Raw genomic sequence first — 56,658 nt, 5'->3', positions numbered from 1 at the left:
CAGCTTCCAAAGTTTGAAGAAGAGCTTTTTAAGTGTTCTGAAGATAACCTTTATCTTATACCAACGGCCGAGGTTCCTGTTACAAATATGCATCGCGGTGATATGTTGGAAGAAAAAGATCTGCCTAAAAAATATGTTGCATATACCCCGTGCTTCAGGCGCGAGGCGGGATCATACGGTAAGGATACAAAGGGACTAATTCGCAATCATCAATTTAATAAAGTTGAAATAGTAAAGTTTTCAAAGCCAGCAGATTCTATGGCGGAATTAGAAACTTTACTAAACGATGCTGAGGAAGTTTTGCGTTTACTTGAAATACCATACAGGGTAGTTGAGCTTTGCGCGGGTGACCTTGGTTTTTCTTCCGCAAAAACTTACGATATTGAAGTTTGGATGCCATCTGAAAATAACTGGCGCGAAATATCGTCGTGCTCAAACTTTATGGACTTTCAGGCGCGAAGGATGGATATAAAATTGCGCTATAGTGATAAAAAGAAAGATTTTGTTCATACGCTAAATGGTTCAGGTGTTGCTGTTGGCCGTGCCTTTGCGGCAATACTTGAAAACTTTCAAACACAAGACGGCTCGGTTGTAATACCCAAAGTTCTCATACCGTACACAAAATTTGAAAAAATTGGAGTAAAGTAAAAGCGCAAAATTTGTTTAAAATGTTCTTTCGAGAGTGCCCAGGGCACTCGAAGTGGTTGATGACGTGGCCAACCATTGGTACCATATAATAGGAAAGGGTTCAGCGAGCAGAGCGAGCGACGACGAAACGGGAAAACCTAAGGTTTTCCCTTGTAGAGCGGTTTGGCGTAATCATATTAGCCAAACCAAGTATGAACGAAGTGAGTACTAAGTCCCGCCAAAAGCGGGGCGCGACATAATGGAGGGTAAAATGATTATACCTATGTTGATAGTTGTTGGTGTTTTATTGGTGTTGGCTGCGATATTTGTTGGTATTTATAATTTGCTTGTACAGATGAAAATTAATGTAGAAAGAGCATGGGCAAACATAGCGGTTCTTTTAAAACAGCGCTTTGATGAAATTCCAAACCTTGTTAAAGTTTGCGAGGGTTATATGCAGTACGAAAGAGGCGTTTTAGAAAAAGTTACCCTTGCCAGAACTTCATTTTTATCGGCAACTACGCCAAAAGAGGCGGCAGGTGCCAACAATATGCTTAGCGGGGCACTTAAAAGTTTGTTTGCTGTTTCAGAAAATTACCCAACGCTAAAAGCCGATGGCACATTTTTGCATTTGCAGGGGCGTATTAGCGGGGTAGAAACGGATATTGCTTTAAGAAGGGAGTATTACAACTCTGCCGTTGCAGATTACAACACAAAAATAGCACAAATACCTTATGTTTTATTTGCAGGCTCAATGGGGCATAGCGCTAAAGAACTTTTTGCGGCCGAAGAAGAAACAAAAAAAGCCCCTGAAATAAAATTTGCTATGCCAGTTTAAAATTTATGAACGAACAAATAATTTTTTATACCGTTTTTTTAGCTTGCTGCGCGCTAATTGCCATGGCGGTTTTTTCGTTGCTTAAAAAACCGGATAAAAAAATAGAAGAAATGACAAAACAGATAGAAGGTGTTAAGCAGCAGCTTTCTGATGGAATGAAAAGCAACACAGATATGTTAAACGCGCAAATGAACGCATTTCTTACGCAGTTTGTTTCGGCACAGAACTCGCTTGGTGTGAGAATGGATAGCGCGTCGGAGGTTGTAAGCCGCGTGCATAAGGAGCTTGGAGAGCTTTCTGAATCAAGCAAAAAAATATTTGAAGTTGGTAAAAACATTTCAGCATTGGAAGACATTTTAAAAGCCCCAAAGTTTCGCGGAAATCTTGGCGAGTTTTTGTTAGAAGATTTGTTAGCGCAAGTTTTGCCTTCAGAAAACTATGCTATGCAATATAAGTTTAAAAGCGGCGAAGTAGTTGATGCCGTGGTAAAACTTTCACAGGGCTTAGTTCCTATAGATTCAAAATTTCCACTTGAAAGTTTTCGCAGAATGCTTGATGCAAAAGAGGAAGCCGTTAAGAAGGTAGAGCGAAAAGAGTTTGTCTCTGCTGTTAAGAAGCACATAGACAGCATTGCAAAAAAATATATCAGGCCAGATGAGAACACTTTTGATTTTGCCCTAATGTATATTCCTGCCGAAAATGTGTACTACGAAGTAATAATAAAAGACGAAGAGGTTGAGGGTTCGCTTGGCGCTTATGCGTTTGCAAAAAAAGTTATAGCAGTTTCTGCTAACTCTTTTTATGCTTATTTGCAAGTGATTTCGCAAGGGCTAAAAGGAATGAAGGTGGAAAAAGAGGCCGCGGAAATAATTGGCAGAATAAGCAGAATAAAAGGCGATTTTGATAGGTTCTTTATTGAGTTTGAAACACTTGGCTCGCATATACAAAATACAAGAAGCAAATACGACTTGTGCTCACAAAAAGCACTACAACTTGAAGGTAAAATATCAAATGCCATAGAGGGTGTTCAAAAGCCCTCTGCGCCAAATGAATAACTGACAGGTTATTTATGGGTAAGTTTTATTAATAAGTAAGAAATCAATAATAGATTTGATTTTGTAGTTGTTTTAAGTCAGATATATTTTTTGCTATAATGCCAACAAGCAAAACGCATATATCGCTTTGCTTGTTTTTTTATGTTTTGAAGTTTATGCAAAAGGAGAGTGTAAAATGGCAAACCCAATTCTTAAAGCAGTAAAGAAATTCATTCCTATCTGGCAGGAAGCAAAAGAAAAGGATTTAAAGGAAGCTGATGTCGTTACCAGAGTAATTAAGTTTCTAGAAGAGGGACTAGGCTATGATGTATTAAAACATATAACAAAAGAATTTCAAATAAAAGAACGGTTTGTGGATTTAGCAATTGAAATCAATAATAAAGTGAGCTTTTATATTGAAGCTAAATCAGCGAATACTTCATTGAAAGAAGCTCATATATTTCAGGCGGAAAGTTACGCTTCTCAAAGCGGAGTTAATTGGGTAGTATTAACAAACGGAGCAGAATGGCGTTTGTACAGGTTAATATTTGAAAAGACTGGCATAGGAAGGATTTTGGTATTTTCTTTGGATATGATAAACGGCGATGTAAACGAAATAACAGAGAAATTGTATTGTCTCTCATACGATGCAATACGAAAAAACGAATTGGAAGAATACTGGGAAGAAATATCAGCCTTACAGCCAGGAAACCTGATAAAAGCATTTTTTCACGAAGATACACTAATGATGATAAGAAGACATTTAAAGAAAAAAATAAACAGACTTATAGATGAAGAAAAAATACTTGAAAGTATACAAAATCTATTAAAAACAGATATTGTTGAAAAATATAGTGAGCAGATTCGTATATGGAGATCTTACAAAAAAAATCCAAATAAAAATAAGAAAGAAGAAATAACAAATAACAAATACAAGAATACCAGCACAACGGGTTCAGGAGACGCCAGTAGCTCAGCAGCAAGCCAATGAAGAAGTAAGTAATAACGAAAAAAATATCTTAAAAGTAAAAATATAGAGATCGCCTCATGCAAAAGATAAATAAGTAAAGCTATTGCTAAAATTTATGCAAAAGTTTAAAAAATAGTTTCTTGAATAAACAATAAATTAAAGCTGCCGCCATCGTCTAGTGGTTTAGGACATCGCCCTCTCAAGGCGGAGATCGCGGGTTCGACCCCCGCTGGCGGCGCTTAATATTAATAGGAGGAAGTATGAGAAAAATTTGGAATGGTCGTAAAGCTCAAGGTATGGTTGAATATATTTTAATTATTGCATTAATCGCTATAATCGCGATTTTTGCTGTAAAAATGTTTGGTGGTAAAATTACCGATATGTTTAACAAATCGTCAGAAAAGATTTCTGATGAAACAAAAAATATAAAATAAATGAAAAAACCTCTTCTTATTGCACTGCTTTGTGGTTTTCTTGCCGCGCTTTTTGCAGGTATGTATTTTGTTGGCATAGAAAAAAAATACTCAACCTCAGCGCAAAAAGTAAGTGTGCTTTGCGCAAACAAATATATTGATCAAGATGTGATTTTAGATGGGAGTATGTTTGAAGAAGCCCTTGTCCCCAAGGACTACATTCAGCCCAGAGCGCTTGGTAGTGTTAAAGAGTTATATAGTTCCGACGGTCGCAAGCTTTTTATGAGTGTTGTGCCAATTGAAAAAGGGGAACAGCTTATTTTAACAAAGCTTTATACAGTTGGGTTAGAAACAGGTTTGTCGTCTATAATACCAACAGGCAAAAGAGCGGTTACCCTTTACCCAAATGAAGAAGGTCTTGCTGATAGAATAAAGCCAGGCAACAGAATAGATATAATTGCTGTTTTTGATTTTGAAGATAAAGCCGGCAAACTTCAGCAGGCGGCAGCTACTGTATTACAAAACATTCTTGTGCTTTCCGTAGATAAAGCATACCTTGGTGGGGCACAAAAAAATCAGAGTGAGCAAGGTGTAATATCACAAGAAAACTCTCCTGTTAGGTCTGCTGTTTGCGTTTCTGTTTTACCACAAGAGGCAGAGTTGTTAGCGTTATGCTGCGAAAAAAGTATTGTTAGGTTTTCTTTAAGGCCTGTTTGCGAGGAAACATTAGTGCAAACCTGTGGTGCTAAGGTTCAAGATATTATAGAGGGTGTCTCAGCAGCTGTACAAAAAACTCAAGGTGATAAAACTCAGCAACCTGCTGGTGTTGCAATGGAACAGATGCAAAAAAAGCAACGAGAGACACTTGAGCTTCTTAAAAAATACCAAAAAAGTAATTAACTCACCTTTTAAAAGTTAAATCCGGGTTAAATTTATGGGAAAAATAATTGCGCTTGCAGATGCGGGCTTTGGTGCTGATAAGTTTTTTTTTGGCGCAAACCTTTGTGCTATAAGTGGTGGTTTGTTTTTAGATTTTTGCGAAAAAGCTGTTAGCGCACAATTAGTTTATAACTTTCCTGCAGTAAAAAACGCATCTGAAATTATTGCCATTTCACAAGATATAAGCCCCAACATTCTAAAGGGCTACTTTGGTTCTAAAAATCAACTCGTACTAATAAAGCCCGATTTCGACATATCTTCCACCCAGCTTTTATCTAAATTACTAAAACAACTATCCAAAACCTCATCTTTTATTTTCGTGCCATTGGTAGAAGATATTGCTATGCAAAACCTTATTCATGAGTGTGCTATGGTTTTGCTTTTTGTTGAGCCACATGCTTTTGGCGTTGCTCGCGCGAAAGATTTTATTAACAGTGCGGCAAAAAACTTTGTGGCAAAAGACGCAATAAAACCTGTGATTTGTAGAAAAAATATTGGCGGCCAAATGAAAACAACGGAGCTTGCGGAGGCAATTGGTGCCGAAATTTTCGCAGAAATAACATACAGCGACAAAGATTTTGTGGATGCTCTAAATAATCCTGACTCTGTATCCTTATCAAACATGTCATTTGAGTTTGCCTCTGGCATAAAAAATCTTATAGATAAAATTTCAAAAGAAGAGTTTTCTGCTCAAGTTGTGGTTTTGCATGAAAACCCAAACAAAATTTATGCGGTTTTCAGCGCGTTTAAAGAAAAAATACATAAAGAATTAATAGAAAAAATGGATCTTCGTTCCATTCGCTTTGACGACACAGCAGGTTTAAACGAGGTACGCCAAAAGGCAAAAAAAATAGTTGACGAGTTAATATCTTTAGAAAAAAGCGCAACGCTTACCTATGAAATTCGGGAGCGTATATCAAAAGAAGTTCTTGACCAGGCGCTGGGCTTGGGTGTTTTAGAAGAGCTTATCGCAGACCAAAAAATAAGCGAAATATTGGTTAACGGGCCAAATAAAATATTTATTGAAGAAAATGGCAAACTAAAACCATCAAGCGTGAAATTTGAAAACATTGCAGGGCTTAAAACCGTAATTGACAGAATTCTTGCGCCAATAGGCCGCAGAATTGATGAAGCGTCCCCTTTAGTAGATGCGCGTTTGTCCGACGGCTCGCGCGTTAATGCGGTTATTGAGCCGGTTTCATTATCCGGCCCGTTGCTTTCCATAAGAAAGTTTTTTAAAAAAAATATAGCTTTTAGTGATTTGATTTCTTTTGGTGCCGCAAGCAGTGAGATGTCAGATTTCCTAAAAGTGTGCGTTATGCTGCGCAAAAATATTATTGTTTCAGGTGGAACAGGTACAGGTAAAACAACTCTGTTAAATGCGCTTGCCACTTTTATTGGGACAGATGAAAGAATTGTAACCATTGAAGATTCAGCAGAATTAAAGCTTTCGCAGGAGCATGTTATTCGCCTTGAAGCGCGTCCACAGTCAATTGAGGGTAAAGGCGAAATAAGTATAAGGCGGCTTGTTATAAACGCTTTGCGTATGCGTCCCGATAGAATTATTGTTGGCGAGTGTCGCGGCGGAGAGGCATTAGATATGCTTCAGGCAATGAACACGGGCCATGATGGTTCGCTTACTACCGTGCATGCAAATACCGCAAAAGATGTTGTTTCAAGAATTATCACAATGGTTATGATGTCAGGAATGGAGTTGCCAGAAAAAGCAATAAAGGAACAAATTTGTTCGGCTGTGCAGATAATTGTGCAATTGGCGCGTTATCAAGATGGTTCAAGAAAAATTTCGCAGATAGCAAAACTGTCTTTGTTGCCGGACGGTTCCGTTCAAACAGCTCCGATTTTTGGTTTTGAGCAAACCGGTTATGACGGCAAAACAGTGCAGGGCAGTTTTAAAAACTATGGCATTGCTAAAGAGTTTGAAGTAGAGGCAAAGGCCAAGGGTATATTGTGAGATTTATTTTAATGTTTTCTACAATTTTGCTCGTATTTTGCGCAGTGTCTTTTGGCGCATTTTGGATACTAAAAAAGTTTGTCGCGCGCAAAAAAACGCAAAAAAGTTTTGATATAAAAGACAAAAAAGGAAAAGCAGTAAGCTTGTTTAACAGCTCGCTTGCACAATTATATGAAAATCCAAGCTCAAAAGTTTCTTTAAAAATAAAGATAGCTGTAAGCGTAATTTTTTTCCTTATGGTGGCTATTATTTTTTTAAAGCCAATACTTGGTTTTATTGCAGGACTTGGAATGTATTGGGCAATAAACAGTTATTTTAACTCAATAAAAAGTAAAAAGAACTTTGCTTTTGAAGATACCTTAACAGAAGCACTTTCGGCTGTTTCAAGTTCGGTTCAGGCAGGCCAAAGCTTTGAATCGGCACTTGAAAACTACACGCTTTCAAACAAAAACTCAGCTTCTGAAATATTTGCTACCGCTCTAAACAGCTTTAAGTTGGGTATACCTGTTACGGATGCACTTTTGGCATTAGCCGAAAATATTCATTCTGAAGCATTTTTACTTGCTGCAAATTCAATAAAACTTTCAAGGCAAACGGGTGGCAACTTATCTGAAATGCTCTCAATGGTTTGTTCCAATTTGCGTGAAAAAAAGAATTTGAGAAATAAATTGAACGCGCTTACGGCACAGGCGCGTTCATCGGGCTTGGTTATGAGTTTTGTGCCATTTGGGCTTTTGCTGTTATTGTACCTTATGGAACCCGCTATGGTTGGGTTGCTTTTTAGTACAACTTTAGGCAATTTTATGTTGCTGGTAGCTTTTATAATGGTATATTTGGGTTCTTTTATAATACAAAAAATAGTCAACGCGAAAAGTTAAAGGAAATGCTATGGTAGTACAGGAAATGCCCAGAGAAAAACTTAAACGGCTTGGCGCACAGGCGTTAAAAGATGAAGAACTGCTCTGTGTGCTTTTAAGAACTGGCTATGCCGGCAAAAATGTTTTTGAGCTGTCAAAAGAAATATTAAAAAAATTTCCAAACGGTAAGCTGTTTTTATTGCCGTATGAGGAACTTGCAAAAATAAAAGGCATAGGCCCTGCAAAAGCCGCAGAACTTTGTTGCGCCGCGGAACTTGCAAAAAGGTATTTAGGTGCAGACCCGTTTCCTCAAATAACAAAGCCGTCTGATGTTTTAAGTGCTCTGCAAGACATTGCAAACAGGAAAAAAGAGGTGTTTGTTGTAGTATACCTAAATGGCAGAAATAAAATTGTGCATAAAGAGGAAATATCGGTAGGCACTTTAAACGCAAGTTTGGTACATCCTCGCGAAGTTTTTGAACCAGCACTAAAACACAGCGCTGCAAGCATAATTCTTGCGCACAATCACCCATCTGGCCAAAGTGTGCCGTCTTCTGATGACTTTGCAATAACAAAACAACTTTGCGAGGCCGGCAAAATTATGGGTATAGAAGTTTTAGACCATATTATTATATCGGCAAATGGGTATTTTAGTTTTAAAGACAATGGCAAATTATGAGTATAGACACTTTTACGAAAAATAAAAAAGTTGGGTTTTTCTGGGGTTCGGTTTTTCTTTGGTGCGCGTTAATTTATTTTTTATCAGACCAACCAAACCTAAAAACAAACTTTGGCGTTTGGGACTTAATTTTAAGAAAGTTAGCGCACATAACTGAATACGCAATTTTATTTTTACTTTCACGGCGAGCATTTTTTAATACTGTAAATAAAAGTTTTGCAGGCGCGTTTGGCGGTATATTTGCTTTGTTTTATGCCGCAAGCGATGAGTACCACCAGTCATTTGTTGTTGGAAGAGTAGGTTGCGTAATAGATGTGCTTATAGATTGTTTTGGTATTTTAATTGGGTTTTTGTGCTTGTATTTATATACACGCATTAAAGGGACAAAAAATGTCAACACTTGATGAACTTATCGGGCAAAGGTACTCTGTTAGAAGTTATGATTCGCGAACAGTAGAAAAAGAAAAAATTGAGGCAATTTTACAAGCCGCGCGCCTTGCGCCTTCCGCATGCAATGCCCAGCCATGGCGTTTTATTGTAATAGACCAAAAAGAGTTAAAAGAAAAATTTATAGAGCAATGTATGGGTGTAACTGTGCCAAACACTTGGGCGAAAAGTGCGCCTGTAATAATAGTTGCGGCAAGCCAGCTGCAACTATTAACGCATAAGGTAGGCGAGCTTATTCAGGGTGTTAATTATCACCTTATAGACATTGGTATTGCATTGGAGCATTGTGCGTTAAAAGCTACTGAGCTTGGGCTTGGCACTTGTTATATTGGTTGGTTTAAGGCAAATAAAATAAAAAAATTGCTTGGCTTGCCAAAAAATTGGAAGCCAGAGTGTTTGCTTACGCTGGGCTACTCGTCAGGTAAACCGCGTGATCCAATAAGAAAACCGCTTGAAGAAATTGTGTTATGGAACCCAAAGGCAAAATGAAAGAAAAATATCACAAAACACAGTTTGATTATAAAGGTAAGGCAGTTGGTTTTACATCACATGAAATAATTTTGCCAAACGGCAAAAAAGCAATTAGGGAGTTTCTTGTGCATCCGGGCGCTACTGCTGTTTTACCGTTTATTAATAAAGATACAGTCGCGCTTGTAAAACAATATCGCTACCCTGTAAAAGAAATTACATTAGAAGTTCCTGCAGGTAAAATAGACCCCGGTGAAAGCTCACTTAGTTGTGCAAAGCGCGAGCTTAAAGAGGAAACGGGTTTTACTGCAAAAAAAATAATAAAACTAACTACTTTTTGGACTACTCCTGCCTTTGCCGATGAGGTATTGCATATATATGCCGCATTTGGGCTTAGTAAAGCTGATGCATCTCCTGATGAAGACGAGTTTATTTCATATAAAGCGGTACCTTTCAAAAAGTTGCTTGCATTGATTCATGCAGGTAAAATAAAGGATTCAAAAACAGTTATAGCGGCGCTTTATTGGCAGTGTTTTAACTCGGACTTTTCAAATTTCGGGTTCAACAATATAAAAATAACTTGACAAGTAATTCGGATTTGTTTATAATCCAAACTGTAATGATTACAAAATTGGAAACACTCAAAACACGGTTGTTAAATTGTAAGCTTAAGCCGACATACCAGCGGCTTAAGATTTTGAGTTTTATGGCTGGCAATAAAAGCCATCCATCGATAGATTTAATTTACAAGAAGTTAAAAAATCAAATTCCCACACTTTCAAAAACAACACTTTATAATACACTTGAGATGTTTGCCAGAAGTGGTTTGGTTGGTGAACTTACAATTGGTCAGGAAGTAAGGTTTGATGGTATTACAAATTGGCACCACCACTTTGTTTGCGAAAACTGTGGCGCCATAATTGATATAAATGTTACCTGCCCAAATTGCCAAAAGAAAGAAATAGAGGGTCATTTAATAAAACAAATTCACGGTTATTTTAGAGGTTTGTGCAAAAAGTGCAGGTAATATATGCAAATAACATATTTTGATAACAACTCAGCCACACAGCTTGACCCAAGAGTTCTTGAGGCAATGGTGCCTTTTTTAAAGGAAAACTACGGTAACCCTCAGAATATGCACTCAGTTGGAGCTGTGGCAAAAGACGCGCTTGATATTGCTCGTAAAAGCGTAGCTGATTTTATTGGCGCAAAAGTAGGCGAGATATACTTTGTTTCCTGTGGTTCAGAGGCAAATAACTTTGCAATAAAGGGTGTTGCCGATGCCAATGCGCATAAGGGCAAACATATAATTGTTAGCGCAATTGAGCATTTTTCGGTTTTATATGCCGCGCGCAGGTTAGAAAAAATTGGTTTTGAAGTAACGATATTACCTGTTAACCAGCTTGGCGAAGTTAATTCAAATGATCTTAAAGTGGCTTTACGAAAAGATACTATACTTGTTTCAATACAAACCGCAAACACTGAAATAGGCACAATCCAAAATATTAAAGAGCTTGTGTTGCTTACAAAAGCAAACGGTTCTTTGTTTCATACAGATGCTGTATGTGTTGCCGGCTTAATACCAATAGATGTGAATGATTTAGGTGTTGACCTGCTTTCGTTTTCCGCTTCTCAGTTTCATGGGCCAAAAGGCGCAGCCGCGTTGTATGTAAAAAAGGGGACGCGCGTAACTCCTCAAATTGACGGTGGCGTTCAGGAAGAAGGCCGCAGGGCGGGATTAGAAAATATTCCGTCAATAGTTGGTTTTGGTGTCGCCTGCGAATTAGCTAAAAACGAAATGATAAAAAACTCCGCAAGTATTAAAGAGTTAAGAGATAAATTAATTGAAGAATTGCCAAAAAAAGTTGAGTATGTTTATTTAAACGGCCATACAAGTAATAGAATGCCAAACAATGTTAATTTTTCAATAGAGTTTATTGAAGGCGAGGCAATGATGTTGCTTTTAGACAGTAAGGGTTTTATGGTTTCAAGCGGTTCAGCATGTGCTTCAAAAGCACTTAAAATGTCTCATGTTCTAACTGCAATAGGTGCAGATCCGGCGGTTGGTCAAGGTTCACTTCTAATAGCGTTATCAAAATATAATACTATGGCCGATGTTGACCGGTTTCTTTTGGAATTTCCTGCAATTGTAAAACGCTTAAGAGAAATGTCGCCATTGTATGACCACTTTATAAAAACCGGAGAAAGGCAAGTTGCCGGCCCGGGTACAGATTATGGCCATGAGCATGACCACAACCACAACGAAGAGTAGTGTTTGCAAAAGTTTGAACATTAGTAATTTTATTAAGAATAATTTGAATTAATATAGGAGGAGAGTATGCCTTTTTATTCAGAAAAAGTTATGGATCACTTTTCAAATCCAAGAAATGTTGGCGAGATAAAAGATGCCGATGGTGTTGGTGAGGTTGGCAACCCAGTATGCGGCGATATGATGACTTTTTATGTTAAGGTAAAAGATGATATAGTTACAGATATTAAATTTAAAACGTTTGGTTGTGGCGCAGCAATTGCCGTTTCATCTATGGTTTCAGAAATGGGAAAAGGCAAGAGTGTTGCCGACGCTATGAAAATAACAAATGCCAATGTTGCCCTTGAACTTGGCGGCCTTCCTCCTAACAAAATGCACTGTTCAAACCTTGGGGCAGATGCTTTGCATAAAGCGCTTGAAGATTACTTGACTAAAAAAGGAGTAAAAATTAAAAATAACAAAACAGAAAACCAAGCAGACTGTAACTGTGGTTGTGGAGAAGTTGAAATTTGTAAACCATGTGGTACACCAATAACTGAATGTGCCGATGATTGTTCGTGTGGTTGCAAGTCGGAAGAAAGCAAACAGCAAAAGTCTGTTTCATCTTGTGGCTGTTCTTATGGGTGCACAGAGGTAGAATCAAAAACCAAGGCGAAGAAATGAGCGAACAAAAAGAAAAAATGACAATTATTCTTTTTTCTGGCGAGTTAGATAAGGCGATAGCTGCGTTTACACTTGCCACAACTGCCGCCGCAAGCGGTATGGAAGCGACGATATTTTTCACATTTTGGGGTTTAAATGTACTTAAGAAAAATATGTTTGTGGTAAATAGCAAACAGAACTTTTTGCAGAAAATGTTTGGAGTTTTAAACACGGGATATTTGCCAATATCTAAGTTTAACTTTTTAGGCATTGGGCCAATTTTAATGAAGTTGCTTATGAAACAAAAAAAAGTTGCAACCCTTTCCGAAATGATGAAAACAGCGCGCTCTCTTGGGGTAAAGTATATTGCTTGCACAATGAGTTGTGGCGTTCTTGGTCTTGATAAAGATGACCTTAGCGATGAAGTTGACGAATTTGCCGGAGCCATAAGTTATCTTGCGGAGGCAAAAGAAGCGAAGGTAAACTTATTTATATGATTAAATTTGATAAAGAGCTTGATTGCACAGGGCTTATGTGCCCGATGCCAATAGTTAAAACAAAAGAAGAACTTGATAAACTTTCAAGCGGACAGGTTTTGCTTGTTCTGGCTGATGATTATGGTTTTCAAAAAGATATACCAAAGTGGTGCCAAATGACCGGCAATGAGTTTCTTGCATTGGAAAAAGAAGGCAATATATTTAAGGGTTACATAAAAAAGAAATAATCGCATAGCCGTAGCGGAGTGAAAAATGGAAAAGATAAAAGTTGCACCAAATGTCTATTGGGTAGGTGCTGTTGACTGGAACTTAAAAACTTTTCATGGCAATACATATAATCTCCAACATGGCACAACCTACAATTCATATCTTATAATTGATGAGAAAATTACGCTTATTGATGGGGTACAGTCCGGTTTTTCTGCTCAATGGATAGAGCGAATTAGCGAAATTATAGACCCAGCAAAAATTGACTATATAATTGTAAATCACATAGAGCCCGATCACTCTGGTTCCATACCTGAAATAATGAAGCTTGCAAAAAACGCGAAAATATTTGGCACAGCAAAGTGCAAAGATGGGCTTTTCAAATATTATTATCCAAACCCGGTTTGGAACTTTCAGGTTGTAAAAAGCGGAGACACATTGGAAATCGGCTCAAAAACACTACAGTTTATTGACGCTGCAATGATCCACTGGCCCGATTCAATGTTTACATACATCCCACAAGACCGACTTTTAATTCCAAACGATGCCTTTGGCCAACACCTTGCCTCATCTGGCAGGTTTGACGATGAAGTTGACCAGTGTGTTTTAATGGATGAGGCCGAAAAATATTATGCTAATATCCTTGTTCCTTTTAGTATGCTTATCGCAAGAAAAATTGATGAGTTGATAAAACTTGGTCTTAAAATAGACACCATAGCACCCGCTCATGGCATTATCTGGCGCAAAAACCCAAAAACAATAGTTGAAAAATATGCGTTATGGTCAAAAAACTTCCCTTACAAAAAAAGTGCTGTAATTGTTTATGAAACAATGTGGGGTTCAAGTGAAAAAATGGCAAGAGCAATTCTGGAAGGCATTATTGCCGCAGGTGGCGATGCCAAACTTTACGATATCGCTAAAGCCGATAGAACGGAAGTTATAAAAGACATTTTTGCTTCAAAGTTATTTTTCTTTGGGTCTTCTACGCACGATAATAATATACTGCCGGCAATGGCTGGATTTTTAGATTTTATAAAAGGTATGAAAATTAAAAATCGCCTTGGTATGGCTTTTGGTTCATTTGGTTGGAGCGGCGAGTCGGTAAAACAGATAGAAGAAATTATGATTGAGGGCGGCATTGAAATTGCGCACCCACTTTTGCAAATTAAATACGCGCCATCTACAGATGAAATTAAAAAGTGTTTTGATGCCGGTTTTGAGCTTGCAAAAAAATACCTGCTGTAACGAAAATATAGAAAGTAGTGTGTCAATAGAAGAGAGAGTGTAACAATGAAAAAGTTATTTACTGTGTGTGTTTCCTTGATGCTGTTTTTTATTGCAGGCAGTTTTATAAATCTTAGTGCCCAGGTATCACCGCAGGGCATCGCACCTGATTTCACACTTTCAGATACCGAGGGTGTAACATTTACACTTTCAGACCTGAAAGGTAAAACCGTGCTTTTAAGTTTTGGTGCCAGTTGGTGTCCCTTTTGTGTAGAAGAAGTGCCGGTGTTAATAAAAATACAGGAAAACAACAAAGATAAAAACTTTCAATTATTAGCAATAAATTTAGACAGTAGCATTAATAAAGCAAAAAAATTCAAAGAAAAGCAACGATTAAACTACCCCTTATTATTTGACGCAGATAACAAGGTTACAAATGCTTATAGTGTGCGCGGAATACCTGCGAATTTTGTGGTAGATGAGTACGGTCAGGTGTATTCTTTTGGCCCCGACATAGAAAGCGCGCAAAAACAATTAAACGAATTAATAAAACAAAACAAGAAAATTAATAAATCTAATAAAAAATAAGCCCAGATATTTCGGGGCGAAAATAGGAGCTAAAAATGACACAGGCAAAAGGTATTTACAAGTGTGAGGTGTGTGGTAATATAGTTGAAGTGTTACATTTGGGCGGCGGAGAGCTTGTTTGTTGCGGCCAGCCAATGAAACTTGTAACAGAGAATTCAGTTGAAGCTTCAAAGGAAAAGCACATTCCTGTAATTGAGGTAACTTCAAATGGTGTAAAAGTAAAGGTCGGCAGTATTGCTCACCCAATGGAAGAGAAGCACTTTATTGAATGGATAGAGGTAAATGTAGATGGCAAAGTATGTAAAAAGTTCCTTAAACCGGGTGATGCACCAGAGGCAGAATTTTGCGTTAGTGGAGCAAAAATATCTGCAAGAGCATATTGCAACTTGCATGGTCTTTGGAAGAGCTAATTGCTTGTACGCTGAATTTAAAAATAAATACGGTTAATAAAAATAATTTTAAATAAATTAGTAGGGGGAAGTAATGAAAAGTTTAAAAGGCACAAAAACCGAAAAAAATCTTTTAAAAGCATTTGCCGGCGAATCGCAGGCAAGAAACCGCTACACTTATTTTGCAGGTAAAGCAAAAAAAGAAGGATATGAACAAATAGCCGCGGTATTTGCCGATACAGCCGATAACGAAAAAGAACACGCTAAAAGGTTTTTTAAATTTCTTGAAGGTGGTATGGTGGAAATAACAGCCGCTTTCCCGGCGGGCATAATTGATACAACACTTCAAAACCTAAAAGAGGCCGCAGCTGGTGAAAACTTTGAACACTCAAAACTTTACCCGGAGTTTGCTGCTATTGCCAAAGAAGAGGATTTTGAAGATATTGCCTCCGCTTTTAACAGTGTATCTGTTGCAGAAAGAGGTCATGAGCAAAGATACCTTAAACTAGCCGCAAACATTGAAAAACAAGAAGTGTTTAAGAAACAAAAAACAATAAAATGGCGTTGCAGAAATTGTGGTTACATGCACGAAGGCTCAGTTCCACCGGAACAGTGCCCGGCGTGCCTGCATCCAAAAGCATTTTTTGAGCCATCGGCGGAAAATTATTAAAAATAAAAACAGGATGCAGTATTAGTTAAGCAAATAGTGCTACCTGTATAATGGAGAAAAAATGCGTAAAACAATCGCTTTATTTTTATCGGTAGTATTGTTTTTAAATGGTGTAAGTTTTGCCGCAAAGGCCCCAGCTAAAACCGAAACAAAACAAGAAACGGTTATGGTTGATGATTATGAGGGTTATAGTCAGCAAAATTACCTAAACGGCGATAGAGGTTCATGGAAGTACGAAAACTTTGACGAAGAAAACGACCCCGATTCTTATTGTAAAGAGCAGGTTGTAAAAATAGATGGCCTAAACGGCTCAAAAAAAGCGCTGAAACTTGTTTACAGCGTTGACTCAAAACGGCCCAGCGCAATGAATGGCTTTTGGACAAAGCTTATAAACTTTGATGCCAGTAAGTACGATTTTGTTTGCTTTGATGTAAAAGGAGATGCAAAAGAGGGCTTTACACAAGAATTTGTTTTAGAGTTAAAAAAATACAAAGATCAAACTGAGCGCAGGGCAAAACTTACCGGAATGTATCAGGTAAAAGGCATAACTGAGAATTGGCAAACTTACAAAGTACCGCTTTCTTACTTTAATGGACTATACGATAAAACAAACCAAAAAATATGGGACAATCCGCGCTCTGCACTTTCAGATTTAGATGAACTTGTAATAACTTTTAATTCCCGCGGTGTAACAAAAAAGAAAGGTGCAATATATATAGATAACATTAAATTTCTTAGAACAGGCGAAAAAACAGAGGATGTATTTTGCCGTCCGCCATCAGTTAATAAAGACAAAGAATATATTTTACTTGAAGACCCATCATACACTAAAAAAGAATTTTGGACAGCTGATAAAAAAGGCGGTTACAATAAAAAATCGGCAGGCACAAATGAGCCAGCAAAACTGCTTGAGTACTTAACAAAAAATCCAGAAGCAATACTTTATATATCAAATGGAGTTTATGAGTTTAAATTACACAGTGCCGATGGCGGAAAGTTTCGCTTTGTAAGCGGAACAGAGTTTATGAAGTTTTTATCAACCCGCATAGGCGGTTTCCCTAAACAAACAATTGTAAAAAAACAATTCCCAGCAGATGATAACGCAATGCTAAAAGAAATAGCAAAAGATACTTGGAAATTTTTTGACAATATAGTAGATAAAAAGCACGGTCTTGTTTTAGACACAATAACACTAAACGAAAAAGAGCCAATGGGCGAAGGCAGTTCAATAGGTGATTACACAAATGTAACAAACATTGGTGTTTATTTGTGCAGCGTTGTTTCAGCTTACGACTTTGGATTTATTACAAAAGAAGATGCCATAGAGCGATTAAAGTTGACACTTAACACAGTAAAAACAATGGACACATCAAAATATGGTTTCCCTTACAATTATTACGATACAACATGGGGAACTCGCACTGAATATTTTATTTCAATGGTAGATAGCGGTTGGCTTGTGGCTGGAATGTACATAGTTAAAAATGCCTTTCCAACTGAGCTTGGGCAAACTTGTGAGGAGTTAATAAATCGCGGGAACTTTAACTTTTTTTATGACAATGTTGAACAGCAAATGTGGCACGGCTTTTATGAAAACATGGGGCAATATGTAAATTATCACTATGGCATATTTTACACAGAACCGCGGTTAACAAGCTTTATAGCAATTGCAAAAGGCGATGTTGAAAAAGACCACTGGTTTAAAATGGTAAGAACATTCCCCTTAGAGTACGACTGGGCAACACAAAAACCAAAACACCGTGAGCTTAAAAATTATAAAGGTGTACAATATTATGCTGGCTGGTATGAGTGGAAAAATGCTCAAGGCAAAGTGTATAAATATATTCCATCATGGGGCGGTTCAGTATTTGAAGCACTAATGCCAACATTGTTTTTAGACGAAAAAAAATATGCGCCTAAAGGGCTTGGCTTAAACGACCAAAATTATGTAGATGCCACAATTGATTACACACTAAATTATTTAAAGTACCCAGTTTGGGGAATGAGCCCGTCGTCCGACCCAAAAGGCGGCTATAGCGAGTTTGGTGTAAAACCACTTGGCACGCTTGGCTATAAACCAGGCGCCATAACGCCGCATGCCTCATTTTTAGCGTTAGAGTTTGCGCCAAAAGAAGCAATAAAAAACATACGCAAAATGCTTGATGGCTGGGATGCATACGGCGAGTACGGTTTTTATGATGCGTTAGATCCAATGACAAAAAAGGTTGCCTATAAGTATTTATCGTTAGACCAGGGAATGATACTGCTTTCCCTAAATAACTACTTAAACAACGGCGCAATAAAAAAGCGCTTTGAAGCCGACCCAATATTTGAAAAAGGCAAAGAATTATTAAGCGTAGAGAATTTATTTGCCACTTCATCGGAAAACAAGCAAAAGTAGATATATAAATTTGATTTAAGTCGCGGCGCTATTCTGCCTCACCGCCTTTGGCGGGACCTTCGGCCTGCCCGCTCAAGGAGGGTCAGCCTTGGGCTGACGGGGATGACAGCTATAAAATGCTTGCCTAAAGAGGGTTTTTTTCTGGTATGCCAGTGCGGCGGGGGTAAGTGTTTTGTGTGTGGCCAGTTTTTTCAAGTACAAGTAGGTTGAATTTTTTTGTTTCGGTTTCTAATGGAATTTCATAGGAGAAAATTTCTAAAAGTTTTAGGTTAAGTTTTCTTAGTGCATTTTCTGCGTTTATTAGTTCATCTTTGTATTTGTCTGACTTATAAATAATGCAAAGTCCACCTGGTTTTACAAATGGGGATATAAATTCTAAGTTTGAATTAAATCCGCTTAGTGCGCGAGATGTAGCAAAGTCAAACTTCTCTCTGCAATCACTTGCCCTTCCAATTTCTTCTGCTCTTATATTTTCTACCCTGAAATTTTCAAAGCCAAGTGCCGCAGATGCCTCTTTTAAAAATACACATTTTTTACCAACTGATTCAACAAGCAAAAATCTGCTTTGAGGTAAAAATATTTTAAGTGGTATTGCGGGAAATCCTCCACCCGAGCCAACATCTACAATTGAAGGCGCAGCTATATTTTTTTCTTTAATAATTCTATTTATTATAGGCAGGGCACAGAGTGAGTCGGCAGCGTGCCTAAAAACAAGTTCTTCAAATGTTTTAAAAGAAACTAAATTGTGTATTAAGTTAGTTTCTGTTAGTAATTGTAAAAAACGCATTAGCTGGTCTTGTTGTTCAACTTTAAGCTCGTCAATATAGTTCTCTATAAAGTTTTTAAACTTTTCTAATAACTGTTGTTGAATATCCATTTATTTTTTACCTTTTAGGTGAATTAGTATTACCGCTATGTCTGACGGTGATATACCCGGAATTCTAAGCGCCTGGCCAATTGTTTTTGGCATTATTTTTTTAAATTTCTGACGAGCTTCTGCAAGCAAAGATATTACTTTGTCGTAGTCGAAATTATCTGGTATCTTTTTATTGGTTTCTTTGCCAAGTTTTGCGGCAAACTGGTTTTGCCGTGCAATATAGCCGCCATATTTTTTTGTAACTTCTGCCTGAAATGTAACAGCTTCTTTATCCCATGGGTAAAGCTCTTCATTGCACGGGAGTTCTGGTTTTATGTTCTTTTTTGCTTTAAGCAAACCTTCAACCGAAGCTTTATAGAGCAGGAATTTTTCATAGATTTCTGAATTTATAAGCTCTATTTTATGGCCATATTCCATTAGGCGCAAATCGGCATTGTCGTTTCTTAAATAAAGCCGATGTTCAGCACGCGAGGTAAACATTCGGTATGGTTCATCTACGCCTTTTGTAACAAGATCATCAATCATAACGCCTATATATGCTTCTTGTCTGCTTAATGTGAGAGGTTCTTTGTTTTGAATTTTAAGTGAAGCATTTACCCCAGCCATAAAACCCTGTGCAGCTGCTTCTTCGTAACCAGTTGTGCCGTTTATCTGGCCGGCAAAGTATAGCCCTTCAATGTTTTTTGTTTCAAGTGTCTGGGTTAGCTGTGTTGGCGGACAGTAATCGTACTCTATGGCATAACCATAGCGAAGGATTTTTGCATTTTCTAATCCCTCAATTGAATGAACAATATTATCTTGAACATCTTCTGGCAAGCTTGTAGATATTCCGTTTGCATAAAGCCAGTTTGAGTTATAACCTTCGGGCTCTAAAAATACCTGATGGCGGTCGCGCTCGGAAAAGCGTATAACTTTATCTTCTATTGAGGGGCAGTAACGGGGCCCGATGCTTTTAATTTTGCCGCTATAAAGTGGTGAACGATCTAAATTATTTTTGATATGTTGATGTGTTGTTTCATTTGTATATGTTAGATAACACGGGAGTTGTTTTTTATTTTTTTGCCAAATTAGTTTATTGGTAAAGTGGGAAAAAGGAATTGGCGGTTCATCCCCATGTTGTGCGGACATTTTTGAAAAATCAACGCTTGCAGAATCTAACCTTGCCGGTGTGCCTGTTTTAAGCCTACCAACTTCAAAGCCAAGTTTTTTAAGTGAGTCCGATAAAAACTCCGAAGATTTTTCATTTATTCTACCGCCAGAGGAACTTTTTAAGCCGGTGTGTAAAACACCTTTAAGGAAAGTTCCAGTTGTAATTATTACTGCATCTGAATTATAAGTTGAGCCATCGATAGTTTTAACTCCAATAACTTTACGCTTGCTTTCAATAACTTCACTAACTTCCGCTTCAAGCAAATCAAGGTTTTCCTGAGTTTCCAAAACAGAGCGCATTAATTGGTGGTATAGTTTTTTGTCGCATTGAGCTCTTGGCGACCACACTGCCGGGCCTTTTGAAAGGTTGAGCATTCTAAATTGCAGGCCTGCCTCGTCGGTTACTTTTGCCATCTCGCCGCCCATGGCATCTAACTCGCGTACAATTTGGCCTTTTGCAATTCCGCCAATTGCCGGGTTGCAAGACATTGCGGCAATTTTATCAAGCCGCATTGTTATAAGCAAAGTTTTAAGGCCCATTCTTGCGCAAGCAAGTGCGGCTTCGGCGCCGGCATGCCCGCCGCCAACAACAATAACTGAATAATTTATTTTTTCGCGCATAATTTTATTTTACCAGAAAAATACCGGTACAGATTAGCGCAATGCCAATAATGCGGCTAAAGGTTAGTGCTTCTCCAAGGAATAAAACGCTAAGAAGTGCTGTAACTAGAGGGTATGTAGCGGCAAGAGGGATAATTTTTGATGACGGTGCAAGCTCTAAGGCCTTAAAATAAGTGAACACACCTAAAGAGCCGGCAATCAGTCCAGACAGGGCAAAGTAAATTAAACTTTTTGTAGGCATTGCGGCTATTGCCTTAAATTTTCCGGCTATTAGAGCCGCAAAAAGCATAATTAAACCAACAACAATTCCGCGTACAATTGTGCCGTCTAAAGGGGTTGCGCCGCGCAGTGCGGCTTTGTCAAAGATTGGAGCTACTCCCCACAGAATTACTGTGAGGATAACCATTATTTTTACTGTATCCATAAAACTAAATTAAAACAACCAATAAAATACTTTTGCTAGTTATTTTATTTTTTCTTTAAGTTCTTTTAGTTTGTTTAGTAAAGCCACTGGGATTTCAGAGCCGTATTGGCCGTAAAACTTTTCTATTTCTTCAAGTTCTTTTTCCCATTCTTTAGGGTTTACTTCAAAGAGTTTTTTTACAACTTCTTTTGAAAGGTTTAGGCCCGATAGGTCAAACTCCGACATTTTTGGCATAAAGCCAAGAGGCGTTTCTACGCCATCTGCTTTACCTTTAACTCTATTTATCATCCATTTTATTACACGGAAGTTTTCACCAAAACCAGGCCAAATAAACTTGCCATTTTCATCTTTTTTAAACCAATTCGCCATAAATATTTTTGGCGGATTTTTAAGTTTTTTTCCAAAGTTTAGCCAATGTGTAAAATAACTAGACATATTATAGCCGCAAAATGGAAGCATTGCCATAGGGTCACGGCGAACATTACCAGTTGAGTGCGAGGCAGCTGCTGTTGTTTCGGAGCCGAGCGTGGAAGCGGCAAAAACGCCGTGTTCCCAGTTAAATGTTTCGCAGACAAGCGGGATGGTGTCTTTTCTTCTGCCGCCAAATATAATACCTGAAATTGGCACACCTTTTGGATTATCAAATTCTTCAGATATTGAAGGGCAGTTTTTTATAGAAACGGTAAAGCGCGAGTTTGGGTGAGCGGCAGGTTTGCCGGAGGCATGGTCGTATTTTTCACCCTGCCAGTTGAGCATATTTTTTGGTACTTCGTTAGATAAACCTTCCCACCATGGGGAGTTTGTATCTAAATCAAGAGCGGTATTTGTAAAAAGTGTTGGGAAGAATTTATCGTTTTTTATTGTTTCAATCATCTTTGGGTTTGTTTTGTTAGATGTTCCCGGTACTACTCCAAAGAAGCCGGTTTCCGGGTTAATGGCATAGAGTTTACCGTCTTCGCCAACATTTAGCCATGCAATATCGTCGCCCAAAGTTTTTACTTTGTAGCCGGCAGGCGCGTTTATAAGTGCTAGGTTTGTTTTACCGCAGGCCGATGGGAATGCACCAAGAAAATAAGTGGTTTCACCAGATGGGTCCTCAATGCCTATTACAATCATATGCTCTGCAAGCCAGCCCTCTTTTTGCCCAAGGCAAGATGCAATTCTAAGTGAGAAACATTTTTTGCCAAGTAAAGCGTTTCCTCCATATCCTGAGCCGATGCTCATAACAAGCCCTTCTTGCGGGAAATGCATAATAAAACGTCTTTGCGGATCAAGGTCGCCAACGGAGTGCAGACCTTTTACAAAGTTGTCGCTATCGCCAATTCTGTCCAATGCTTCTTTGCCAACGCGTGTCATTATACGCATGCTTACAGCAACATAAACCGAGTCGGTAACCTGAATGCACGATTTAGAATAAGGCGAACTTGGGTGCCCCATAGTATAAGGGATAACATACATAGTTCTGCTGCGCATACAGCCGTCAAATAATTTATTTAATTTTGTTTTTGCCTCATCGGGCGCCATCCAGTTATTGTTGGGGCCTGCTTCTTCTTTTGTAGGGTGGCAAACGAAGGTAAGGTGTTCGGTTCTTGCCACATCGCTTGGGTGCGAGTTGTGTAAATATGAGTTAGGAAATATTTTATCGTTTAATTTGTAAAAAGTTGGTTTGCCGGCAAATTTTTCTTGTGTAAGGCCAATGTAAACTAATCGCCTTGCTTCTTCCTCGGTTCCATCCATCCAGTAAATTTTATCTGGTTTCGTAAGTTCAGCTTGAGCTTGTACCCATTTTTCTACAAAGTTTGTCATTTTATTTCTCTTGTATTTATTAATTTTTTACGACCAAACAGTTTCTTTGACTTTTTCTACAACCGCTTCTTTTGTAGCATACATAACTTCAACTAACTCTTCTGGTTTAAACCAAAGTTTAATTTCGCGCTCGGCCTCTGCTGGATCTGAAGAGCAATGTATAACATTTTCAAAAATGCCTTTTGTTGTTATTCTTCCATAAGCGCCGCGAATTGTTACTGCCTCGGCCTCTTCGGGGTTTGTTGCGCCGGCAAGTTTTCTAAGTTTTGAAATTGCATCATCACCTTCGTAAACGAAAGCAATTACTCTGTTGTACGGATACCCATGTAAATCGCCCATAATAAAGTTAATTAGCTCTCCAAAGAAGGGTTTATCTTTAAGGTGTTGGTAATGAGCTGACGCCAGCTCGCGGCTTACGCGCACAACTTTTGCGCCTACAATTACAAGTTTTGCCTCGGAAAGTTTTGTAAGAATGTTGCCGGTAAGTGACTTTTTAATGCCATCGGGTTTGATAAGCACTAAAACCTGCTGTTTTGTTTTTGAAGTTGCATTCATTTTTTAGCCCTCGTTTAGTATTGAACCTGGATTTTGCAGCTTGACTTGGCATGCCCTGCGGTAGCCCGCCTTGGGTGGGAATTCGTCAAAAATGCCTCCGTCTCTTTCATCTCGGTTCTTCCATTCGGGTCCAAAACCGCACAAACCTATTGCAAAATACGGGTTGAAATTGAGATGAATTATAATAAAACCTATCAGAAAAGTCAATCAGTTTTATGTTTGAGGGTTTTGCATATAGGTTTGCCAATAATGATATATAAATTGTATAATTACCCTGCACTTAAAAAACTTAAAGTTCAAAAATTTTTGTAGTGTATTTTGGTTCAGTTTTTTAAAATGAGTTCGCGAAAATCAATATAATTTTGTTATTAAAATGTGGAGGCAAAATGTTTCGGTATCTTACAGCAGGTGAAACACACGGCAAAGCGCTAACAGTTATAATTGATGGTTTTCCGGCTGGGTTAGAAATTTCGGCAAATGATATAAATGCAGAGCTTGCCCGCAGGCAATTGGGTTATGGTCGTGGCGCAAGAATGCGAATTGAAAAAGACACAGTAGAGTTCGCTGGTGGTGTGCGTCTTGGTCAAACCACGGGTGCGCCAATATGCCTTGTAATTAAAAATTTGGACTGGCAAAATTGGCAAGAGATTATGGCGGCTGAAGCTTTAATAATTGATAAAAGTAAAGTGCAAACCCGCCCCAGGCCCGGCCATGCCGATTTGGTAGGTGTACTTAAATACGATAGGCAAGACATCCGTGACATTCTTGAGCGCTCATCTGCCAGGGAGACCGCATCAAAAGTTGCCGCAGGTGCGCTTTGCAAAAAACTCTTAGCAGTTTTTGATGTTTCGTTGTTTTCTTTTGTAAAAGAAATTGGTGGCATAAAGTCGGATATATCAAAGTTGTCTCTTTCAGAAATAAAAAAATTCACGGAATTATCGGTTGTAAGAACTCCAGATAAAACCGCTGAAAAAGCAATGATATCAGCAATAGATGAAGCAAAAATAAAAGGCGACACTCTTGGCGGCATATTTTCGCTTGTTGCGCAGAATGTTCCGCTTGGGCTTGGCAGTCACACACAGTGGGACAAAAAGTTAGACGCAAAAGTTGCCGCTGCCCTTATGGCTGTGCAGGCAATAAAGGGTGTTGAGTTTGGTGCTGGTTTTTCTTATGGTTCATTGCCCGGCTCTATTATGCACGATGAAATTTATTACTCAAAAGAGAAAAGTTTTTATAGAAAAACAAACAACGCGGGTGGCTTTGAAGGCGGTATGACTAACGGGGAAGATATTTTTATTTCCTGCGTTATGAAGCCAATTCCATCGCTTGCAAAACCGTTGTCATCGGTTGATATAAAAACCAAAAAAACATCACTTGCTTCGCTAGTACGGGGCGATGTTTGCGCTGTGCCAGCCGCCGGTGTAGTTGGAGAGGCGGTAGTAGCAATTGAACTTGCCAGCGCATTTATAGAAAAATTTGGCGGCGATACATTAGTAGATATGAAAACAGCATTTATTTCTTATAAAAAAAGAATAAAAAACTATTAATGAAAAAAAATATAGTACTTACTGGTTTTATGGGAAGTGGGAAATCGGTTATAGGCAAATTACTTGCCGAAAAAATTGGTTTTACATACTTTGATGTGGATAAGAATATTGAATTAGAAAATGCTTTAAGTATTACTGAGATATTTGCTCAAAAAGGCGAGCCGTATTTTAGGGGACTTGAAGCGCAAATGATAAAACGCGCATCGACAATGGAGAAGCTTGTTATATCTTGCGGCGGCGGGGTGGTGCTAAGGGCAGAAAATATGGACGCGCTTGAAAGCACAGGTGTTGTTGTTTACCTAAGGGCAAAGCCAGAAACAATTTTTGAGCGAATTAAGAATGACACTAATCGCCCGTTGTTAAAAGTTGCCGATCCACTTTCTAAAATAAAAGAACTTCTTAATTTAAGGGAGCAATACTACACTCGTTGTTCATTTTCAATAGATACCGACTATCTTTCTCCAAATGAAATTGTAAAACACATAACAGATATGCTCTTTGAAAAATACAATTTCAAAATTAAGTAATGGTTTTAAACGAGTTAGTCTCGGATTTTTTCTAAAAGTTTTTCTAGGTTTACATCGGTGTTAACGCAACCATCTTTGGCGAGTTCTACAAACTGCACGGCAAGTTTAAACTTTTCCATCAACTCTATTCCTTGCATCCCTTCAAAAAAGCACGCTATGCCTAACACTGCTTTTGGCTTAAGTTCCTCAATTAATTTACCAGTTGCTTTCCCGCCTTTTAAAATGTAAACACCTTTGTAGCCGAGCTTTTTTGCTTCAACTGAAATATCTTTTATTTTGCATTTTCCGCATTCAAGGCAGGTGTAGTGCGAGCCGTTGTCTTTTGCTATGCATACTTGATAGTTTCTTAGGCAGTGCGGAACTAAAATAATCCTATCGGAGTACTTTACGAGAATAAAGTTTTTTTTATTTTTCTTATTTCTTTTAATTACAGCATTTTTGAAATGAGTGTCTTTGTCAAAAATTCTTTTGCATAGTTTCATATGCGGTTTTATAACAAAAAATCAAAGGAAAATCAAATTGATTTTGATACGTATTTTAGATATAATCTAACCAATATGAACAATATGAAAATAATAAAAGTAAACTTAAAAGACCGTTCTTACCCGATAATTATCGGCGCAGATTTGGCGCAGTCGGGAGAGCTGCTTAAAAAAATACTCAAAATCCGGGTTCAAGCGCGCAGGGTGTTGATTGTAACCAATAAGCTTGTAGCGGGGTTATATCTTGCAAGTGTTGAGAACTCGTTAAAGAAAAGCGGTTTTTTGGTTTCTTCAGCGATAATTTTAGATGGTGAAAGCTATAAAACACTTAAAACAGTCAAAAAGCTTTATGCTTCTGCGGTTGAAAATGGCCTTGATAGAACAAGTTTAGTGGTAGCACTTGGTGGCGGCGTGGTTGGCGATATAACCGGTTTTTTTGCCGCAACTTATATGCGCGGCATAGAAATTGTTCAAATACCAACAACGCTTCTTGCCATGGTGGACTCATCCATTGGCGGCAAAACAGGTGTTGATTTAAAAGAAGGCAAAAATCTTGTTGGTGCTTTTCATCAACCCAAAGCAGTGCTTATAGATACAAAAGTACTCACAACGCTTCCTTTAAGGCAGCTAAGAAATGGTATGGCTGAGGTAATAAAGTATTCACTTTTAGAAAATGGCAATTTATTTGATTTTCTTCAAAAAAATGTTGACCTCGAGTGTGTTTTTAAGGACCGTGTACTTGAAAAAATTATTTTTGAGTGCGCTTCAATAAAGGCACGCATAGTTTCTGCAGATGAATATGAGAAAACTGGTCTTAGGCAAAAGTTAAACCTTGGGCATACCTTTGCCCACACGATAGAAACGGTTTGCGGTTATAAAGGTCTTTTGCATGGCGAGGCGGTTGCGTTTGGTATAATTTTGGCGTGCCATCTTTCAATGTTGCTTGGTACATTTAAGAATAACGATTTTAAGGCGGTTCGTTCGCTTATTTTGGGTTTTGGTTTGCCCGTTGAAATATCCAAAAAAGTAGAAGCCGACGATTACATTACGGTTATGGGACGAGACAAAAAAAGTGTTTTGGGAGCAATAAAATTTGTACTCCCGCAAAAAATTGGTAATGTATTAACCGGTGTTGAAGTAAATAAAAACAAAATTAAAGAGGTGCTAAAGTGAGAAAAATTCTTGTAATTAATGGCCCAAACCTCGGCCTTTTAGGCCAGAGGGAAAATAACATTTACGGTACCATAACACTTGAAGCTATAAACGAAAAAATAAAAGTTCTTGCATCTGAATTAAATATAGTTGTTGAGTTTTTTCAGTCAAACCACGAAGGTGAACTTGTAGATAGAATAGGTTCTTTAAGTGATGAGTTTATTGGTGCAATAATAAACCCGGCCGCATACACGCACACATCGGTCGCCATAAGAGACGCAATTGCCGCTTCAAAAGTACCGTTTGTTGAGGTTCATATATCAAACATCTACTCGCGTGAAGAGTTTCGCCACAAATCACTAACAGCCGCTGTTTGCAAAGGGCAAATATCTGGTTTTGCGCAAGACAGCTACCTTCTTGCCTTAAGAGCGCTTGATTCGCTCACAAAAATAAAATAATGTTTCATAACCGCATAGGTAACTTAATTAAGGCCGTCAACGGCAACGCCTGCCTTATAACAGATAAGGTAAATCAGTTTTATTTAACAGGGCTTAGCTTAGATGGCTTTTGGCTGTTTGTATCAAAAGAAAAAAGTTGCTTAATAAGCGGTAACTTGCTTGCTAGTCAGCTAAAAGAGCTTTTGCCAAATGCAGAAATTATAACAACGCAAAACTATCTTGAAATGCTTAGAACCTTGTGCAAGGAAACGGGCAACAAAACTCTTTTTGTAAACTTTACTACCTTAAACTATGCGCTTGGCTCAAAAATTGGACAATTTTGTAAGATTGCAGATATTTCGCAAACCCTCTCAGAGTTAAGAAAACTAAAAGATAGTTCGGAAATTGAGGCAATTAGAAAATCTTGCAAACTTGCCTCAAAGGCAATGAATTTCGCGCAAAAGTCGATTAAAAAAGGCATATCTGAAATTGAATTAGAATTGAAAATTGAGCAGTTTTTGTTAAAAAACAATGCTGCACCGGCTTTTGAAACTATAGTTGCCTGCGGGCCAAACTCGGCAAATCCGCACCATATATGTACAACAAGAAAGGTTTTGCCAAATGATTTGGTTATGGTTGATGTAGGCGCACTTTTAGGTGGTTATTCTTCCGACTTGACAAGAACTTTTGTATTCGGTAAAATCACACAATTGCAGCGTAATGTAATTGCAGCTGTAAAGGCCGCAAAAGGGGCTGCTGTAAAAAAATTAAAAACTGGCGTAAAAACCAGTGTAATTGATGCTTCCGCAAGAGTTGTAATTGAACATGCCGGTTTTGGCGATAAATTTATTCACACAACTGGCCACGGTCTTGGTATTGAAGTGCATGAGGCACCGCGCCTAAGCGCTAGCGACACAAGTACTTTGAAAAAAAATATGTTTGTAACCATTGAGCCCGGTATTTACTTGCCTGGATTATTTGGTGTAAGAATAGAGGATACATATCTGCTCACAGAGCAAGGCAACGAGGTATTAACGAAATGATTTCAACTTCTGAGTTTAAAAACGGGCTTACATTGCTTGTTGATGGCGAACCTTATCAAATTATCTGGTTTCAAAATCACAAACCTGGCAAGGGCGGAGCTGTTATGCGTACAAAAATGAAGCACTTGCGCAAAGGTTCAATAACCGAGCGTACATTTAAATCGGGTGAAAAGTTTGAAGGTGTGGAAGTTAAAAGAAAGAAAAAACAGTTCCTTTACTCAGACGGCAACGAGTACCATTTTATGGATATGGAAAATTTTGAACAAGTTAGTTTTCCAAAAGAACGCCTTGGCGCAAGTGCAAAATTCCTTACAGAAAACCTTGAAGTAGATACTATTTACTTGGCAGGTGAGTTTGTAGATATTGAGTTGCCGACTTCGGTGGTAATGAAAGTTTCAAGCACCGTGCCCGGTATAAAAGGTGATTCTGTTTCAAACATGGTAAAGCCGGCAACACTCCAATCGGGTATTGAAGTTTCTGTTCCGTTATTTGTTAAAGAGGGCGACCTGATAAAAATAGATACAAGAACCGGTGAGTATGTAGAGCGCGTAAACGCTGATAAATAAGAGGTTTCTATGATTAACGAAGAGCTTAATGAAGAGCTTGTTGCAGTACTTGCCTCGCTAAAAGACACCGATGTTGAAGAGTTTTCATACGAGGCGGCCGGCAAAAAAATCTGCCTTAAAAAGAGTGCAGCCCCTCTTATGAGTTGTATTGATGCGCAAGAGGCAGGCACCGCTGAGGTTGAAGAAGAAAAGAACTTGATTATAAAGTCGCCCATGGTTGGCACATTTTACCAGGCCGAGTCAAGAAACCATCCTCCGTTTGTAATTGAGGGAAATCATATAGTTCCCGGCCAAAAAATTGGTCTTATTCAGGCTATGAAAATATACAAAGATGTACTCTCAGATGTAAAAGGCAAAATAACAAAAATACTTGTTAAAAATGGTGAGCCGGTTGAATATGGGCAAGAGTTGGTAGTTGTTGACCCGAAATAAAAAAGCAGTATCAAGGGAGATTTTTAGATGTTCAAAAAAATACTTATAGCAAACAGAGGCGAAATAGCTTGCCGGATAATCAGAGCAGCCCGTGAAATGGGTATAAAAACCGTTGCAGTGCATTCCGATGTTGACCGCGATTGTTTGCACACCAGAATGGCCGATCAGGCAATTTGTATAGGGCCGTACTCTGCAAAAGAAAGCTACCTGAATGTTTCAAGCATTATTGCAGCGGCAGAAATATCCGGCGCCGATGCTATTCATCCGGGTTACGGTTTCCTTTCTGAAAACACCGATTTTGCCGAAATCTGCGAATCTTGCGGTATAAAATTTATAGGGCCCAGCAAAACAGCTATTGAAAAAATGGGCGACAAAATAGCCGCAAAAGAGCTTATGAAAAAATCAGGTGTACCTGTTGTGCCTGGTTCAGATGGCCCAATAACGGCTGAAACACCAAATCTTTTAAAGTTAGCAAAAAAAATTGGATACCCTGTTATTGTTAAAGCATCTTCTGGCGGCGGCGGCAAAGGTATGCGTATTGTAAATAAGGAAGAAGAACTTAAAGGCGCAATAGCAATGGCAATGGCAGAAGCAAAAGCGTCTTTTAACGATGAAACAGTTTATATGGAAAAATACATTGAAGAGCCTCACCACATAGAGTTCCAAATATTGGGCGATTGCAAAGGTAAAATTGTTTATCTTCCAGAGAGAGATTGTTCAATACAGCGCAGACACCAAAAACTTGTTGAAGAAAGCCCATCGCCATTTATGACTGAAACCTTAAGGCGTAGAATGGGCAGAGCTGCCCGTTTAGCGGCGGCCACTGTAAATTATGTAACGGTTGGCACAATAGAGTTTTTGGTAGATAAACACAGCAATTTTTACTTTATGGAAATGAACACCCGCATACAAGTAGAACACCCTGTTACAGAAATGGTTACAGGTATAGACCTCGTAAAAGAGCAAATAAAGCTTGCCGCAGGTGAAAAGCTTTCTTTTGATTCGGAAGATATTTTGTTGCGCGGCCACGCCATAGAGCTAAGGATAAATGCCGAAAACCCTGAAAAAGATTTTATGCCATGCCCAGGTAAGGTAACGCAGTTTGTGGTGCCCGGTGGCCCTGGAATCAGGGTTGAAAGCCACATATATTCAGGATACACAATACCACCTTATTACGACAGCATGATAGCAAAAGTAATATCGCTTGGTGTTGATAGAGATGAGGCAATAATAAAACTGCAAAGGGCTCTTAGGGAAATGATAATAGAAGGTGTAGAAACTACAGCTTCATTGCACAAGAAAATACTTGCAAATGAGAACTTCGCCAAAGGCAATGTGACAACCTGTTTTTTACAAAAAAATGATTTTCTAACGAAATAAAATGGATACAAAAGAAAAAATAATAAAACTTATAGAAGAAAGTATTGGTTCAAAGCAGAAAATGCTTTTACCCGAAAATCTTTCCGCACTTGAGGATATCTCTCAAAAAATCGCACTTTGTTACAAAAATGGCAAAAAACTAGTTGTTTTTGGTAATGGCGGTTCGGCATCTGACGCACAACACTTTACAACAGAAATAGTTGCCAGGTTTGAAAAAAACCGTAAAGCGCTTCCAGCGCTTGCGCTTACAACAAACACTTCTATGTTAACCGCCATAGGCAACGATTTTGGCTATAACGATGTTTTTAGCCGTCAGGTGGAGGGTCTTGTCTGCGCAGGCGATGTTGTTATTGGCATTTCTACCAGTGGCAATTCGGCAAATGTGCTCAAGGGTTTGCAAATGGCAAAAACGCGCGGTGCTATAGCTATAGGTTTTTCTGGTGGTGCGGGCGGGATGCTGCTTAAAGAGGCGGAGCTTTGCTTTTGCGCGCCATCAAATGTTACGGCAAGAGTGCAAGAGTGTCACATACTTGCCATACATATTCTTTGCTCTCTTTTAGAGGAGAAGATAGTTAACGGTGAAATCTAAAAAAATAATTTTGGCAAAGGCTCTTGCGAAAAAGATTTCAGCATTTAAGAAATCTGGTAAAAAAATTGTTTTTACAAATGGTTGTTTTGACTTAATACACGCAGGCCATATTCGCACTTTCCAAAAGGCAAAAACTTTTGGAGATATACTTGTAGTTGCTATAAATACAGATGCTTCCGTGAGAAGGCTTAAAGGTAAAAATAGGCCAGTTGTTGGCCAGCAAAACAGGGCAAAGGTTTTAGCGGGTTTAGAGGCAGTGGATTTTGTAACATTTTTTTCCGAAGATACGCCGCTTGAAATCCTTGAGCTTTTAAGGCCGGATGTACTTGTTAAAGGCGCCAATTACAAGCTTAGCGAAATTGTAGGCCGGCAGTGTGTAAAAAAAGTTGTACGAATTAGTATGGTAAAAGGCATCTCAACAAGTTCTATTATTTCCAAAATTCTGCATGCCTATGCAAAGTGATCTTGTAAGGCTTTTTGATGCAAATTTAAACCGCGCCCGAGAGGGTTTGCGGGTTTTAGAAGATACGGCAAGATTTGTTTTTTGTAGTAAAAAGCTTTGTTTATCGTTGCGCAATGCAAGGCACAAAGCAGCTTCTATTACCGAAAGTATTTACCCAATGCTTGTTTGTGGCAGAGATGCACAAACAGATATGGGAAGAAAAATAAAAGAGAACGCAAGAAAAGATATTTTTTCTTTGACGGCCGCAAATTTTCGCAGAGTGCAAGAGGCGCTAAGAGTGCTTGAAGAGTACTCAAAAGTATTGCTTCCCGGTGCCGCGAAAAAATTTAAAAGCCTAAGATTTGTCGCATACACTCTTGAAAAGAGATTTATAAATGAACTTAATGAGTTTGGCAAAAGAGAAAAAAACAACACAAGCGGTGTTGCGGGTAGCAAAAGAAGAAAAAATTGATGTAAAAACTCTTCTTGCCAGTATTGCAAATGGAACCGTTGTTGTTCCACAAAACAATATAAAAAAGAAGTTAAGAACTCCAAAAGGCATAGGGTTTGGTTTAAAGATAAAGGTAAATGCAAACATTGGCACATCTACCCGCTTTGCCTCAATAAGCGCAGAAAAGAGAAAACTTGAGGCAGCGGTAAAAGCCGGTGCCGATGCGGTAATGGATCTTTCAACCGGTGGAAATTTGGGTGCTGTGCGCGCGATGGTTATAGAAAATTCTCCTATACCTGTTGGCAGTGTTCCAATATATGAGGCAGCCTGTGTTGCATCTAGGAAATATGGTTCAGCAATAAATATTAACGCAGAGATGATATTTGATGCTATTGAACGGCACGCGCAAGATGGAATAGATTTTATAACCGTGCATTGCGGAGTTACAAGGCGTATAGTTGAAGAACTTGAAAAGAAAAAAAGAGTTGCGGGTATAGTCAGTCGTGGCGGCGCTATGCTTGCCCGTTGGATATTAAAAAACAAAAAAGAAAATCCTTTATACGAAAACTTTGATCGGCTCATTGAAATTGCAAAGAAGTACGACCTAACGCTTAGTTTAGGCGATGGAATGCGACCAGGGGCCACAGCCGATGCAAATGATATTTTTCAAACAAGTGAATTGAAAATTTTAGGTGAACTTGTCTTAAGGGCTAGAAAGGCTGGCGTGCAAACAATGGTGGAAGGGCCCGGGCATATGGCAATGCACTTAATTGCAGAACATGTGCGCAGCGCAAAAAAAGTAATTCATGGGGCTCCTTACTATCTTTTGGGCCCTCTTGTAACAGATATAGGCGCCGGCTATGACCATATAACCGGTGCCATCGGCGGGGCAATAGCGGCGCAAAATGGTGCCGATTTTTTATGCTATGTTACTCCCGCCGAGCATCTGCGCCTGCCAAATGTAAAAGATGTTTGGGACGGCGTTATGGCTTCAAGAATTGCCGGTCATGCGGCAGATATTGCAAGGGGTCTTGTTGGTGCTAAAGAAGTTGACCTTGAACTTTCTAAAAGAAGAAAGGCATTAGATTGGACAGGGCAAAAAAAGTTTGCGTTAGATCCTGGTAAATTTGATAAAGAATTGCAAAAAGTTCCTCAGGGCAAAAAGAGCACTTGCACAATGTGTGGTGAGTTTTGCTCTATGAAATAAACGCACTGTTGCTTAAAGAAGGATTAGCTATAAAGACATCCAAAAATTAATTAGTAGTAGGCTGGCTGGAAAACATACCAGCGAAAGTCATAGGAGAATAGATGCAGATCGTTTGTTTAGACCTTGAAGGCGTTTTAGTGCCTGAAATATGGATTGCTGTTTCGGAAAAAACAAAGATCTCGTCCTTGCGGGCTACAACAAGGGATATTCCTGATTATGATTTTCTTATGGGACAGCGCTTAAAGATTCTAAGAGAAAATAATCTTAGGTTGAAAGATATTCAGGATGTGATAGGTACATTAAGGCCGCTTGAAGGGGCGCTTGATTTTCTTAATTGGATTAGAGAGCGTTTTCAGGTTGCGATCTTATCTGATACTTTTGATGAATTTGCTCTGCCCTTGATGAGGCAGCTTGGGTATCCAATGTTGTTGTGCCACCGTTTGAAAATAGATAATAACGGCATGGTCTACGGTTATTGCCTGAGGCAAAAAGACGCGAAATGTGAATCGGTCAAGGCCTTCAAAAACCTTAAGTACAAGGTGATCGCCGCAGGCGATTCTTATAACGATACCACGATGCTTTTGGAAGCGCATGCTGGGATACTTTTTAATCCTCCGCAAAATGTGATAAACGATTTTCCTCAGTTCCCAGTTACAAAAAATTATGTGGAACTGCAGGATACTATACTGGAAACACAGAAACGCTTAATTGCGGAAGAGGTTTAGATTATGCAATTGGTTGTAATGAAGTTTGGCGGTTCTTCTGTTGCAGACGCGGAAAAAATAAAAAGAGTTGCCGCCAGAGTTATCAAAAAGAAAAAAGAAGGCAACAAGGTTGTTGTGGTTGTTTCCGCTCCTGGTAATATGACTGATGATCTTATTGCTATGGCGGAAGGTATTACAGAAACACCACTTGATCGCGAAATGGATATGCTGCTTGCAACCGGCGAGCAGGTTTCAATTGCTTTGCTTTCAATGGCAATCAATCATATGGGTGAAAGTGCCATATCGCTTACGGGTCCTCAAGCCGGAATATTTGCAGATGCCACTCACACGAAAGCGCGTATAACAAAAATTACTCCGACAAAGGTGAAAGAAGAACTTTCAAAAGGTAAAATAGTAATTGTCGCGGGTTTTCAGGGTGCAAACCCTCACGATGATATCACAACACTTGGCCGTGGCGGCTCAGACCTTACAGCTGTAGCCCTTGCCGCCGCGCTTAATGCGGATAGCTGTGAAATATACACCGATGTTGAAGGTGTTTACACTACAGACCCGAGAATTGTTGCGGACGCCCGAAAAATAAAAAAAATTTCGTATGAAGAAATGCTTGAAATGGCCGGTTCCGGCGCGCAGGTTATGCAGGCAAGAAGCATAGAAGTCGGCAAAAAGTTTAATGTGGAAATTCATGTTCGTTCAACATTTTCAGAAAATATGGGCACAATTATAACAAGCGAAGAAAAGATAAAGAGAGGGAGGGGCAAAATGGAAGAAGTTGTGGTTTCAGGAGTAACTTACGATAAAAATCAGGTTAAGTTTTCATTAGCCGATGTTCCCGATAGGCCAGGCATTGCGGCACATGTTTTTGGAGCGCTGGCAAAAGCAGGTGTGAATGTTGATATGATTATTCAATCAGCCGCAACAGATAAAAACAACGATATATCATTTACAGTCGCTTCGGGCGACGCAAAAAGAGCTTCTTATATTGTTGAAGAGCTCAAAAAAGAGTTAAATGCCGGTATGGTGCTTAAAGATGATAACATTTCAAAGGTTTCTATTGTAGGTGTGGGCATGCGCAGTCACAGCGGTGTCGCCGCGAAAATGTTTGAAACACTTTCAAAGGAAAAAATTAACATAGATATGATATCAACCAGCGAAATAAAAATTTCCTGCGTTGTGCAAAAAGATGAAACACAAAGAGCCGTACAGGCATTGCATAAAGTTTTTGGGCTTTCAAAAATTAACAGGAAAAAATAATGAGAAAAATAGAACTCTTTGATACAACTTTAAGAGATGGTTCGCAGGGTGCCGGTATTTCTTTTTCAGTTGAGGACAGCCTTAAAATAGCCAAGGCTCTTGATGAGTTTGGTATGCACTATATTGAAGGTGGTTGGCCCGGTTCAAACCCAAAAGCAGAAGAGTTTTTTAACTTTGCCAAAAAAATAAAATTCAAAAATTCAAAGCTTGTCGCATTTGGTTCAACCAGGCATAAATCACAAGCAGCAGCACAAGATAAAAACTTGCTTGCAATTGTAAACTCTGGGGTTCCTGTGGCGTGCATATTCGGTAAAACATGGGATATGCATGTTAAATACGCGCTAAATGCCACATTAGATGAAAATTTAGATATGATTTCCGAAAGTGTTGCGTTCCTTAGAAAAAGAGGGCTTGAAGTAGTTTACGATGCCGAGCACTTTTTTGACGGTTACATAAATAACCCTGAGTATGCGCTTAAAACACTTGATGCCGCTTCATGCGCCGGCGCTCAAACGCTTTGCCTTTGCGAAACAAATGGGGGAATGTTGCCAAATGCAGTTCGCAATATTGTGCGCGAAGTTGCAAAAGTTTTCCCAAATATAAAGTTAGGTATTCATACGCATAACGATTCCGATTGCGCGGTCGCAAACACCATCATAGCAGTGCAGGAAGGTTGTTCAATGGTACAAGGAACCGTTAATGGTTTGGGTGAGCGCTGTGGTAATGCAAACCTTATGTCTATTATTCCAGCTTTGCAGTTAAAGTTAGGTATGCAGTGTGTTAAACCTGGGAAACTTATAAAACTTACAGAACTTGCGTTATATGTTGATGAAATAGCGAATATTGCGCCAAACGATCGCCAACCTTATGTTGGCAGAAATGCTTTTGCGCATAAGGCCGGCATTCATGTTTCCGCGGTAGCAAAAAATTCTAAAACATATGAGCATATAACTCCCTTTGAGGTTGGAAATGAGCGGAAGGTTTTAGTCAGTGAACTTTCCGGCAGAAGCAATCTGGCATTTAAAGCAAAGGAGTTTTCTTTGGATTTTGACAAAGATCCAAAAGCGGCCGCAAGCATAATAAAACTTGTAAAAGAGTACGAAAAAATCGGCTATCAGTTTGAAGATGCCGAAGCTTCATTTATTCTTCTTGCTCAAAAAGAACTTGGCAGGTACAAACCAAGTTTCATATTGAAAAGTTTTAAGGTAAGTGTTGAAATTGATGCGCGTGGGAACCTTGTATCTGAGGCAAGTGTAAAGATTGATGTTAACGGCAAAGAAGAGCATTGCGTTGCGGAAGGCGATGGCCCAGTAAATGCATTGGACAACTCTTTGCGCAAGGCGCTAAGGAAACATTACCCGCAAATAGACGAAGTTACCTTGGTGGATTTCAAGGTGCGAGTAATAAACTCCGGTGCCGGCACCGCGTCAAAAGTGCGCACATTTGTTGAATCGCGCGATTCAAATTCAATGTGGGGCACGGTAGGTGTATCTGAGAACATAATTGAAGCATCATGGGAAGCTCTTGCGGATGCTTTGGAATATAAAATAATGAAAATAAATTTATCAAAAAGAAGAAAAATCGGAGGCAAAAATGCGCAGTGATGAAATTAAAAAAGGTGCGATTAGAGCGCCAAATAGATGCTTATTATATGCCACTGGAGTATCTCCAAAAGATTTAGGCAAACCTTTTATAGGTATAGCTTCTTCATTTACGGACCTTGTTCCAGGCCACATTGGCATGAGGGATCTTGAAAGATATATTGAAAGGGGTGTTGCGGCCGGCGGCGGTGTGCCGTTTATTTTTGGTGTTCCCGCAATTTGCGATGGCATTGCAATGGGGCATGGCGGTATGAATTACTCGCTTCCCCTGCGTGAACTTGTTGCGGATGTTGTTGAGTCGGTTGCAAATGGCCACGCTCTTGACGGGCTTGTACTTTTAACAAATTGCGATAAAATAACCCCGGGTATGCTTATGGCAGCACTTCGTTTAAACATTCCCTGTATTGTTGTTACTGCGGGTCCAATGACAACAGGCAATTATAAAGGGAAACGTCGCTCACTTGTGCGCGACACTTTTGAAGCAGCCGGGCAGTTTCAAGCCGGAAAAATAACAGAAAGCGAACTAAACGCGCTTGAAATGGCATCCTGTCCGGGAGCTGGTTCTTGCCAGGGTTTATATACGGCAAACACTATGGCATGCTTAACCGAAACAATGGGTATGTCTTTAAGCGGTTGTGCGACTGCGCTTGCTGTTTCGTCAAAAAAACGGCGTATAGCTTACGATTCAGGCATAAAAGTTGTTGAACTGGTTAAACAAAACATTACCGCAAGAAAAATAATGACAGAAAATGCATTTAATAACGCCATAGTGGTTGATATGGCACTTGGCGGTTCGTCAAACACAGTATTGCACTTACCGGCAATAGCTAATGAAGCCGGCATAAAACTTCCGCTTGAGTTGTTTGATAAAATATCAAAAACAACCCCGCATATTTCTTGCCTTGAACCGGCAGGCGATTACTATATGGAAGACCTTGAAAATGCTGGCGGCATAACTGCCGTGCTTTCGGCGCTTAAGAAAAAAATACTTCCTTCAATAACGGTAGATGGCTGCAACATTACCGACTTTGCGAAATCCGGCGTAATTTTAGATAAAGAAGTTATAAGGCCGCATAATCCGTATCACAAAGAAGGCGGAATAGCAATATTAAAAGGCAACATTGCACCGCTCGGTTGTGTTGTAAAACAATCTGGTGTTAAAGAAAATATGAAAGTATTTTCAGGCCCCGCAAGAGTTTTTGAATCAGAAGAGACCGCAATGAAAGCCATACTTGCAAAGAAAATTAAAAAAGGTGAAGTAATAGTGATAAGATACGAAGGCCCTAAAGGCGGGCCAGGAATGAGAGAAATGCTTTCGCCAACAAGTGCCATACAAGGTATGGGCATGGCAGATAGTGTTGCGCTGATAACCGACGGCAGATTTTCGGGTGGAACCCGTGGGCCATGCATAGGCCACATATCTCCCGAAGCGGCTGAAGGCGGCACAATCGCGGCAATTAAAGACGGCGATATAATTATGATAGACATTCCAAAACGGCAGTTAAATGTGCGCCTTAGCGATATGGAGCTTAAAGTAAGGCTTTCAAAATTAGAACCTCGAGTATGTAACTTTAAAACTGGTTACCTTAGCCGCTACGCAAGGTTGGTTACATCATCAAACACAGGAGCTGTTCTAAAGTAATAAAATTAGAGGTAAAACTATATGATAAAAACAGGCGCGGAAATATTTGTTGAATGTGTTTTAAGGGAAAATACAGAAGTTGTTTTTGGTTATCCGGGCGGAGTGTTGTTGCCAATTTTTGACGCAATTTATCAGTCAAAATTAAAGCTGATGCTTGTGCGCCACGAACAGGGTGCGGCACATATGGCCGACGGTTATGCCCGTTCAACTGGCAAAACAGGTGTTTGCCTTGCCACATCCGGGCCGGGGGCAACAAACTTAGTTACTGGTATTGCAACAGCTTATATGGATTCAATACCAATGGTTGCTTTTACCGGTCAGGTTGCAACAAATCTTATTGGCAACGACGCTTTTCAGGAAGCTGATATTATAGGTATAACAAGGCCAATAACAAAGCACAACTTTTTGGTTAAAGATGTTAAAGACCTTGCGCGCACAATTCGTGAGGCATTTTATATCGCATCTACTGGCAGGCAAGGCCCAGTGCTTGTTGACATACCAGTTGATGTTCAAAGGGCGCAGACAGAATTTGAGTGGCCAGAAAAAGTGGAAATTCGCTCATATAGCCCAAACTACAAAGGCCATGCCGGGCAGATAAAAAAAGCGGCGCAGGCAATAAATGAAAGCAATAGTCCGGTGTTGTATATTGGCGGTGGAATAATTGCCGCAAATGCTTCCAAAGAAGTTACCGAACTTGCCCAAAAAGCAGGCATACCGGTTACAAATACTTTGCTTGCTATAGGTGCTTTCCCGCCAATCTCGCCTCTTTATCTGGGTATGCTTGGTATGCATGGAACATATTGCGCGAATATGTCAATACAGAACTCCGATTTAATAATTGCTGTTGGTTCTCGTTTTGATGACAGGTGCACAGGCAAGCTTTCTGCATTTGCGCCAAAGGCAAAAATAGTTCACATTGATATTGACCCAACATCAATATCAAAAAGCGTTTTTGCTGATATACCGGTTGTGGGCGATGCAAAACAGATATTAGCAGAGTTAATTAAAGAAGTTAAGAAAAACTCTCATCCAAAGTGGATTGCCCAAATTGAAGCATGGATGAAAAAGAACCCTCTTTCGTATAAAGACGATTCAAAGTTAAGGCCGCAATATGTTATAGACAAAATATCTGAACTTACAAAAGGTGAGGCGATAGTTGTTACTGAAGTTGGACAGCACCAAATGTGGAGTGCCCAATTCTACAAGGCAATCGCGCCTCGTTTGTTTTTAAGCTCAGGAGGGCTCGGCACTATGGGTTTTGGTTTTCCCGCGGGAATTGGCGCAAAAACCGCAAACCCCGATAAAGATGTTATAATTATTGCCGGCGACGGTTCATTTCAAATGAACATACAAGAACTTGCCACGGCGGTTGTTAACAACATCAATGTTAAAATAATTATTCTAAACAACGAATATCTTGGTATGGTGCGTCAGTGGCAAGAGATGTTTTATGGCAAGCGTTATTCGCACACATGTTTAAGAAGAGGGCCAGAGTGTTCTTTCCGTTGTTCAAAACCAGGCCAGAATCATGCGGACTGTAAACCGGTCTATGTGCCTGATTTTGTCAAAGTTGCGCAGGCCTATGGGGCAGTCGGCATTAGGGTTGATGCAAAAAAAGATGTTGTGCCAACATTAAAAAAATATCTTAAAATGGAAAAAGTTGTTTTAATAGAGTTTATGGTTGAGCAAGAAGAAAATGTGTTGCCCATGGTTCCAACAGGTGCGGCTTTAGACGAAGTCATAACACATTTGGCCTAATTCATACATAGAGTAGCTGTAAAATGACAGTCTAATTTAGGAGGTATACATGAAGCACACGATATCGGTACTTGTTGAAAATAAGTTTGGTGTTTTGGCGCGCATAGCAACGCTTTTTGCCGCCCGTGGTTTTAATATTGACTCCCTTGCGGTTGGTGAAACAGAGAATGTTGATGTTTCCCGTATGACAATAATTGTTAACGGTGATGAGCGCATATTAGATCAGGTAGAAAAGCAGTTAAATAAATTAGTTGATATTATAAAAGTGAGCGACTTCAGCTCTGCCGGGCATGTTGAACGCGACTTGGCGTTAATAAAAGTTAAAACCAATAAAACTAACCGTTCAGAGATAATGCAGATAACAGATATTTTTCGTGCAAAGATAATAGATGTGGCCGCGCAATCAGTTACAGTGGAAATTACAGGCGATGAAGAAAAAATAACCGCACTTGTTAGTATGCTAAAACCATTTGGCATTAAGGAAATGTGCAGAACTGGAATAATAGCTATGGCAAGAGGGTAAAAAAACAGGAGGGTGTAAAAATGGCAACAAAGATGTATTACGACAAGGATGCAGATTTAAATCTTTTGAAGGGCAAAAAAGTGGCAATAATTGGTTATGGCAGCCAGGGTCATGCTCAGGCATTGAACCTAAAAGAATCCGGAGTAAATGTTGTTATAGCCGAATTGCAAGGTTCCGATAACTACAACAAAGCGGTTGAAGCAGGTTGGAAGCCGTTAAGCGCTGCTGAAGCAACAAAAGGTGCCGACTGGGTTCAGATGCTTGTTGCCGATGAAGTTCAAAGCAAAGTTTGGAATAGTGAAATAAAACCAAACATAAAAAAAGGTGCGACACTTGGTTTCTCTCACGGTTTTAATATCCGCTTTGGTCAAATTGTTGCCCCAAAAGATGTCAATGTGGCAATGGTTGCTCCAAAAGGCCCAGGCCATTTAGTTCGCAGAATGTATGAAGAAGGCAAGGGTGTGCCATGCCTTATAGCAATTGAACAAGATGCAACTGGCAACGCAAAAGAAATGGCGCTTGCTTATGCAAAAGGTATTGGCGGCACAAGAGCAGGCGTGCTTGAAACAACCTTTGCCGAAGAAACCGAAACAGACCTTTTCGGCGAGCAGGTTGTGCTTTGCGGCGGCCTTGTTGAACTTATAAGAGGCGGTTTTGAAACACTTGTTAATGCCGGTTACCAGCCGGAAATTGCATACTTTGAATGCTTGCACGAAGCGAAACTTATCATAGATATGATTTATGAGGGTGGAATATCGTGGATGAATTATTCTATATCCGATACTGCGGAATATGGTGAGTATGCAATTGGAAAAAGAATCGTAAATGAAGAAACCCGCGCAGAAATGAAAAAAGTTCTTGCGGAAATAAAATCGGGTAAGTTTGCAAAAGAATGGTTGCTTGAAAACCAGACAAATAGACCAATGTTTAATCAGTCGCGAAAGGAAGTATCCGAAAGTCAAATTGAAAAAGTTGGCAAGGGCCTTCGTGCAATGATGCCGTGGATGAGACAGAGATAAATTTACGGTACTAATTACTGAAGAGTCCGCCTGCCGGCTAAATGGTGGTGGGCGGGCTCTTGCTTTAAACCCGAATTTTGCAATAGGATTTGGAATTCGTCAAAAGATATGGGGCATTTTTATCCGCAAAAACCTTGCTAATGGAATAACCATTCGCTGTAGTTTTTACGTCAAAACTGCCTCCATCTCTTTCGTCTCGGTTTTCAAACCTATTGCAAAATGCGAGTTATAAACACAAAAATGAGAAAAATAGAAAATAAAACAATTAAACGAATACTTTTAACAGGCGCGGTAACTTTACTTATTGGCACTGTATTCTATATTTTATTAAATATACTTATAGATGCCGCCGTACACACAAAAAAAGCTGTGCTTGTGCCAGATTTAAGTGGTAAGTCGTTAAATGAAGCTTTAAGTGTTGCATCTAGCGCTAACTTAGGCATAAAAAAAGAAGGCGAAGATTTTGACCAAAAATTTCCAGCAGGCACAGTTTTAAGGCAAAACCCTCCTGCCGGTATGACAGTCAGAGAAGGTAAATTTATAAAAATTACCGTAAGCCGCGGCGGCGCTGTAATTTTTGTACCTGATCTTTTAGATCAGCCAGTCAGGTCTGCAGAAATATCGTTGCGTTCAACTGCTTTAACACTTGGAGAGGTCACATCTAAATTTTCCTTAAAAGTTTCAAAAGGTAAAGTTATTTCACAAGACCCTGCGTTGGGTTCTATAGCCGAAAAAGGCGCTTTGGTAAACATTGTTGTATCTGCGGGCGAGCCATCTGAAAACATAAAACTAATGCCCGATTTTGCAAATAAAAATATAGAAGACGCAAGGCGCTGGGCGCAAGAGAAAAATTTTAACTTAGTTGTTTTAGAAGAGAAAGTGCCAAATATTTCCGCTGGAACTATTATAAAACAAAGCCCCGCTTGCGATGAGCAGATTAGCGATGGTACCCAAATAACGCTAACGGTGTCATTTTCCGACAATAACCCTGCGCGTTTGCAAGGCAGCAAAATATTTTACTACGAAATATCACAAGGTGGGCAAGAGCGTCTTATACGCATAGTTTTGCTTGATTCAAATGGCGAAAAAGAAATATTTTCTGGGTCACGCGCACCGGGCACAAAATTGGAAGTTCCTTATGACTCTGCCGGGCAAGCTCGCCTGCGCGTATTTATAAACGGCATACTTGTTGAAGAAAGAGAGGAAAAATAAAGTGAAAAGTATGAACATTAAAAAATACATAAGGCCGTGCTGTAATAGTTTTGAACCATACTCTGCAGGCAGGCCGATAGAACAAATTAAGCGTGAGCTTGGGCTTAAAAAAGTTGTAAAGCTTGCCTCAAACGAAAACCCGCTTGGGCCTTCAAAACGCGCGATATTGGCAATGAAAAATGCAGCAAGTAAAGCGTATTTTTATCCCGATTCAAACTCTTATGAGCTAAAAAACGCGCTAAGCAAAAAGTTTAAAATACCAATGCCGCAAATATTGCTTGGTGCCGGCTCAGACGAGATTATTGAACTTATCGCTAAAACTTTTTTTAACCCGGGTGATGAAATAGTTGTTTCAGAAAGTGTCTTTATAAGGTATAAAATGGTCGGCAACCTTATGAATTGCAAAGTTGTAAGCGTGCCAATGAAAAATTACACGCACAACTTAAGTGCAATGTTTGCCAGGGTAAATCGTAAAACAAAGGCTGTTTTTATTGTAAACCCAAATAACCCAACTGGCACATATAACACCAAAAATGAAATTGAAGGTTTTTTAAGCGCGCTTTATAAAAAGTTTGGCAGCGCAATGCCAATAGTCGTAATTGACGAGGCATATTATGAGTTTGCGAACATAAACAAAGATTATCCACAAACACTCAAGCTAATTGAAAAGTATCCTCAGCTTATTGTATTGCGCACATTTTCAAAAATATACGCTCTTGCGGGTTTGCGCATTGGTTACGGTTTTACTTCACAGCAAGTAGCGGGTTATATTGATAGAATCAGGCCGCCATTTAATATAAACACTCAGGCGAATGTTGCCGCAATTGCAAGTTTGCAAGACACTTTGCAAGTTATCAAAAGCATTGCGCTTGTAGAAAAGGAAAAGAAACGCCTCTATAAGTTTTTTGATTCTTTAAATATAGAGTATATACCTTCCGCCGGGAACTTTATACTTATAAAAACCGCTCCCAAAAAAGGAACGAAAGTTTTTAAAGAGTTGTTAAAAAAAGGCGTAATAGCGCGTGCCATGGATGAATATAATCTTTTTGAATTTTTGCGTGTAAGTATTGGTCTTGTTGCTGAGAACACATTCTTTATGAAAGCGCTTAAAAAGGTAATTAATAAATGATAATTACACTAAAGCGTGGTGCAGCAAAAAAAGATGTGGATGCGGTAATTAATAAAATAAAAAAGTTAAAGTACTTGCCGCATATTTCAAAAGGCAAAGATGTTACCATAATAGGTATGATTGGTGAACGCGCTGAAATATACAAAGAGGCCTTTGAAGCGCTTACAGCGGTTGAACACATAAGCGAAATAGAAAAGCCATATAAACTTGCCAGCCGCGACTTTAAAAAAACAAACACAATCGTTAAAGTTGGAAAGCTTGAAATTGGAAGCAATAAAGTTGTTGTAATGGCTGGCCCATGCGCGGTTGAAGCAAAAGGCATCACAATTAAGGCGGCACAAATTGTAAAAGCATGTGGTGCAAGCGTGTTGCGTGGTGGAGCATTTAAACCAAGGAGTTCGCCCTATGCTTTTCAGGGCCTTGGTGAAAAGGGTTTGGTAATTTTATCTCAAGCTAAAAAACAAACCGGCTTAGCAGTTGTAAGCGAGGCAATGACCATAGCTGAAGTTTCGCTTGTCGCAAAGTATTGCGATATAATTCAAATTGGCGCGCGTAATGTGCAAAATTATGATTTGCTAAAAGCCGCAGGCAAGCAAAGAAAACCTGTACTTTTAAAGCGCGGTATGGCAACAACCATAAAAGAATTTCTGCTTTCGGCCGAGTATATTCTCTCGCAGGGCAACTACAATGTAATGCTTTGTGAGCGCGGCATAAGAACATTTGAAGATTCAACCCGCTTTACGCTTGATTTAAATGCTGTGCCTGTGTTAAAAAAACTTACTCATTTGCCGATAATAGTTGACCCTTCGCACGGCATTGGTATAAGGGAACATATACCAGCAATGGCAAAGGCGGCTTTGGCTTGTGGTGCAGACGGGCTTATAATTGAAGTGCACCCAAACCCGCAAGAAGCACTCTCCGATGGGCCACAGAGTTTGACCCCACAAGAGTTTGAAGCTTTAATGAATGATTTAAGAGTGCTTGCAAAGGCCATTGGAAGAAGCATCTAATAGTAAAATTTCAATCTACTTTAACTTAATAATTGTGGGATGGTTACCAAATCATTCCTTCTCCCCTTGGTGGGAGAAGGGTAGGATGAGGGGGTCAAAAGTAAAATGTTATCAAATGCACACCCTCACCTCAATCCTCTCCCATCAAGGGAGAGGAAGAAAGAATTGGAATCGCTGATACCGCACAGCAAGTTGGGTGGAGATTCATTATTTTAATAGAATTTTAAAAAATCTAAAATGAAAAAAATTGCAATAATCGGAGTTGGTTTAATAGGCGGTTCGCTGGGTATGGCGCTCAAAGAACGCCACGATGGAGATTTTTTTGTTATTGGCATCGGCAGAGATATAAAAAAACTCAAACTTGCAAAAAAACTTGGCGCATTAGATGAGTTTTCAACCGAATTTTCTGCCGCATCCAAAGCAGATATAGTTGTTATATGCACACCGGTAAATACAATCGGAGTGATTGTAAAAAACATTTTACCGCACATTAAAGAGAACTGTGTAATAACTGATGCCGGCGGCGTAAAAGAACTTGTAATTAATAATGTAAAAAAAGTTTTAAAAGAAAATAAATCAAAAATAAATTTTGTCGGCTCACACCCCATGGCTGGCAAAGAAAAAAGCGGCATAAGATCTGCAACTTCCAAACTTTTTAACGGTGCCACAGTTATTTTAACTCCTGAATTATCAAACCAAAAATCATTAAACCTTGTTCGTGCTCTTTGGCAAAGTTGTGGCGCAACCGTAATAGAAATGCCTTGCAAAAAGCACGATGAAGCTGTTGCGCTTGTAAGCCACATACCGCATATAATAGCGTTTTCCATTTCTGAACTATGCGGTAAAAAGTTAAAAGAAATTCCTGAGCTTCCATTAATTGCCGCCAGTTCTTTTAGAGATATTACCCGTGTGGCGCTTTCAAACCCTGCCGACTGGGCTGTTATATGCAATTCAAATAAATCCGCACTCAATAACGCACTTGGCAATTTATTAAAAATTCTCTCACACTCACATCAAGCTCTTAAAGCAAAAGATAAACTTGAAAAACAGTTTTTAGTAGGGCACATTGCAAAAAAAGAATTTAAGAGCAATAAGAAATGAATTCACATTGGGAATTTTCTCGCGTAAAAAAACTTAGCGGTGAAATTAGCGTGCCTGCAGATAAGTCAATAACACATCGGGCGATAATGTTTTCAAGTATTGCAAACGGTGTGTCTCGTATAGAAAATTACCTTGCTTCAGGTGATTGCAACGCCACTATAAGGGCTTTTTCGTCAATGGATTTTTCAAAGCTCCCTTGTTCTGAAGGCATGGGTGTTCGCATAATTGAAGAAGGTAGTACTCTTGAAATTCATGGAGTTGGATTGAATGGGCTAATTGTCCCAAAAACCCAAATTGATGCCGGAAACTCTGGCACAACTGTTAGATTGTTAAGCGGAATACTTGCAGGTCAAAATTTTTCTTCAACAATGGTTGGAGATGCAAGTTTATCTAAACGGCCAATGAAGCGAATAATAGAGCCGTTGTCAGAAATGGGTGCTGTTTTTAGCCTGAAAGAAAATAGTCACCTACCATTTACAATAACCGGCTCAAAAAATTTAAAAGCAATAAATTATAAATCTCTTATTTCAAGCGCTCAGGTAAAATCGTGCATTTTGCTTGCAGGGCTTTATGCAAATGGTGTTACAACATTTAGCGAACCCACAAAGTCGCGTGATCATACCGAAAGAATGCTTAAAGCGCGCGGTGCAAAACTTAATGTTGATGGCAACACAGTTAGTATTGAAAAAACAAATGAACTAAAAGCAATGGATATGGTTGTTCCTGGCGATATATCTTCTGCCGCGTTTTTCATTGTAGCTGGTTTAATAGTTCCAAATTCAAAAATTACTTTAAAAAATGTTGGAATAAATCCAACAAGAGATGGCATACTTGAAATTTTAAAGAAAATGGGCGCAAAAATTACTTTGCAAAACAAGCGCGATGTTTGCGGCGAACCTGTGGTGGATATTTTAGTTGAAAGCTCAGAGCTTAAAGCGGTTGAATTTGGCGGCGAAATAATTCCACGGCTCATAGATGAAATACCAATTCTTGCGCTTGCCGCAACACAGGCAAAAGGGCAAACAAAGATATATGGTGCGCAGGAATTGCGTGTAAAAGAAAGCGACCGTATTAAAACCATTGCAAGCGAACTTACAAAAATGGGCGCGGATATAGAAGAAACAGAAGATGGTTTAATAATAAACGGACCTACAAAGCTAAAAGGTGCCAAAGTTGAAAGCTATAATGATCACAGAATTGCAATGATGCTTTCAATAGCGTCTTTAATTGCTGATGGCAAAACATATATAAACGATGTAGTATGTGTGGGCACATCTTACGCAAAGTTTCGAAGTGATTTGGATAGTATAAAAGGCGCTTAGCTTATGGCAAAAGTAAATGGTAATGGACTGCTTTTTAGAATTGGCAGGTTTGTATATCGTTCTTTGTTTTCAACAATTTGGCGCGCAGAAGTTATTGGCTCAGAGAATGTACCAAAAACTGGCGGAGTTATAATTGCACCAAACCATTTAAGCCTGGCTGATCCGCCCTTAACAGGTTCTTATTTAAGTCGGCCATTATTTTTTATGGCAAAAAAAGAGCTCTTTAAAATTCCTGTGTTTGGTAAGATAATTTCAATGGTAAATGCCTTCCCTGTTGCACGCAACAAGCAGGATGTTGGAGCTTTTAGAACAGCAATAAAGTTATTAAAAAGGGGTAACGCTTTGCTTATATTTCCGGAAGGAACCCGCTCAAGAAACGGCCAAATAGGGAATGCCCGCTCAGGTATAGCTATGATAGCCGCTGCCGCAAATGTGCCGGTTGTGCCGGTAAGAATAATAAACTCAAACAATATTTTAAAATTAGGCAGAGTGAAAATTGTTTATGGTAGCGCTATGTTGCCACCTGTGTTTGGGCAAAAAGGTGAATATAAAAAATTTGCAGAACAAATAATTGAAGAGATAAAAAAGCTTTGATTTTAATAAAGTAAATAAATGAAAATATTAATTGCCGATAAAGCCGGTTTTTGTTTTGGGGTTCGCAGGGCTGTAAGTATTGCTGAAGAGTCGGTAGCAAAAAGAAAAGAAATTTATACTTTTGGGCCGCTAATTCACAACCCTCAGGAAATAGGTCGGCTGGAATCTATTGGTGTAAAAACACTTGATAAGCCAAACTCAAAAAAAGGAAGCGTGCTTGTTATAAGAACGCATGGTATTCCTGACGGTCTGGCTGAAAAGATAAAAGCAAAAGGTGTAAAACTTGTAGATGCCACTTGCCCGTTTGTTAAGAGAGCGCAAGAGGTTGTAAAAGACCTCTCCGATAAAGGGTATCAGGTTATTATTGCAGGTGATAGAGAGCATCCAGAAGTAAAAGCGCTAACATCTTACGGTGGAAAGTTTTGCAGGGTTGTTGAAAATGCTGCAGAAGTAAAAAAAATTAAACTAAAAGATAAAATTGGCGTAATAAGCCAAACAACGCAAGACCCATATAATTTTAAAGAAATTGTTGAGTGCATAAAAAAATATAGTCCAAACGCGAAAATACATAACACAATTTGCCGTGCCACTATCGACAGACAGGAAAGCGCAAGAAAATTGGCAAGAAAAGTTGATTTGCTTATAGTTGTTGGCGGTAAAAACTCGGGCAACACAAGGCGCCTTTATGAAATTGCTTCTGAAATAGTAAAAACTAAATGGATAGAAACGCAAAACGAAATAAAACCACAGTGGTTTGTTGGGGTAAAAACAGTTGGCATAACCGCGGGAGCCTCAACGCCGCATTGGATTATAGAAGAAGTCAAAAATAAAATAGTAAGTAAGCAAGACCGCAGAAAACGGAGGCAAAAATGATTATTCTTACAGGCGGAGCTGGTTTTATAGGCAGTTGTTTTTTGTGGAAACTAAATCAGCTTGGTATTACCGATATTATGGTTGTTGATAACCTTGATTCCAGTGAAAAATGGAAAAACCTGCTTGGCAAAAAGTTTAGCGATTATTTACAAAAAGAAGAGTTTCATAAGCTTTTGCTTAGCGGCAAGTTGCCAAAGGCAAAAAAAGTTATTCATATAGGCGCTTGTAGTTCTACAACGCTTTGCGATGGTGATTACTTTATAAAAAACAATTTTGAATTTTCTAAAGATCTTGCAAAGTGGTCAATTAAAAACAAAACAAATTTTTTCTATGCGTCTTCCGCCGCAACTTATGGCGATGGTTTAAACGGCTACGATGATGAGCATAGCAAAGTTTATAATTTGCGGCCATTAAATGTTTATGGTTTTTCAAAGCAGATATTTGATTTGTGGATTTTACAAAACGGCTTGGCAGATAAAACAACGGGTTTTAAGTTCTTCAATGTGTTTGGTCCAAATGAATATCACAAAGGTGATATGAGAAGCGTTGTTTGCAAAATGTTCCCGGACGCAAAAGACAAAGGTGTTATGCGTCTTTTTAAATCGTATAAAAAGGAATACTCAGATGGCGAGCAACTGCGTGATTTTGTTTACATAAAAGATGTTGTTGAAGTTATGAATTTTTTCTTTCAAAACCCTTCTAAAACCGGTATTTACAACATAGGCACTGGCAAGGCCAGAAGTTGGAATGATATCGCTAATGCGGTCTTTGGTGCACTTAATAAAACGCCAAAAATTGAGTATGTAGAAATGCCCGAAAATATAAAAGAGCGGTATCAATACTTTACCCAGGCCAATATGGATAAAGTTAATGCAGTGGGATGTAAACATAAGTTTATGACTCTTGAAGAGTCGGTTAGGGATTACGCTAAGTATTTGCTTAATAACACTTACTTATAATTTATCAATTTCAATTGGAGAAAAAATGAGTTTCAAATATTTAAGAGAATTGCCATCACCAAAAGATTTAATTAGTCAGATGCCTTTGCCTCAGGCATTATTGGCCAAAAAGAAAAGCATAGATAAAGAAGTGCGAGATGTATTTGAGCGCAAAAGTCAGAAATTTATTTTGATAATTGGGCCGTGTTCTGCCGATAACGAAGATGCTTTGGTGGACTACTGTGTTCGTCTTGCAAAGGTTAAGGAAAAAGTATTAGACAAGCTCATTCTTATCCCGCGCGTTTACACAAACAAACCAAGAACAACCGGTGCGGGCTACAAGGGAATGGCCCATCAACCCGACCCAACAGAAGAACCCAATATGGTAAATGGCATAACAGCTATTAGAAAAATGCACTTACGAGTTATTAAAGAATCTGGCTTTACCGCGGCCGATGAAATGCTTTACCCGGGCAATTATCCGTACCTTGAAGATATTTTAAGTTATGTTGCAATAGGCGCAAGATCTGTTGAAAACCAACAACACCGCTTAACAGTTAGCGGGTTAGATATTCCTTGCGGAATGAAAAACCCGACCAGCGGCGACCTTACCGTAATGTTAAACTCTGTGCAAGCCGCGCAGTTGTCGCATACATTTGCCTATAACTCATGGGAAGTTAAAACTACTGGTAATGAACTTGCTCATTGCATACTCAGGGGAGCTGTAAACCAGTACGGTTTAACAATACCAAATTATCATTACGAAGATTTGCAGCTCTTAAGTCAAATGTACCTTAAAAGAACACTTGAAAACCGTGCGATAATAGTAGATGCAAACCATGCCAACTCAGGCAAAAAGTTTAGTGAACAACCCAGAATTTGTTTAGAAGTTATGCATAGCAGAAGAAAATCAGACCAAATCCATAATATGGTAAAAGGTTTAATGATTGAAAGTTACATTGAAGAGGGCTTAAGAGACGCATCAGTTGAGGGGTATGGCAAATCAATTACCGATGCCTGCCTTGGCTGGGCGGATTCCGAAAAACTTATTTACGATATTGCAGAAGCATTATAATGCATAAAAAACAGAGTTAAGGATATATAAATGTCAAAAGTAAGATTTGGGCTTTCAATTGATAAAAAATTAGCTCAAGATTTTGACCACTTAAGCAAAGCAAGGAAGCATTCAAACCGCTCAAAAGCCATAGAAGATTTAATGCGCCAAGAGTTGCTTTTCTCATCGGTTGCTTCGCTAAAAGGTAATATTGCCGGTGCTTTTAGCATGGTTTATAACCATCATAGAAGAGACCTTGTAAACAAAATTATTGATATTCAACACGATGCCGGTGATGTAATTATATCCTCGCAGCATGTGCACCTTGATCACAATAATTGCCTTGAAATTTTGGTTTTAAAAGGCAATGCCGAACTAATAAATAAACTCACCGACACAATAAGAGCCCAAAAAGGTGTAACAAATTGTGGGTTAATAATAGCATCGCACACCTCTCCAGCGGCAAAATCCTCAAAACACAAATAAATCCCCTAAATTTGCCTTGTAAAAAATACCTTCTATTTCTGTTTGTTTCAAGTTAATTCTTTTATAGTTGTCATATAGAACCTCGCCAAAGGCGGGGAGGGATCTTTCATTTTTTATTGATTAGTTGACATAGTTTTAATTTTTGTGCTACAATACTAAACATTCGTAACACGAATTGTTTTGTGATTGCGAAAAATTAACGATGAAGGAGGAGAAAAAAAGTGAAAAGTAAGATGTTGATTTTGATTTTCATTGTCGCTTTATTGTCTTTTGCAGGAGTTAGTGCTTTTGCATCGCACCCACTGACTACAGATGATGCTGGTGTGCTTGGAACTGGTAATTATGAACTTGAAGTTGGCTACAATAATGCTTTTTCAGATAGCGATATTCGCAACATAACTTCAGGTATTTCCTTAAAGCAAGGAATAACTGATAAGCTTGACCTTGGTTTATCATTCCCATATCAAATTGATCCTGTTAGCAATGAACGATTTGGTGAAGCAGCACTTTCACTTAAGTTTTCTCTAATAAAGGATTTGCTTGCAATATCTTATACAAACGAGTGCGGTGAGAGTTCGTACGCGCTAAATGCAATATGTTCATACGAATTTAAACCATTTATAACTCATTGCAATCTTGGTTATTTACAAAGCGGTGATGAAACCATAAACGGTATTACAAATTACTCTGCCGCTATTGAGTACCCGCTTGAAAAATTTGATGTTGTTGGAGAGGTTCTTGGAAATGATGATGGTACCTCTCAAAGTGGTTTTGCAAATTGGCTTGTTGGGCTAAGGTATAAACTAAATGAAAAAAATATAGTTAGTGCTGGTTTCGGAAAAAGTTTTAAGGATGCATCAAATAATGTTGTATTTGGTTATCATTTAAATTTTTAGGAGATAAAATAATGCATATCCCAGACGGATATTTAGGGCCGGTAACAAGCGGATTCTTTTATGTTGTAATGCTCCCAATTTGGGCTTTCGCTTCAAAAATAGTTAAGAAAACATTAAAAGTTAAGCAGGTGCCGCTTCTTGCAATAGGGGCAGCTTTCAGTTTTGTAATTATGATGTTTAATGTGCCTATTCCGGGTGGCAGTACAGGCCATGCGGTGGGTGGAGTACTGATTGCTATATTGCTAGGACCATGGGCGGCATGCATAGCTATTACCGTAGCGCTTGTTGTACAGGCACTTATGTTTGGCGATGGAGGTATAACCGCAATAGGGGCAAATTGTTTTAATATGGCCTTTGTGTTGCCATTTGTGGGTTATTATGTTTACCGAATAATAAGTGGAAGTTCGCCAATTAATTCCAATAGAAGAGTAATAGCTGCTGGTATAGCGGCATATATAGGAATAAATGTTGCGGCATTAATTGCCGGAATAGAGTTTGGGCTTCAACCACTTTTGCACCACACGGCAACTGGACAGACATTATACTGTCCGTATGGGCTTAGAACCGCTGTTACAGCTATGTGTTCTGAGCATTTGCTGGTTTTTGGCTTGGTAGAGGCATTGGTTACTGCATTGGTTATAAAATATTTACAGAAACAGGATCCGGCCCTTCTTATAGGGTGCGAGGGGAATTAAACTATGAAAACAATAACTAAACTTTGGATTGGAATAGCAATATTGATAGTTCTTTCACCTTTGGGGTTGCTTCTTCCTGACCACTTTAAAGCTGGGACAGCATGGGGTGAGTGGGGTGTTGATGAAATAGGCAAGATGACAGGATATGTACCTCAAGGGCTTGCGAAGCTTTCGGAGTTGTGGAAAGCCCCATTTCCAGATTATGCCTTTAACGGCTGGGAAGAAAAAGGTATAATGCACTTAAGCTTGGCTTATATATTCTCGGCGGTTGTTGGTATTTGCATTATCGCGGCACTTGCGTGGCTTATAGGAAAACTTCTTACAAAAAAGGAATAAAATTAGCTTGCAAAAAAAACCAAAACACAGTTTTATAGAGCGCTCTATAATGGGCGCTCTTTCTTTCCTGAAAGAGTCAGTTTATGCTGATGAAACCGCGGGGCTTCCCGGTCTTATGCAAGCGCGCGACCCAAGGATTAAGGTAATTACCGTTTTCCTGCTGGTTGCGTTGCTTTTGTTTGTTAAAAGTACAGCAGTTTTGTTTGGGTTTTATGTTCTTTGCCTTGTGGCGGCAAAATTGTCGCATATTAATATGAGTTTTTTTCTTAAGAGGACATGGTTTTTTATCCCATTGTTTTCGTTATTTATTGCTATACCGGCTCTTTTTAGTTTTGTTACTCCTGGTAATGAAGTTGCGGGTTTTTCATTAGGAAATTACAGAATTGCTGTTACGCAGCAAGGAATTTCTGGTGCATTGCTTTTTGTGATGCGGGTAATAACATCGGTGTCACTGGTTATTTTAGTTGCGCTTACCACAAAACACAACGAACTGCTGAAAGTCCTGCGTGCCGTAAAAATTCCGCAATTGTTTGTTATGGTTCTCGGTATGTGTTACCGCTATATTTATCTTTTTGTTGAAATGCTGGAGCAGACTCATACAGCGGTAAAAAGTCGGGTTGGTACGAATGTGCATCATAAACGAGGCCGCCAGATAGTTACCTGGAACATAGCCAGTTTATGGATGCGTTCTTATCAGCTTAACAACCAGGTGTATAATGCCATGCTTTCCCGCGGTTATCGCGGAGAACCAAAATCAATGCATGAATTTAGTACCTCTATTGGAGACTGGTTTTGGCTTGCGGTGGTGATAGTAATTTCTGCCGGAATTTATGTACTGCTACGGCCAGTAAGGATTTTTGGTATATGAACGAACCTATTTTTGAACTAAAAGATGTTTCGTATTCCTATTTGGGCAGATTTCAAGCACTAAAAGCGATAAATATGAAAGTTTTTGCTGGGGAAAAAATCGCACTTATCGGTGCTAATGGAACCGGGAAATCAACTATATTAAACCTGCTTGACGGACTGCTATTTCCAGATAAAGGTGAGGCATTTGCATACGGCAGGAAGTTTAGTGAAGATATTTTTGCAGATGAAGAGTTCTCTCAGTTTTTCAGGAGTAGTGTTGGTCTTGTGTTTCAGAACCCGGACGCACAGTTGTTTTGCCCGACCGTTGAAGAGGATATTATTTTTGGGCCGTTACAATTGGGTGTTTCGAAAGAAGAAATTAAAGTACGACTTTCAAAACTGTCTGAGTTCCTTGAGATAAAGGAACTACTCGGCAGGTCTCCGCATCAGTTGAGTGTTGGGGAAAAACGCAAGGCCGCCATAGCTTCAGTGCTTTCCATGGATACCGAAGTTATCCTGCTGGACGAGCCTACCGCAGGTCTTGACCCGCATACTTCAAGGCACATAGTTGACATGATTATTGAAGCAGGCTCAAAAGGTAAAACAGTTATTACTGCTACCCACGACTTGCATATAGTGGCAGAAATAGCTGATACCGTGTATGTTTTTGATAAAACTAAAAGTATAATTCGCTCAGGAACCCCGAAACAAATCCTTTCTGATAATGAATTTCTTACAGCAAACAATCTCCTGCATATTCATAGCCACAAGCATAACGGCAAGGTTCATTCTCACACGCACACACATCTGGATCACCACACGGATTAATTGTGGTTTCCTCATGCTCATCTGCCAATTTACAAAATAATCTTTTAACAATTTGCTAAGGCATTTTGTATAATAAACTCCATGAAAAATATAGAATCAAAAAATAACCAGACCGCAAAATATGTGCGTGAGCTTTTAACTGACAAAAAGTTTCGCAGAGCTGAAGGTAAGTTTGTTCTTGAAGGCCCTAAATTTTTAAATCTTCAAAAAACACCAATTTTAGTAGTTGTTGAAGCCGGCAAAGAACCACCACTTCATTTAGCACAAAATACCTACACAACCACCCCAGAGGTTTTTAAATCAATAAGCGACACACAAACAACCCAAGGCATACTTGCGGTTTTTGACTTTAAAGTAACTCCGTTTTCCGTACATCAAAAAGGCAAAATGCTTTTGCTTGACTCAGTGCAAGACCCAGGTAACCTCGGTGCCGCTGTAAGGTCGGCCGTTGCCTTTGGGTTTAATAAAATTATTTTATTCGGCCAGTGCGCTGACCCATTTTCGCCAAAGGCAGCTCGTGCATCAGCTGGTGCTGTGTTAGATGCGGAATTTTTTGAGTTAGAAAGTGCCTCCAATTTATCGGAACATTTTATAATAGTCGCGGATGCAAGCGGTGAAAGTGTTATAGATTATTCGTGGCCGAACGAATACATTCTTGCAATAGGTAGCGAGGGCTCAGGAATATCAGACGATATAAAAAAATATTGCAAAAAAACACTTGCAATTCCTATAGACAATGTTGAGTCGTTAAATGCGGCTGTTTCAACGGGTATTTTACTTTTCTGTGCTGCCAAAAATAGACATCCTCTATAACTCCAGGATGTCTTTGATGTCATTGCGGTACCCGACCACGACTCTCGGGTATAAATTCCAACCGCAATCCATAAAGTCTGTCATTCCGGGCATAATACTCAAAAAGTGTTGCTATTTTTGATAGTTTTGAAGTAGCAAAACCATTTTAAGTAACTAATTTTATGATTTTCAGAAAGACCACGATG

At 39.1% G+C, this 56,658-nt stretch carries 62 protein-coding genes, 1 tRNA gene and 1 pseudogene (1 of these 64 only partly in view); 58 read left to right on the top strand and 6 right to left on the bottom strand.

The annotated features are described in order from the left end of the window. From serS to M0Q46_02355, 23 genes and pseudogenes are all read left to right on the top strand, one after another. Positions 1-648 carry the 3' portion of a serine--tRNA ligase gene (gene serS / locus M0Q46_02465; protein ID MCK9582475.1) on the top strand. 624 nt of this gene lie to the left of the window's left edge, so the window shows 648 of its 1,272 coding nt (coding positions 625-1,272); its start codon lies off the left edge, out of view; its stop codon occupies positions 646-648. Positions 649-898: 250 nt separating this feature from the next. Then, positions 899-1,465: a LemA family protein gene (locus M0Q46_02460; GenBank protein MCK9582474.1), complete on the top strand. Its 567-nt coding sequence runs from the start codon at positions 899-901 to the stop codon at positions 1,463-1,465. 5 nt (positions 1,466-1,470) lie between these two features. Continuing rightward, complete coding sequence (locus M0Q46_02455) at positions 1,471-2,520, top strand: DNA recombination protein RmuC (GenBank protein ID MCK9582473.1); 1,050 nt, start codon at positions 1,471-1,473, stop codon at positions 2,518-2,520. Positions 2,521-2,695: 175 nt separating this feature from the next. Then, the gene (locus M0Q46_02450) at positions 2,696-3,490 is read left to right on the top strand and encodes a type I restriction enzyme HsdR N-terminal domain-containing protein (GenBank protein ID MCK9582472.1); all 795 of its coding nucleotides are present in this window, start codon (positions 2,696-2,698) and stop codon (positions 3,488-3,490) included. A gap of 143 nt (positions 3,491-3,633) precedes the next feature. Further along, a tRNA-Glu gene (locus tag M0Q46_02445) sits at positions 3,634-3,707 on the top strand. Between the two features lie 22 nt (positions 3,708-3,729). Then, complete coding sequence (locus tag M0Q46_02440) at positions 3,730-3,903, top strand: Flp family type IVb pilin (GenBank protein ID MCK9582471.1); 174 nt, start codon at positions 3,730-3,732, stop codon at positions 3,901-3,903. Then, complete coding sequence (gene cpaB / locus M0Q46_02435) at positions 3,904-4,782, top strand: Flp pilus assembly protein CpaB (protein ID MCK9582470.1); 879 nt, start codon at positions 3,904-3,906, stop codon at positions 4,780-4,782. Between the two features lie 34 nt (positions 4,783-4,816). Continuing rightward, a complete protein-coding gene (locus M0Q46_02430) occupies positions 4,817-6,793 on the top strand; it encodes a CpaF family protein (GenBank protein MCK9582469.1) in 1,977 nt (658 codons plus the stop codon). Between the two features lie 11 nt (positions 6,794-6,804). Beyond that, the gene (locus M0Q46_02425; protein ID MCK9582468.1) at positions 6,805-7,671 is read left to right on the top strand and encodes a type II secretion system F family protein; all 867 of its coding nucleotides are present in this window, start codon (positions 6,805-6,807) and stop codon (positions 7,669-7,671) included. Positions 7,672-7,681: 10 nt separating this feature from the next. After that, positions 7,682-8,329, top strand: coding sequence for a DNA repair protein RadC (radC, locus tag M0Q46_02420; GenBank protein ID MCK9582467.1), 648 nt, complete (start codon positions 7,682-7,684; stop codon positions 8,327-8,329). Then, on the top strand, positions 8,326-8,733 hold the full coding sequence (locus M0Q46_02415) for a VanZ family protein (protein ID MCK9582466.1): 408 nt from the start codon (positions 8,326-8,328) through the stop codon (positions 8,731-8,733). Before radC ends, M0Q46_02415 begins: the two co-directional genes overlap by 4 nt. Further along, entirely contained in the window at positions 8,720-9,265 is a 546-nt protein-coding gene (locus M0Q46_02410; protein ID MCK9582465.1) for a nitroreductase family protein, read from the top strand. Before M0Q46_02415 ends, M0Q46_02410 begins: the two co-directional genes overlap by 14 nt. Further along, on the top strand, positions 9,244-9,828 hold the full coding sequence (locus M0Q46_02405; protein MCK9582464.1) for an NUDIX hydrolase: 585 nt from the start codon (positions 9,244-9,246) through the stop codon (positions 9,826-9,828). Before M0Q46_02410 ends, M0Q46_02405 begins: the two co-directional genes overlap by 22 nt. A gap of 35 nt (positions 9,829-9,863) precedes the next feature. Beyond that, positions 9,864-10,271: a transcriptional repressor gene (locus M0Q46_02400; protein ID MCK9582463.1), complete on the top strand. Its 408-nt coding sequence runs from the start codon at positions 9,864-9,866 to the stop codon at positions 10,269-10,271. Between the two features lie 3 nt (positions 10,272-10,274). Beyond that, on the top strand, positions 10,275-11,516 hold the full coding sequence (locus tag M0Q46_02395; GenBank protein MCK9582462.1) for a cysteine desulfurase: 1,242 nt from the start codon (positions 10,275-10,277) through the stop codon (positions 11,514-11,516). Between the two features lie 66 nt (positions 11,517-11,582). After that, positions 11,583-11,960 (top strand): annotated as a pseudogene (gene nifU, locus M0Q46_02390) (Fe-S cluster assembly scaffold protein NifU). A gap of 212 nt (positions 11,961-12,172) precedes the next feature. After that, positions 12,173-12,652: a DsrE/DsrF/DrsH-like family protein gene (locus M0Q46_02385; protein MCK9582461.1), complete on the top strand. Its 480-nt coding sequence runs from the start codon at positions 12,173-12,175 to the stop codon at positions 12,650-12,652. After that, entirely contained in the window at positions 12,649-12,879 is a 231-nt protein-coding gene (locus M0Q46_02380) for a sulfurtransferase TusA family protein (GenBank protein MCK9582460.1), read from the top strand. The genes M0Q46_02385 and M0Q46_02380 overlap by 4 nt, the downstream gene beginning before the upstream one ends. A 25-nt stretch (positions 12,880-12,904) precedes the next feature. Continuing rightward, complete coding sequence (locus tag M0Q46_02375) at positions 12,905-14,104, top strand: flavodoxin domain-containing protein (protein MCK9582459.1); 1,200 nt, start codon at positions 12,905-12,907, stop codon at positions 14,102-14,104. A 45-nt stretch (positions 14,105-14,149) separates the two neighbouring features. Next, positions 14,150-14,671: a TlpA family protein disulfide reductase gene (locus M0Q46_02370; GenBank protein MCK9582458.1), complete on the top strand. Its 522-nt coding sequence runs from the start codon at positions 14,150-14,152 to the stop codon at positions 14,669-14,671. Positions 14,672-14,706: 35 nt separating this feature from the next. Next, positions 14,707-15,081, top strand: a complete 375-nt coding sequence (locus M0Q46_02365; GenBank protein MCK9582457.1) for a desulfoferrodoxin — start codon at positions 14,707-14,709, stop codon at positions 15,079-15,081. Between the two features lie 73 nt (positions 15,082-15,154). Further along, the gene (locus M0Q46_02360) at positions 15,155-15,730 is read left to right on the top strand and encodes a rubrerythrin family protein (protein MCK9582456.1); all 576 of its coding nucleotides are present in this window, start codon (positions 15,155-15,157) and stop codon (positions 15,728-15,730) included. A gap of 61 nt (positions 15,731-15,791) precedes the next feature. After that, positions 15,792-18,131, top strand: a complete 2,340-nt coding sequence (locus M0Q46_02355; protein MCK9582455.1) for a DUF3131 domain-containing protein — start codon at positions 15,792-15,794, stop codon at positions 18,129-18,131. Between the two features lie 124 nt (positions 18,132-18,255). Here the strand turns inward: M0Q46_02355 and rsmG are convergent, their stop codons facing one another. From rsmG to M0Q46_02330, 5 genes are read right to left on the bottom strand one after another with little or no spacing between them, the layout of a single operon-like run. Beyond that, a complete protein-coding gene (gene rsmG, locus M0Q46_02350; GenBank protein MCK9582454.1) occupies positions 18,256-19,008 on the bottom strand; it encodes a 16S rRNA (guanine(527)-N(7))-methyltransferase RsmG in 753 nt (250 codons plus the stop codon). Beyond that, positions 19,009-20,778, bottom strand: a complete 1,770-nt coding sequence (gene mnmG, locus M0Q46_02345; GenBank protein MCK9582453.1) for a tRNA uridine-5-carboxymethylaminomethyl(34) synthesis enzyme MnmG — start codon at positions 20,776-20,778, stop codon at positions 19,009-19,011. It abuts the gene before it with no gap. A 4-nt stretch (positions 20,779-20,782) separates the two neighbouring features. Further along, a complete protein-coding gene (locus M0Q46_02340; GenBank protein ID MCK9582452.1) occupies positions 20,783-21,202 on the bottom strand; it encodes an EamA family transporter in 420 nt (139 codons plus the stop codon). Between the two features lie 39 nt (positions 21,203-21,241). Next, entirely contained in the window at positions 21,242-23,008 is a 1,767-nt protein-coding gene (locus M0Q46_02335; GenBank protein MCK9582451.1) for a phosphoenolpyruvate carboxykinase (GTP), read from the bottom strand. Positions 23,009-23,035: 27 nt separating this feature from the next. Continuing rightward, positions 23,036-23,563, bottom strand: coding sequence for a nucleoside-diphosphate kinase (locus M0Q46_02330; protein ID MCK9582450.1), 528 nt, complete (start codon positions 23,561-23,563; stop codon positions 23,036-23,038). A gap of 386 nt (positions 23,564-23,949) precedes the next feature. On the opposite strand from M0Q46_02330, the gene aroC reads away from it, so the two are divergent. Continuing rightward, on the top strand, positions 23,950-25,110 hold the full coding sequence (gene aroC, locus M0Q46_02325) for a chorismate synthase (GenBank protein ID MCK9582449.1): 1,161 nt from the start codon (positions 23,950-23,952) through the stop codon (positions 25,108-25,110). Continuing rightward, positions 25,110-25,637 carry a shikimate kinase gene (locus tag M0Q46_02320; GenBank protein ID MCK9582448.1) on the top strand — a complete coding sequence of 176 codons (528 nt, stop codon included), beginning with the start codon at positions 25,110-25,112 and terminating at the stop codon, positions 25,635-25,637. The genes aroC and M0Q46_02320 overlap by 1 nt, the downstream gene beginning before the upstream one ends. Positions 25,638-25,651: 14 nt before the next feature. Here M0Q46_02320 and M0Q46_02315 read toward each other — a convergent pair whose 3' ends face one another. Beyond that, positions 25,652-26,119, bottom strand: coding sequence for a DUF116 domain-containing protein (locus tag M0Q46_02315; protein ID MCK9582447.1), 468 nt, complete (start codon positions 26,117-26,119; stop codon positions 25,652-25,654). A 75-nt stretch (positions 26,120-26,194) separates the two neighbouring features. On the opposite strand from M0Q46_02315, the gene aroB reads away from it, so the two are divergent. The 33 genes from aroB (at position 26,195) to M0Q46_02150 (ending at position 56,473) form a co-directional block, all read left to right on the top strand. Continuing rightward, positions 26,195-27,292: a 3-dehydroquinate synthase gene (gene aroB, locus M0Q46_02310; GenBank protein MCK9582446.1), complete on the top strand. Its 1,098-nt coding sequence runs from the start codon at positions 26,195-26,197 to the stop codon at positions 27,290-27,292. Next, positions 27,289-27,729 carry a type II 3-dehydroquinate dehydratase gene (aroQ, locus tag M0Q46_02305; GenBank protein MCK9582445.1) on the top strand — a complete coding sequence of 147 codons (441 nt, stop codon included), beginning with the start codon at positions 27,289-27,291 and terminating at the stop codon, positions 27,727-27,729. The genes aroB and aroQ overlap by 4 nt, the downstream gene beginning before the upstream one ends. Continuing rightward, complete coding sequence (locus tag M0Q46_02300) at positions 27,729-28,751, top strand: aminopeptidase P family protein (protein MCK9582444.1); 1,023 nt, start codon at positions 27,729-27,731, stop codon at positions 28,749-28,751. Before aroQ ends, M0Q46_02300 begins: the two co-directional genes overlap by 1 nt. Further along, positions 28,748-29,317, top strand: a complete 570-nt coding sequence (gene efp / locus M0Q46_02295) for an elongation factor P (GenBank protein ID MCK9582443.1) — start codon at positions 28,748-28,750, stop codon at positions 29,315-29,317. The genes M0Q46_02300 and efp overlap by 4 nt, the downstream gene beginning before the upstream one ends. Before the next feature lie 9 nt (positions 29,318-29,326). Continuing rightward, positions 29,327-29,749 carry a hypothetical protein gene (locus tag M0Q46_02290; protein ID MCK9582442.1) on the top strand — a complete coding sequence of 141 codons (423 nt, stop codon included), beginning with the start codon at positions 29,327-29,329 and terminating at the stop codon, positions 29,747-29,749. Positions 29,750-29,776: 27 nt separating this feature from the next. Next, entirely contained in the window at positions 29,777-31,129 is a 1,353-nt protein-coding gene (gene accC, locus M0Q46_02285; protein MCK9582441.1) for an acetyl-CoA carboxylase biotin carboxylase subunit, read from the top strand. A gap of 1 nt (position 31,130) precedes the next feature. After that, positions 31,131-31,718: a D-sedoheptulose 7-phosphate isomerase gene (locus M0Q46_02280; GenBank protein ID MCK9582440.1), complete on the top strand. Its 588-nt coding sequence runs from the start codon at positions 31,131-31,133 to the stop codon at positions 31,716-31,718. Further along, positions 31,708-32,181 (top strand): adenylyltransferase/cytidyltransferase family protein, encoded by a 474-nt coding sequence (locus M0Q46_02275; protein MCK9582439.1) that lies wholly within the window; start codon positions 31,708-31,710, stop codon positions 32,179-32,181. The genes M0Q46_02280 and M0Q46_02275 overlap by 11 nt, the downstream gene beginning before the upstream one ends. Further along, entirely contained in the window at positions 32,171-32,632 is a 462-nt protein-coding gene (locus M0Q46_02270; protein MCK9582438.1) for a hypothetical protein, read from the top strand. Before M0Q46_02275 ends, M0Q46_02270 begins: the two co-directional genes overlap by 11 nt. Next, positions 32,556-33,818: a phosphomethylpyrimidine synthase ThiC gene (thiC, locus tag M0Q46_02265; protein MCK9582437.1), complete on the top strand. Its 1,263-nt coding sequence runs from the start codon at positions 32,556-32,558 to the stop codon at positions 33,816-33,818. Before M0Q46_02270 ends, thiC begins: the two co-directional genes overlap by 77 nt. 101 nt (positions 33,819-33,919) lie before the next feature. Next, positions 33,920-34,543 (top strand): bifunctional phosphoserine phosphatase/homoserine phosphotransferase ThrH, encoded by a 624-nt coding sequence (thrH, locus tag M0Q46_02260; protein MCK9582436.1) that lies wholly within the window; start codon positions 33,920-33,922, stop codon positions 34,541-34,543. A gap of 3 nt (positions 34,544-34,546) precedes the next feature. Then, positions 34,547-35,794: an aspartate kinase gene (locus M0Q46_02255; GenBank protein MCK9582435.1), complete on the top strand. Its 1,248-nt coding sequence runs from the start codon at positions 34,547-34,549 to the stop codon at positions 35,792-35,794. Continuing rightward, complete coding sequence (gene cimA / locus M0Q46_02250; GenBank protein ID MCK9582434.1) at positions 35,794-37,398, top strand: citramalate synthase; 1,605 nt, start codon at positions 35,794-35,796, stop codon at positions 37,396-37,398. Before M0Q46_02255 ends, cimA begins: the two co-directional genes overlap by 1 nt. Continuing rightward, on the top strand, positions 37,388-39,037 hold the full coding sequence (ilvD, locus tag M0Q46_02245; GenBank protein ID MCK9582433.1) for a dihydroxy-acid dehydratase: 1,650 nt from the start codon (positions 37,388-37,390) through the stop codon (positions 39,035-39,037). The genes cimA and ilvD overlap by 11 nt, the downstream gene beginning before the upstream one ends. A gap of 21 nt (positions 39,038-39,058) precedes the next feature. After that, a complete protein-coding gene (gene ilvB, locus M0Q46_02240) occupies positions 39,059-40,795 on the top strand; it encodes a biosynthetic-type acetolactate synthase large subunit (GenBank protein ID MCK9582432.1) in 1,737 nt (578 codons plus the stop codon). Positions 40,796-40,844: 49 nt separating this feature from the next. Then, a complete protein-coding gene (ilvN, locus tag M0Q46_02235; GenBank protein ID MCK9582431.1) occupies positions 40,845-41,318 on the top strand; it encodes an acetolactate synthase small subunit in 474 nt (157 codons plus the stop codon). Positions 41,319-41,338: 20 nt separating this feature from the next. Further along, entirely contained in the window at positions 41,339-42,337 is a 999-nt protein-coding gene (ilvC, locus tag M0Q46_02230) for a ketol-acid reductoisomerase (GenBank protein ID MCK9582430.1), read from the top strand. Between the two features lie 240 nt (positions 42,338-42,577). After that, positions 42,578-43,549, top strand: coding sequence for a PASTA domain-containing protein (locus M0Q46_02225; protein ID MCK9582429.1), 972 nt, complete (start codon positions 42,578-42,580; stop codon positions 43,547-43,549). Between the two features lie 10 nt (positions 43,550-43,559). Continuing rightward, positions 43,560-44,678: a histidinol-phosphate transaminase gene (gene hisC / locus M0Q46_02220; protein ID MCK9582428.1), complete on the top strand. Its 1,119-nt coding sequence runs from the start codon at positions 43,560-43,562 to the stop codon at positions 44,676-44,678. Continuing rightward, on the top strand, positions 44,675-45,688 hold the full coding sequence (aroF, locus tag M0Q46_02215; GenBank protein ID MCK9582427.1) for a 3-deoxy-7-phosphoheptulonate synthase: 1,014 nt from the start codon (positions 44,675-44,677) through the stop codon (positions 45,686-45,688). Before hisC ends, aroF begins: the two co-directional genes overlap by 4 nt. A gap of 237 nt (positions 45,689-45,925) precedes the next feature. Then, a complete protein-coding gene (locus tag M0Q46_02210) occupies positions 45,926-46,789 on the top strand; it encodes a prephenate dehydrogenase/arogenate dehydrogenase family protein (GenBank protein ID MCK9582426.1) in 864 nt (287 codons plus the stop codon). Further along, positions 46,786-48,111: a 3-phosphoshikimate 1-carboxyvinyltransferase gene (gene aroA / locus M0Q46_02205; protein MCK9582425.1), complete on the top strand. Its 1,326-nt coding sequence runs from the start codon at positions 46,786-46,788 to the stop codon at positions 48,109-48,111. The genes M0Q46_02210 and aroA overlap by 4 nt, the downstream gene beginning before the upstream one ends. Positions 48,112-48,114: 3 nt before the next feature. Continuing rightward, complete coding sequence (locus M0Q46_02200; protein ID MCK9582424.1) at positions 48,115-48,705, top strand: 1-acyl-sn-glycerol-3-phosphate acyltransferase; 591 nt, start codon at positions 48,115-48,117, stop codon at positions 48,703-48,705. 18 nt (positions 48,706-48,723) lie between these two features. Continuing rightward, the gene (locus M0Q46_02195; GenBank protein MCK9582423.1) at positions 48,724-49,578 is read left to right on the top strand and encodes a 4-hydroxy-3-methylbut-2-enyl diphosphate reductase; all 855 of its coding nucleotides are present in this window, start codon (positions 48,724-48,726) and stop codon (positions 49,576-49,578) included. Next, a complete protein-coding gene (rfaD, locus tag M0Q46_02190) occupies positions 49,575-50,537 on the top strand; it encodes an ADP-glyceromanno-heptose 6-epimerase (protein ID MCK9582422.1) in 963 nt (320 codons plus the stop codon). Before M0Q46_02195 ends, rfaD begins: the two co-directional genes overlap by 4 nt. 25 nt (positions 50,538-50,562) lie before the next feature. Then, complete coding sequence (locus tag M0Q46_02185) at positions 50,563-51,591, top strand: 3-deoxy-7-phosphoheptulonate synthase (protein ID MCK9582421.1); 1,029 nt, start codon at positions 50,563-50,565, stop codon at positions 51,589-51,591. Positions 51,592-51,621: 30 nt separating this feature from the next. Then, on the top strand, positions 51,622-52,056 hold the full coding sequence (gene nikR, locus M0Q46_02180; protein ID MCK9582420.1) for a nickel-responsive transcriptional regulator NikR: 435 nt from the start codon (positions 51,622-51,624) through the stop codon (positions 52,054-52,056). Between the two features lie 221 nt (positions 52,057-52,277). Next, positions 52,278-52,952 (top strand): hypothetical protein, encoded by a 675-nt coding sequence (locus M0Q46_02175; GenBank protein MCK9582419.1) that lies wholly within the window; start codon positions 52,278-52,280, stop codon positions 52,950-52,952. A gap of 11 nt (positions 52,953-52,963) precedes the next feature. Then, positions 52,964-53,647 carry a cobalt transporter CbiM gene (cbiM, locus tag M0Q46_02170; GenBank protein MCK9582418.1) on the top strand — a complete coding sequence of 228 codons (684 nt, stop codon included), beginning with the start codon at positions 52,964-52,966 and terminating at the stop codon, positions 53,645-53,647. Between the two features lie 3 nt (positions 53,648-53,650). Then, positions 53,651-53,983 (top strand): PDGLE domain-containing protein, encoded by a 333-nt coding sequence (locus M0Q46_02165; GenBank protein MCK9582417.1) that lies wholly within the window; start codon positions 53,651-53,653, stop codon positions 53,981-53,983. Between the two features lie 7 nt (positions 53,984-53,990). Continuing rightward, entirely contained in the window at positions 53,991-54,851 is an 861-nt protein-coding gene (gene cbiQ, locus M0Q46_02160; protein ID MCK9582416.1) for a cobalt ECF transporter T component CbiQ, read from the top strand. After that, a complete protein-coding gene (locus tag M0Q46_02155) occupies positions 54,848-55,660 on the top strand; it encodes an energy-coupling factor ABC transporter ATP-binding protein (protein MCK9582415.1) in 813 nt (270 codons plus the stop codon). Before cbiQ ends, M0Q46_02155 begins: the two co-directional genes overlap by 4 nt. A gap of 81 nt (positions 55,661-55,741) precedes the next feature. Then, positions 55,742-56,473 carry an RNA methyltransferase gene (locus M0Q46_02150; protein ID MCK9582414.1) on the top strand — a complete coding sequence of 244 codons (732 nt, stop codon included), beginning with the start codon at positions 55,742-55,744 and terminating at the stop codon, positions 56,471-56,473. The last annotated feature ends 185 nt before the right edge of the window (positions 56,474-56,658 follow it).

It is taken from the genome of Endomicrobiales bacterium (assembly GCA_023228045.1).
In the GTDB taxonomy this organism is placed as follows: domain Bacteria; phylum Elusimicrobiota; class Endomicrobiia; order Endomicrobiales; family JALOBY01; genus JALOBY01.
This window is presented reverse-complemented; position numbering and strand designations above follow the sequence as displayed.

What these genes read in the sequence shown, in the direction of transcription:
- M0Q46_02430 (MCK9582469.1), top strand. Translation starts at nt 4,817, where the DNA reads ATGGGAAAAATAATTGCGCTTGCAGATGCGGGCTTTGGTGCTGATAAG.
- M0Q46_02410 (MCK9582465.1), top strand. Translation starts at nt 8,720, where the DNA reads ATGTCAACACTTGATGAACTTATCGGGCAAAGGTACTCTGTTAGAAGT.
- M0Q46_02200 (MCK9582424.1), top strand. Translation starts at nt 48,115, where the DNA reads ATGGCAAAAGTAAATGGTAATGGACTGCTTTTTAGAATTGGCAGGTTT.
- M0Q46_02355 (MCK9582455.1), top strand. Translation starts at nt 15,792, where the DNA reads ATGCGTAAAACAATCGCTTTATTTTTATCGGTAGTATTGTTTTTAAAT.
- M0Q46_02330 (MCK9582450.1), bottom strand. Translation starts at nt 23,563, where the DNA reads ATGAATGCAACTTCAAAAACAAAACAGCAGGTTTTAGTGCTTATCAAA.
- aroB (MCK9582446.1), top strand. Translation starts at nt 26,195, where the DNA reads ATGAACAATATGAAAATAATAAAAGTAAACTTAAAAGACCGTTCTTAC.
- rfaD (MCK9582422.1), top strand. Translation starts at nt 49,575, where the DNA reads ATGATTATTCTTACAGGCGGAGCTGGTTTTATAGGCAGTTGTTTTTTG.
- aroF (MCK9582427.1), top strand. Translation starts at nt 44,675, where the DNA reads ATGATAATTACACTAAAGCGTGGTGCAGCAAAAAAAGATGTGGATGCG.
- M0Q46_02155 (MCK9582415.1), top strand. Translation starts at nt 54,848, where the DNA reads ATGAACGAACCTATTTTTGAACTAAAAGATGTTTCGTATTCCTATTTG.
- M0Q46_02460 (MCK9582474.1), top strand. Translation starts at nt 899, where the DNA reads ATGATTATACCTATGTTGATAGTTGTTGGTGTTTTATTGGTGTTGGCT.
- aroC (MCK9582449.1), top strand. Translation starts at nt 23,950, where the DNA reads ATGTTTCGGTATCTTACAGCAGGTGAAACACACGGCAAAGCGCTAACA.
- ilvC (MCK9582430.1), top strand. Translation starts at nt 41,339, where the DNA reads ATGGCAACAAAGATGTATTACGACAAGGATGCAGATTTAAATCTTTTG.
- accC (MCK9582441.1), top strand. Translation starts at nt 29,777, where the DNA reads ATGTTCAAAAAAATACTTATAGCAAACAGAGGCGAAATAGCTTGCCGG.
- M0Q46_02315 (MCK9582447.1), bottom strand. Translation starts at nt 26,119, where the DNA reads ATGAAACTATGCAAAAGAATTTTTGACAAAGACACTCATTTCAAAAAT.
- M0Q46_02150 (MCK9582414.1), top strand. Translation starts at nt 55,742, where the DNA reads ATGAAAAATATAGAATCAAAAAATAACCAGACCGCAAAATATGTGCGT.
- M0Q46_02405 (MCK9582464.1), top strand. Translation starts at nt 9,244, where the DNA reads ATGGAACCCAAAGGCAAAATGAAAGAAAAATATCACAAAACACAGTTT.
- M0Q46_02395 (MCK9582462.1), top strand. Translation starts at nt 10,275, where the DNA reads ATGCAAATAACATATTTTGATAACAACTCAGCCACACAGCTTGACCCA.
- nikR (MCK9582420.1), top strand. Translation starts at nt 51,622, where the DNA reads ATGTCAAAAGTAAGATTTGGGCTTTCAATTGATAAAAAATTAGCTCAA.
- M0Q46_02340 (MCK9582452.1), bottom strand. Translation starts at nt 21,202, where the DNA reads ATGGATACAGTAAAAATAATGGTTATCCTCACAGTAATTCTGTGGGGA.
- thiC (MCK9582437.1), top strand. Translation starts at nt 32,556, where the DNA reads ATGAACTTAATGAGTTTGGCAAAAGAGAAAAAAACAACACAAGCGGTG.
- M0Q46_02320 (MCK9582448.1), top strand. Translation starts at nt 25,110, where the DNA reads ATGAAAAAAAATATAGTACTTACTGGTTTTATGGGAAGTGGGAAATCG.
- thrH (MCK9582436.1), top strand. Translation starts at nt 33,920, where the DNA reads ATGCAGATCGTTTGTTTAGACCTTGAAGGCGTTTTAGTGCCTGAAATA.
- M0Q46_02290 (MCK9582442.1), top strand. Translation starts at nt 29,327, where the DNA reads ATGATTAACGAAGAGCTTAATGAAGAGCTTGTTGCAGTACTTGCCTCG.
- M0Q46_02165 (MCK9582417.1), top strand. Translation starts at nt 53,651, where the DNA reads ATGAAAACAATAACTAAACTTTGGATTGGAATAGCAATATTGATAGTT.
- M0Q46_02455 (MCK9582473.1), top strand. Translation starts at nt 1,471, where the DNA reads ATGAACGAACAAATAATTTTTTATACCGTTTTTTTAGCTTGCTGCGCG.
- hisC (MCK9582428.1), top strand. Translation starts at nt 43,560, where the DNA reads ATGAACATTAAAAAATACATAAGGCCGTGCTGTAATAGTTTTGAACCA.
- M0Q46_02335 (MCK9582451.1), bottom strand. Translation starts at nt 23,008, where the DNA reads ATGACAAACTTTGTAGAAAAATGGGTACAAGCTCAAGCTGAACTTACG.
- M0Q46_02450 (MCK9582472.1), top strand. Translation starts at nt 2,696, where the DNA reads ATGGCAAACCCAATTCTTAAAGCAGTAAAGAAATTCATTCCTATCTGG.
- M0Q46_02210 (MCK9582426.1), top strand. Translation starts at nt 45,926, where the DNA reads ATGAAAAAAATTGCAATAATCGGAGTTGGTTTAATAGGCGGTTCGCTG.
- M0Q46_02440 (MCK9582471.1), top strand. Translation starts at nt 3,730, where the DNA reads ATGAGAAAAATTTGGAATGGTCGTAAAGCTCAAGGTATGGTTGAATAT.
- aroA (MCK9582425.1), top strand. Translation starts at nt 46,786, where the DNA reads ATGAATTCACATTGGGAATTTTCTCGCGTAAAAAAACTTAGCGGTGAA.
- cbiM (MCK9582418.1), top strand. Translation starts at nt 52,964, where the DNA reads ATGCATATCCCAGACGGATATTTAGGGCCGGTAACAAGCGGATTCTTT.
- M0Q46_02270 (MCK9582438.1), top strand. Translation starts at nt 32,171, where the DNA reads ATGCAAAGTGATCTTGTAAGGCTTTTTGATGCAAATTTAAACCGCGCC.
- M0Q46_02415 (MCK9582466.1), top strand. Translation starts at nt 8,326, where the DNA reads ATGAGTATAGACACTTTTACGAAAAATAAAAAAGTTGGGTTTTTCTGG.
- M0Q46_02195 (MCK9582423.1), top strand. Translation starts at nt 48,724, where the DNA reads ATGAAAATATTAATTGCCGATAAAGCCGGTTTTTGTTTTGGGGTTCGC.
- M0Q46_02300 (MCK9582444.1), top strand. Translation starts at nt 27,729, where the DNA reads ATGTTTCATAACCGCATAGGTAACTTAATTAAGGCCGTCAACGGCAAC.
- M0Q46_02225 (MCK9582429.1), top strand. Translation starts at nt 42,578, where the DNA reads ATGAGAAAAATAGAAAATAAAACAATTAAACGAATACTTTTAACAGGC.
- M0Q46_02380 (MCK9582460.1), top strand. Translation starts at nt 12,649, where the DNA reads ATGATTAAATTTGATAAAGAGCTTGATTGCACAGGGCTTATGTGCCCG.
- M0Q46_02385 (MCK9582461.1), top strand. Translation starts at nt 12,173, where the DNA reads ATGAGCGAACAAAAAGAAAAAATGACAATTATTCTTTTTTCTGGCGAG.
- M0Q46_02280 (MCK9582440.1), top strand. Translation starts at nt 31,131, where the DNA reads ATGGATACAAAAGAAAAAATAATAAAACTTATAGAAGAAAGTATTGGT.
- rsmG (MCK9582454.1), bottom strand. Translation starts at nt 19,008, where the DNA reads ATGGATATTCAACAACAGTTATTAGAAAAGTTTAAAAACTTTATAGAG.
- ilvB (MCK9582432.1), top strand. Translation starts at nt 39,059, where the DNA reads ATGATAAAAACAGGCGCGGAAATATTTGTTGAATGTGTTTTAAGGGAA.
- ilvD (MCK9582433.1), top strand. Translation starts at nt 37,388, where the DNA reads ATGCGCAGTGATGAAATTAAAAAAGGTGCGATTAGAGCGCCAAATAGA.
- M0Q46_02375 (MCK9582459.1), top strand. Translation starts at nt 12,905, where the DNA reads ATGGAAAAGATAAAAGTTGCACCAAATGTCTATTGGGTAGGTGCTGTT.
- ilvN (MCK9582431.1), top strand. Translation starts at nt 40,845, where the DNA reads ATGAAGCACACGATATCGGTACTTGTTGAAAATAAGTTTGGTGTTTTG.
- cimA (MCK9582434.1), top strand. Translation starts at nt 35,794, where the DNA reads ATGAGAAAAATAGAACTCTTTGATACAACTTTAAGAGATGGTTCGCAG.
- M0Q46_02185 (MCK9582421.1), top strand. Translation starts at nt 50,563, where the DNA reads ATGAGTTTCAAATATTTAAGAGAATTGCCATCACCAAAAGATTTAATT.
- M0Q46_02370 (MCK9582458.1), top strand. Translation starts at nt 14,150, where the DNA reads ATGAAAAAGTTATTTACTGTGTGTGTTTCCTTGATGCTGTTTTTTATT.
- M0Q46_02255 (MCK9582435.1), top strand. Translation starts at nt 34,547, where the DNA reads ATGCAATTGGTTGTAATGAAGTTTGGCGGTTCTTCTGTTGCAGACGCG.
- M0Q46_02365 (MCK9582457.1), top strand. Translation starts at nt 14,707, where the DNA reads ATGACACAGGCAAAAGGTATTTACAAGTGTGAGGTGTGTGGTAATATA.
- mnmG (MCK9582453.1), bottom strand. Translation starts at nt 20,778, where the DNA reads ATGCGCGAAAAAATAAATTATTCAGTTATTGTTGTTGGCGGCGGGCAT.
- M0Q46_02400 (MCK9582463.1), top strand. Translation starts at nt 9,864, where the DNA reads ATGATTACAAAATTGGAAACACTCAAAACACGGTTGTTAAATTGTAAG.
- efp (MCK9582443.1), top strand. Translation starts at nt 28,748, where the DNA reads ATGATTTCAACTTCTGAGTTTAAAAACGGGCTTACATTGCTTGTTGAT.
- cpaB (MCK9582470.1), top strand. Translation starts at nt 3,904, where the DNA reads ATGAAAAAACCTCTTCTTATTGCACTGCTTTGTGGTTTTCTTGCCGCG.
- M0Q46_02360 (MCK9582456.1), top strand. Translation starts at nt 15,155, where the DNA reads ATGAAAAGTTTAAAAGGCACAAAAACCGAAAAAAATCTTTTAAAAGCA.
- radC (MCK9582467.1), top strand. Translation starts at nt 7,682, where the DNA reads ATGGTAGTACAGGAAATGCCCAGAGAAAAACTTAAACGGCTTGGCGCA.
- M0Q46_02425 (MCK9582468.1), top strand. Translation starts at nt 6,805, where the DNA reads ATGTTTTCTACAATTTTGCTCGTATTTTGCGCAGTGTCTTTTGGCGCA.